Raw genomic sequence first — 57671 nt, 5'->3', positions numbered from 1 at the left:
TCTGCCTGATCTTTTTTGGAGTTAATTAAAGTGTTTTTTGCTTTCTGGTCAAGTATCGGATCTGCATAACGCGGCATGGTCCCTTTAATCGGGCGTGTTATAATTTGCTGTTGTTCTTTAAAATCAATAAAAAGCTCAGGAGAGCAACTTAAGATTTCAAGATTATCTATTTTTAGGTAGCCCGCATAAGGCGCATTTGTCATAGCCCAAAATTTCGCTGCACAGTCTAGTAAATGACCATTACCTTGAGCTTTAAACTCTTGAGTTAAATTAATTTGGTAACAGTCACCTGCTGTAATATATTCCTGCACTTGCTTAAAGGCTGAAATATATTGCTGTTTAGTCCAGCGTGGCTGACAGGTCTGAACCAGCTGAAACACCTGAGTATCTGAATCATGATCTAAATGAAGAGCATCATAAATATTTTGATAAATGATTAATGCATCTTGACCTTCACTATAAAATATCCACTCTTCTGCTTCATACTTTAAATAATGATGATATTTGCCTAAATATAAACTTGGCTGTTTTTTATATTCTATATGAATTTTAAGATGTTGTTGGGCAGCAAAATCGTAGCTAATAAATCCAATATATCCACCGTTAAATCCTGCTTGAGAAGAACCCTTAAATTCAGGATCTAAACAAATAAAATCAAGTAAATCTATTTTATGATGAGTAATTGAATAAGAATAATCAGTATTTTTTTTATAAGCTGAAAATAAGCCGGACTGGTATTTAATATATTGATCTGGCAGAAATGCAATAATAGGCCGATGATTATCTTCTAAATAAACTAAACCAAAAAAATCCCTCAATTTATTTAAAATAGAAGCAGGATCATTATGATAAAAATCAAGCTTTTTTCTCAGCTTTGGCATAGTCTATAAGTGCATCTGATAAAACAGTGGCACATATTACTACATAATTAACTATGACCTAAATCCAGATACCGTTTATCGGTTTTGCTTTGATTATGATGGGCAGCAGTTGATCAATTAATCCTCTCAGGCTAACTTAAGCTTGCTAATCTAAAGTAGCTACTCAAGGACAGGATGTTTCTACTGCAGAAAATAAAAAAACAGTAGAAATTAAGAGTAGCTAGACAATCAAAAAAATAAAAACTCTTAGGAGAGTATGGAATGAAAATGTTTACTAAAATTGCTTTAGTTTCTTCTATGGCAATTAGTGCAAATGCAATGGCAATGCAAGCGATGGATGATGCTTCATTAAGTGCAACCACTGGCCAAGATGGTATTAATATCGGGATCGGTATTTCAAAGGTTGAAATTGAAAAATTATTTATTCATGATAATGATGGCCTAACAGGTGGAAGCACTGCTGGAAAGGCTGGTGCCATCGTAATTAAGGGTAACGGTAAAACAGGCGATATTAACGAAAAGCTGGGTGTAGTAGTCAAAGCCAATTATGATGATGCAGGCAAATATCTGCTAACAACTCGTAATCTTGCTGACCTGCGTATTGACTCTGATGCAGGCGACAAAGCAGCTGGTGGTGCATTTATTAATATTGCTGCTGATGTATCGGGTCTAGATATCAATATTGGCGAGATTGGGGTAACCGGTTCTAATGCTGTAGCAGATCCTGCAACTGCAACGAGTATTCGTCGTGGGGGGGATGATACAAACTATAATGCTATTCTCTCTGGCCTTTCATTAAAAACAGGTCCAATGTCAGCAAATATTCAATTAGGTGCAGCTCCACAGGGCGCCATGATTAAGCTAGATGCAAAAATGCTGGGCGGTCTTGAGATCAAGAACCTGGGTATTCTAGATAACTCAACTAAAACAGCTACACGTGCTGCTGGTGAAATTTTTGTCGATAGTATTAAAGTAGCTGATGCTAATGCTCGTGATCTATCAATTGATCAAAAAATTAGTGTGATCGGTAAAGAAGGTACTAATAATGGCTATATTCGTATGGTAAGTAACTCAGGTCCAATTGATAACTATGTTAAGGGTGTTCATTTAGGTAGCCGCGATGCTGCTTCAATTGGGGATGTAGAAATTCAGGGACTACAAACTTATTACAGTCCTGCAATGGGTCAATACAACCAAGGTTCTGTGATTACCATTTCTGGTCGATAATAAATTTCTATTTAAAAGCGCGTGACTTCACGCGCTTTTTTTTACAATAAAATATAATTTTTTTCAAAAATCCTAAAAAAAGCTGTTATTTTTAAAAAAAAAAGGTATCTTGAGTGGTACAAGGAAGTAGAGTTTATACTCTAGAAAAATAACGAATATCAGTATAATTACTGAAAACTAAAAAGTTAAAGATATGTTAGAGATCGCTTTAGGCTCGGCATTAATGTATTACTTTGCCACGGAAGCCTTTGAAATAAAAAAGAAACCGGAAGAAGCAGTTTATTATACAGAAACTTTAGATTCTCGAAATAACTCTTTTGTCCGAATGCATAGAGAACCTGTACTTATTAAACCCGCATTAGAAGACCAGTTCCGAGGTATTGTCCGTCAGGCTTACGATTATAGTTGTGGTTCAGCCGCACTTACCACACTTTTAAATGGGTATGTTGGCACTGATTTATCAGAACAACAGACCATGAATGGACTTTTAAAGTTTGGTGAAACAGAACGTATTATTGAGCGGCGCAGTTTTTCCCTGTTGGACATGAAGCGTTTTGTAGAAGCTTTAGGTTTAGAAAGTGGAGGGTATAAAGGAGAATTTTCAGATTTGGTCAAGCAGGGTCAGCCTGCAATTGTACCAATCAGTTACGCCGGTTTTAAGCATTTTGTGGTTTATAAAGCCTATAAGAATGGGCGCGTTTACGTCGCTGACCCGGCTTTGGGGAATATAAGTTTTGACGAGCAGCGTTTTAAGGAAATTTGGGAAAATAATACACTGTTCTTGATTAACGTAGCGCCTGAACAAAGAAAAAACCTGTTGGCTTTGCAAGATGCTGATATGCGTCATGTAGAAGATGCCACAGTAAACCGTTATGCCTTTGTGGATATTCAATATCCGCAATTCTATATGGAAAAAATTGCCGATAAAGCCTCAACTATACGTCTAGATCGAAATTTGAATAAGGAATCAGAAAGTTATGGGCAACCTACTTATAACTATCTGAGGCTCTATTACAAAAATAAATAGCAGCACAGAAATTTTTTGAAATTAAAAAAATAAAAAGGTGGGATGGAAAATGGACCGTAAGTGGATGAATAGAACAGTCTTGGCTTTAAGTATTCAGATGTTATTCGGGGTGGCTTATGCGGCTGAACAGCCGGGAGCGCTAGAGAAGGAAAAAACAGCAAATCGGCAGGATATTGAAGCCGCATCTCCTGAACAGCCTATTACATCAGAAACAGTGTCAGAGCAGCAAGATGCTTCAATGGCTCTGCAACAGCAGGCAGGTGATGCGACTAAAGAAACCAATTTACAGGAAGTGTTTACATCCAATGAGCGTCAGTATTCTTTAATCAAAAAGGGTGATATCTCTGCATATTATGATGTCGACTATACTTATTACAGAGATACACAGCTAGATTTAGAAATGGCTCAAGGGCAGCTATACCAATTACGGGTGCAGGAAAATGCCAGTCATACCCTAACCAATACCTTTACTGCTCAATATGGCGTGCTGGATAACTTAACGTTCACTGCTTCATTACCTTTGGTTGCAAAAACAGATCTGCTCAAAGATGCTTCTACTGCGGGTCTGGGGGATATTTCAGTAGGGGCGCGTTGGGAGCCTTTTCCCTTAAAAGCTGGACGCTTACCGCTGATTTTATTTGGTAATCTTTCCAGTAAAACTGGCGATAGTCCTTATGAGATTAATCCAACAACAGACCTTTCTACCGGTAAAGGATATTATTCGGCAGGTATAGGGGCGAGTACCCGTAAATATATTGATCCTGTTGTACTCTTCGCCTCAGTATCAGCCAACTACGGTTTTAAAGAAACTGGACTGAATCAGCGCCGTGGGTCACGAATCATTGATGAGTTTAATCCAGGTATAAGTGGTGGATTCGCTTTTGGTTTTGCCTATTCATTTAACTATGATATTTCGATGACCATGTCTTATCAGCAAAGTTTCAATACTGATGCTGAATTCACATATACAAGTGGAGAAAGTTATTCGGTTGCAGATCAAACCAGTTCAACCTTTGCAATATCTCTAGGCGTACGGGTATCACCAGAGACTATTGTAAACGGTACACTGGGTATAGGACTGACAGAAGATGCACCTGATGTGTCTTTGGGTCTTTCTTTCCCACTAGATATTTTAGGTTTTGGTAAAAAATTACGCTAAGAGGCTGGTCGTATGAAAATTAATCGACTTCGCCCGCTAGTGTCTGCAATTTTATTATCGGGCTGTTCCAGTGTTGCATTTGCTCAATTAGGGCAAAATTTATCTGTTGATATTCGGTCATTAACTATGGGAAATGCTGTAACAGCAGACCCTCCCGGGATTAGTGCAATCCATTTTAACCCGGCGGCATTGACCAAAATTGAGGGCTTACAGACCGACCTGCAAGGAATTGTGGCGAATTTCGATATCAAACGTGAATTTACCGTACCTGCTGGCTACAATGTATTTGGTTATTCTGATGACCCATTAGTATGTAATGACGGGCCAGAAGTTGATTCGGACTTGTGTACTGATTTTAAAGGCCCGGTGAGGGGTGATGTAGAGTACGTCAGCCTGTATGTTCCGATTTTAAAAAAAATGGTCGATTTGGGCGAAGGGATGCCAATGGTCGCACCAACAGCGGGGATTGCATATAATCCGCCTGGATCTAAAACTACATTTGCTACCGCTATGTATGCACCTCTGGTAGCCGGTTTCGGTGCTGAAAATGGAAATCCTGGTAATTTTATGGGGCAACAGGTTGCCTTGGAGAGGATTACCTATCTATCGCCATCTTTTGCTTATGAAGTGAATGATGAATTATCAATTGGCGCATCTATTGGCATGTCTTATCAAGCCATTGGTCTGAAAACAGATTTACGTTTTCCCAATGAATTGATTGGAATGTTACGTATGATTGATGAGGTGGTCTGTACACCTTTCAAGGAAAATCAGGACATTATTACTGATATCTTACTATTAGGTATTTGTAATGCTGAAGAAGGTATGAATCCTTTTAGCCGTTTTGGACAGATGCAAGTTGCTTTAGAACAATCTCTGAGTCCAAGTTATAACTTGGGTGTACTGTGGGAGCCAACGGATGACTTTAGCTTAGGCATGGTGTATCAAAGTTCTGCAAAAATGCGGTTAAAAGGTAAATACCATATTGATAATGCCAAAGCTCCACAAGAACTCATCAATGGTCTCATGTCCTCACCGACTGGGCAGATTCTGGCTGCTATTTTAGGCTTTCCCCGTTCTATTCCAGGAAGTGAGTCAGGGCTGGTGGCTATGGATTTTGAATACCCGGCACACTTTCAGGCAGGAATAAAATATAAAATTTTACCTGATTTACAGCTTAACTTCGATGTAGGCTGGACAGACTATAGGGCTTGGGACAAATTTAAATTTGAGTTTGACCGGGAAATTTCTGCGCTAAAAATTGCAAAACTTTTATCTGAGAATATTGGGGATGCCAATCTGGCCTTACCTCTAGAATTTACTTCGCCATGGAATTTTGGAATTGGCCTCGAATACTCAGCTACAGACCGTTTAAAGCTACGGGCAGGCTATGAACCACGGACCAGCGCTATTCCTGATCATAAACGTAATACCATGGTTCCAATCAATAACGCACAACTATTTGGTCTTGGATTAGGCTATCGTTTTGATGCAGATACAGATCTGGATTTATCAATTGGTTTCTTACAAAGCCGCGATAAAATTCCAGCAGGTGCCAGTAATTTAGGGAATTTGCCTGGGGTAAATAATATCTTGCTGAACCCGTTTGCGGGTTTAAATATGAAAACGGATACTAAAATTACAATCTTGGGTCTAAGTTATAGAACAAAGTGGTAGGCTTTGAAAAGAAAATGAAAAGGGACATCGTCATTAAAATGATATTCGCATTAAGTTTAATGCCAGTATCGTTTGTATCAGCTGGAGAGTTTCATACTATTATTGGTCCTGATGGGCGGCCTATGGTAGTACAACGCCCAGATAAAAGACCTGAAAAACTGGTTCAGCCTGAGGCTGAAACTACCAATTTTACTCATAAACTAAAAACATCTAGGGATGACAAAAGTCAGATAGATGTTGTGATTATGTCATCAAAAAATGTTCTATCTTCTTCAAATGGGATGGAGAAGAAAACAGCTCAAGATATAATTAATGCAGATAATCAGCCGTTGATTGTTGCCCCTAAAGAAATACAGGCTGTTACATCGATAGTTAAACCAGTAGAAAAGTTGCCAGACCATAGTTCTTCTATAAAGCAGCCGAAACAAGTTGTGACGCCACAAAAAAACATTATTATTCCAGAGACGCAAGCAACCCATCAAAAAGAGCAAAAAATCAATACTCCAGCCCTCACCGCACAGCAACAGGCTTTAACAGTAATTGACGGTGAGCAATATATTAAAAGTGAATATCTGGAAGATAAAGAATTTAATATAGATGGAAAAAAACGTTTCTATACTATGCCAGAAGGGATTATTGATACACGTAATGGCTCCACGCGTTTACAGGTTATTGAAAGAGAGAAAGGGGTAGGCAAGTCCACTTTAGATCATCTGTTCAAAAAGAGTCCGATACAGGCAAATCAGGTAATTGTTTTAGCTCCTACTTACTATCGTATATCTCAGGCCGAAGCAGTAGAAAGTTTAGGACAACAGTGTTTTAAAGATAAAAAGATTAAGAAAGCTAAAAGGATGAATGCAGAGCAAGAAATTAATATCTGGCCGCGCGCTCCTTTAAAGGATCAGTTCGATTTTGAAGTGGTTGAACTATCTGGCCAGATACAGCATGTCCAGATTAACTCGTACGCCTCCCAGCAAAACAGACCGACTTTTTATTGGCCTTTAGTCATATTTCTGGATGCAAAAGGTTGTGTCATTGAGGGGGCTGGAGGCTTTAAAAACCATGATACTGATGCCTCGATGATTCATTTTAAAAAACTTGAAGGTGTGATCCGTATACCAGTCCATACTCAGTACTTACTAATGACTCCCTTACTTTCAGCCCCAGATACGCCGAATTATGTACTGAGTAATCAGGGACAGTTAAAACTAATTGCACTACGTTAAACCGAAAAAAAAGAGCATGAAGAATGAAAAATAAATATCTACTACCATTTACGATGACTGTATTAATGGCTGCATTGAGTGGCTGCGGTGGTGAAAGTGCAAATATTATCCCCGAAAAAGATACGATGACGTATGTCAACGGAACATGTAAAGCAAATGATAAAGGATGTACTGAATTTATTTTAGATTATCCCGTTGATGGTCTGAATTTTACCTGTAGTAGTGACGCCAATAATACGTTTATAACTTTAATGGATTTTGCCAACTCTGTAGTTACAGGAACTTGCCGTACAGGCGATAAGGCGGAATTCTTTATGATGGGCAGTGACGACAGAAAAATTAGTCTGGGTGAAGTAGACCTCAATAAAATTAGTTCATCCGATACAATTGGTACGGTTCCTCGTTTGACCTTGCTTGATCTTGCTGCTGGAATAACTGGACAAGATGCCAAAATGCTTCAGCAGAGTGATCCTACCGTGAAAGTTGCCTTAGAACTGGTTAAAATTATTCAGGCATTGGCACTCAAAGAACAAAGAATTGAAGTGCCTACGGATATCCAGGCACTTTATATTACAGATGCAGTAAGACAAAATCTGGAAAAAATTTCTACCTCAGTGACTGCCGAAGATATTGTCAGTAAAAGATATGTTGAATTGATTCGCCCATGGCTGGATGTTTCACAAATTACAGATCAAGATGCTTTTATTACGCTAAATAAATTAGTCAATATTGCTAATTCTGCAGTTTATCAACCTGAATTTGCCGTCTTTCCAACAAATTTAATTGATCAAATAGCAAGTAATGCCGGCTCAGAAGGCATGGTAGGGTGTAATAAACCAGTTTGTGACTTAAATGATATTTCTATTAAACGTGCTTTAGGTCATTTTATGTTGATTACTGACCGGCAGGGCTACACTCTTGGGAGTGGCATTCAATGGAAAGGAAGTGTTACTAAAGCTACATCTGCAGTTATCGGTGCTAATCTGGAACTTATTACCTCTACCAGGCCAGTGAGAATCACTGCGGAACCACAGGATCACTGGATTAATCCACTTACTAAGAGAATAGATCAGCCTTTTACATTTAAAGTCAGTGAACAGAACTCTCAAGATTTACTGATTACTCAAGGTAAACTATTTAATAACAGTATTATGGCCGGGCAAGAAAAGTTCTATAAAAAAATTACCAGAAAAACAACGATCACAGAAGCAGATAAAAATGATTTAGGTCACTGGCAGCAGGACGTAGCCGGTGAATTATTTCAAGGACCTATGGATCTGTACAAAATCTACCATATTACTTATCTGGATAAAAAAGTCTTCAAGTCTATTAATAATAGCCGTGTAGGCGAAAATTATATTTTTCCACTTTATGCTGATCTGACCTTCAAGTTTAATGATACTTCGGTCAATAATATTAAACTGGGCATTGTAGTAGATGCCAATGGAGATATTCGAACTAATATCCGGCCAAATGCAACTGCATCAGATATGTCTACGGCTTTATGTAATTCAGATAGTATCAGCCCGGAATTAATAGATAATTATGGAGTGCAACAGTATCGTTTAGGAACCACGGCCCGCGTATTTACTAATGATAATTCTATTTCTGTACGCATGATTTTAGCCAATGATACTTTTAATAATATCAATGGTGCATTAGTGGGAATGAATGTCAAATTGCAGCTCGCAGAAAATGGTGAAATACTTTCTGTTGGGGGAGCAAGAATACAGCTTGGTGGACTATTAAACGGTAACAGGTCAATTCGCTTTACGGACTCTGCAGGAGAAGCTGTACAATGGGCCAATACATTAGCAAGCTTCCAGAATACCTTTAATAATGCAAACCAGAAAAAGACTGAAAATGATCCAACTAAAAAAGAAGTCACACAGGCTGATTTAAATCTGGCAAAGCTGGCGGGCGGAAAAATAGAAATGACTTTGCCAGACTGTTATCAGGTTAAAACTAAATAAAATTCTGACATCAAATGATTTGTATTTATATGAATCAAGTTCTATAAAAGACCAGAGTAATATTAATTTGTTCTGGTCTTTTTATTATATTTTATATTAGCCGGTGTGATCTATACGCGTACCAATAGTTTCAAGATGGGTAATAAAAGAATTATTTTTCCGGTCTTCAAAATAATGACGTAAAGTCCGCTCGACACTCGGAAAAGCTAATTCAGTCCAGGGAATTTCATGTTCATCAAAGAGACGACATTCAATACTTTCTTCACCCGCTCCAAATGTACCATCAATTAAGTTAGCTTTAAACAGCACATAGATCTGCCCGATTCGTGGAATATTATACATACAGTATAACTGTTCAATATGAATTTCAGCTTCAGCTTCTTCACGGGTTTCACGTGCTGCACCCTGTTCCATGGTTTCAAATAATTCCATATAGCCAGCTGGCAGTGTCCAGAGTCCGTAACGCGGTTCAATAGCGCGGCGACAAAGCAGGACTTTATCTTCCCAAAGTGCTAAAGCTCCACAAATTACCTTCGGATTCTCATAATGTATATTTCCACATTGAACACAGACACGACGAATTTGATGATCGCCTAAAGGAATTTTTTCAGTTGTCTCATGCCCACAAATGATGCAGAAATTCATATACATTAACGCCAGGAGAGGTGGCATTCAGCATAACCGAAATTTTATGCTTTCGCATCATTTGTATGTCAAGCCCGACAATTTCAGCTATGATGAAAATAGAATAAAAGAGCGAAGATAAGGTAATGGCATGGATGATCATTCACTCATACAACTTCTGCAACAACGCTTGCGGTTTTCAAGACGTATACAGCCTGCCCATGCCGCAGTCCTGATTGCTATTACCAATGAGCCTGATCCGAAAGTGCTGCTAACACGCCGTTCTGCCTATCTGAACAGTCATGCAGGTGAAGTCTCGTTTCCAGGCGGGAAACGGGATGCGACAGATACCAGCAATATTGTGATTGCACTACGGGAAGCTCAGGAAGAAACTGGCCTTAACCCGTTTGAAGTAGAGCTGATAGGCGATTTACCTATGCATCGTGCGCGTAATGGTATGTTGGTTAAACCGGTAGTTGGACTTATTCCGGCCGGGTTGGAACTCAATCCGCAGCCTTCTGAAATCGACCGGATTTTTTATGTTTCATTAGACGAACTGATGCATGCACCTCCTGTACCTTATGAGGTTCATTATGCGCATCAGTCATTATATTTTCCCAGTATGCGGATTAATAATGAAATTATTTGGGGCCTGACGGCCCGAATGTTAATTGCGCTGTTTAAATATGGCTTAAATTATAAAAAAGAATGGCCATTCTTGTTGAACTCGCCTACTTTTCAGGCTAGAAAATACTGACTAAAACAAACAGGGAATAGAAACATGTTATATAAATTTGAAGGGCACGCGCCTAAAGCTTTACAGCAGCCTTGGGATGGATGGGTAGCAGACAACGCCACAGTGATTGGTCAGGTTGAAATGGGGCAGCAGGTCAGCATCTGGTTTGGAGCGGTGATCCGTGCAGATAATTCTAAAATCCATCTTGGTGATTATACCAATGTGCAGGAAAATGCCGTATTACATACTGATGCCGGCATCGAGATGAATATCGGGCAATATGTTACGATTGGTCATCAAGCCATGCTGCATGGCTGTACCATTGGAGACAATACATTAATTGGAATTAATTCTGTAATTCTAAATAATGCAGTGATTGGTAAAAACTGTATTATTGGTGCTAACGCTTTGATCCCAGAAGGTAAAATTATTCCAGACAACTCAGTTGTCATGGGGTCGCCTGGAAAAGTCGTGAAACAGGTGGATGAGCAGGTTGCAGCGCATATCCGTTTCAGCGCACTACATTATGCAGAACATTTTAAGCGATTTACACACCTGGAAGAAGTTAAACTTTAACTGAATCTGAAAGAAGAAAATTTAGCCAAGTATAGACTTGGCTTTTTTGTATTTGCTCTGTGAAATCCTCGCCACTGAAACATGAGTGGAGTATGATAGCCAACAATTTTTAACTGATTTTATTTAAGGTTGTGCATGAAATTGCTGGCATTGGAAACTGCCAACGAGCAGTGTTCCGTATCCATAGTAGATGACATTCAGGAGCTGTTCTTTCAGCTGGATGAGCGTACTAAAGCACAGACACAAATGATACTACCTATGATTGAAAAGGGATTGCAGCAAACTTCACTGCAATTGGAGCAGTTATCCGCAATAGCGTTTAGCCGTGGACCAGGTTCATTCAGCGGCGTACGCATTAATGCTGCAGTCACCCAGGCACTGGCTTGGGCCAACGATTTGCCAGTCATTCCCGTATCAACCTTACAGGCACTGGCTCAGGCAGCCTATCGTCTGACGGGCCTCAAAGAGGTGAGTGCCGTACTGGATGCACGGATGCAGGAAGTTTATATAGGCAGTTTTCAGTTAGATGAACAGCATATTATGCGGCCAGTTGCTGAGGAACAGCTACTTGATTATGAGACTGCCAGACAAGCTGTCCAGTTTCCACTGGTGGGTTCTGGTTCAGCCTTAGTTGATACAGCACAGGTAAACTACCAGCAGATTACGGCAACAGCCCAAGATATTGCAGCGATCGCACGAGTACAGGCATTAAAAGCCGAGTGGTTAAGTGCCGAGCAGGCTTTACCAGTCTACTTGCGTGACAATGCGTGGAAAAAAATACCAGAACAAGGTAAAGCATAATTAGGAATACGGTATGGATCTTTTACTGCTATTTAAAGCAGCCATCATGGGTATTGTTGAGGGAATCACTGAATTCCTTCCGATTTCAAGTACTGGACATTTGATTCTGGCCTCAGAGTTAATGGATTTCTGGACTAAAGAAAAAAGTGCAGTCTTTGTAATTGCCATCCAGATGGGGGCAATCGCGGCAGTGATTTATGAATACTGGTCGCGTCTATGGGACGCTGCCACAGGTATGATCACGGGCGAAGAAAAAGGTCGCCGTCTGGGCTTTGGGCTGATTCTGGCCTCGATTCCAATTGTACTGGTGGGTCTGACGTTTGGTCAGCAGGTTAAAGAGCTTCTATTTAATGATGTGGCAGTAGCAATTGGTTTGATTGTTGGTGGCCTGATTATTATATGGATAGAAAAGAATCCACCTAAAGTCAATGCACCTGAAGTTGAGAATATCAGTATCAAACAGGCAATCTGGATTGGCCTGATTCAGATCTTATCACTGATTCCGGGCACTTCGCGCTCAGGCGCAACAATTATTGGCGGCATGATGTTGGGTCTGTCACGTAAATCGGCAACCGAATTCTCTTTCTTTCTCGGTATTCCTGTCATTATCGGAGCCGGTCTTTTAGATCTGTATCAAAGTTATGATGTACTGGAAAGTAATTTTGACTGGTTGGTAATCGGCTGGGGGATTCTAGTTTCCTTTATTTCAGCATTGTTCCTGATTCGTGTTTTAGTCGCTTATGTGGCCAAGCGTGATTTCATGATCTTTGCCTGGTACCGGATCGCATCCGGATTACTGATCCTGTTATTTGCCTTTACTGGCTGGAGATTATGGTAAGCCATGCGCTTATTTTGTGAAGCTGAATATGAGGATCAAGCACAGCACTACGCTGCTGTGCTTGGTTCACGAGGTATAAATTTAGGTATAGAAACAGTTGAGAAAATCAATAGCCGTTTTTTACGCCTGAATCCGGAACTTGCTTTATGTACAAACGCGCAGGGTTTATGGCTATGTGCAAATGGCATGAAAATGCAACCAGACTGGAAAGCTGAAATTCCACGTTTAAAGCGTGCCAGTTTAAAGTCGGAAATGCTTGCCCGCGCCTGCCAACTGGGAGAAAAGCCGCAACTGATTGATGCCACTGCCGGTTTGGGGCATGACAGCTTGCTGATGGCCCATTTGGGTGCAGAAGTCACTTTAGTCGAGCGTCATCCCATTCTATTTACGCTGCTGGAAGAAAGTCTGGCCCAGGCACAAACTGATGCATTCCTGAACTCAGCCGCAGCAAGGATTAAACTGGTTTTTGCCGACTCTGCTGATTATTTGCGTCAGCAAACAGCTCGACAGCACAGGATAGACGTTGTTTATCTTGATCCGATGTTTCCACAGCGTGACCAGAATCAGCAGGACCATAAAAAACAGGCCCAAGTTAAAAAACAGATGCAGCTTTTACATATGCTGTTGCCTGAACAGGGAGAGATGGATTTGGGAGATAGACTTTTATCTCTTGCACAAGCAGTTGCAAAACGGGTCATAGTAAAACGGCCACGTCATGCAGGATTTCTAGCCGAACAAACACCTGATCATCAATGGTTAGGCGACGCCTGCCGCTTCGATGCCTACTTTTATCTGCCTGATTAAAACTATTTGGTAACAGCTTCAATATTAAGCAAAGTTTTGTTATATAGTTAGAAAGTGGCATTGCTAAATTCTATCTCAGGCCTAAACTGTTTAGGCCTTTAAAAAAATATCATTTTCCCAGACATCCTATGATTAACCTCAAACCATCGATTAATTTTTGGCATGATTTTCAAAGCAATCAGATTGCCGGGATGTGGTTATTTTTAGGTTCTCGTCGCGCACTGGCTGCTGTGCGGCCTTCAATCCTTCAGTTTATTGTCTGGGGCGTACTGGGAGGACTGGCCAATACTTTATTTAGCTGGCTGACTGCTGGTGAAACTGGCGAGTTTAATTCTCAAGGACTGGTGAGTTATGCCTTATGGCCTTTTCTGGCCTTAATTGTCGGCATATTCCTGTCACAGCGTACCAATAATCCACGATTAATGCTGGTACCGACTATCTTATGGCTGATTCTGGATACGCATATTGCGCTATTGCAAAGCCTGATTCAGTATCTGGGGCAACTTGATTATTTACCTTATGCAATTTATGACTATTTGCCCATCCTGTTTATGGTGCTGTTTGTCTGGCAGAGTATGGCTGTGGTCTGGGTATTTGGTCGTGAACTAAAATGGCCGTGGTGGGAATTTGCCCTGATCATGCTGGCGACATTTATTACATTGGTCGTATGGCAGATGTCAGTTAAAGACCAGCCAATCTGGAAAGTAGAAAGTGTCCCGCCATCATTTTCTGAAGAGGCTTTCTATAAGCAGAGTCAAATACTGAATCGGACTCTGGAAGATGTGGAGTATGGTGAGTTTGCTCAAACGCACTGGTATTTCTTGGGTGTCGCTGGCGCCAGCTATCAGGATGTTTTTAAATCTGAAGTAAAACGGATTAGGGAACAGTTTGATACCCGTTTCGGAACATTCGGCCGTTCGGTAATGCTAATTAATAACCCACAAACCCGTACTGAAATACCTATTGCTTCTAGAACCAGCATTAATCTGGCGCTACGCCGTATCGGGCAGCAAATGAACCGTGAAAGTGATGTGCTATTTTTATATATGACTTCACACGGGCTGCAAAATCAGTTTGAAATTGAAAATGCGCCTTTAGAGCTGGATCAGGTTGATCCAAAATGGCTACGTGAAGCATTGGACCGTTCCGGTATCCGCTGGCGTGTAATTGTAATTTCTGCCTGCTATTCTGGCAGTTTTATACCGGCCTTGCAGTCTGCCAACACTTTAATTATCACAGCTTCTGCTGCTGACCGTGCTTCATTTGGCTGCTCCAATGAAGCTGACTATACTTATTTTGGGCGGGCTTTCTTTGATCAGGCTATGCGTGAACAGTCTTCCTTAAAAACGGCGTTTGAACAGGCACGCAGTACGGTAGCGACTTGGGAGAATGCTCAAGGTTTTGATCCTTCTGAGCCTCAGTGGGTCATCGGCAAAAATATGGAACTGATGTTGCCTCAACTGGAACAGCGCCTGTTCCCGGCTACCACAGCAAATCAGCCTAATTTATCATTAGCTGTATCCCAGTCTGCTCAGCTCGAAAGGGCAGGAAAATAAAAGGAATAAGAATATGGAACTATTGCAGACCAATCGTTGCTTTGATGGTGAACAGCGTATTTATCAGTGGGCTTCAAAATATCTGAAGGGTGAGAGCCGTTTTAGTATTTTTTTGCCACCTCAGGCGCTGCTGGATGAACCCTGCACCACTTTATTTTATCTGGCAGGCTTAACCTGTACCGAAGAAACCTTTGCAATTAAAGCCCACGCCCAGCGACTTGCTGCCCAGCTCGGACTAATTCTGGTCTCTCCTGATACTTCGCCACGAGGGGAAAATGTTGCCCAGGGAGACAGTTGGGACTTAGGCCAAGGCGCTGGCTTTTATATTAATGCCTGTGCAGAGCCATGGTCTGAACATTACCAGATGGAAAGTTATGTGACAGATGAGCTTTATCCGGCAATTCTGAAAAACTTTCCAGTGCAGACCGATAAAGTCGGGATATTCGGACATTCTATGGGTGGCCATGGTGCCTTGACGCTAGCATTGAAATATCCGGAAAAGTTTAAATCGGTATCCGCATTTGCACCGATCTGCGCACCGTGTCAGTGTCCGTGGGGAGAAAAAGCATTTCGACATTACTTGGGTGAAGACCACCAGCAGTGGACTAAACACGACGCTGTACAGCTGGTGACACAAAAAGGTACCTTATTTCCTGAAATCCTGATTGATCAGGGGCTGGATGATCAATTCTATGACCAGCTCAATCCTGAACTGTTTGCACAGGCCTGCAAACAGGCAAGCCAGCCACTACGCTTGCGCCAGCATACTGGCTATGATCATGGTTACTATTTTATTCAAAGCTTTATGGATGACCACTTACAGTTTCATGCCATCCAGCTGGAAGAGAAATAAGCTTGAATGATACAGAGCATACTTCTAGTATGCTCGCCATTGTGCCTGAAATTCCTGTTGTGCCATGCGATTCAGATGATCAATAACGACTTTTTCCAGACGTTGATGCTCATCTTCGGCACGTTGACTTTCTACCTGAACAGCTAACTGTTCAGTTTCAGGGGTTAAAATGACTTTTGCATCTGGCATAACAATTGTAAAAGCTGTCCCATGCTCTTCAATTTCAAACTTGTGTTTCCAGTGATTTACCAGACGTTTAGCTATACGACCAGCATCTTGAGTATCAATTTCTGTGCGACTATTCATGTTGCTTCTCATTCTCAATAACAAGCATACTGTAGCAGAGTTTTACTCAAAGTACTTCCTCAAAATTTTAATACCTGTCTCAACAGGGATTGCATTTATGCTTTAGTGCCCAGTAATCAGGAGCTTTTTGCTATAATAATACAATAGTCAATTTCTCAAGCCAGGTCCTCCGATGTCCAAGCCCTATCTAATTGCACCTTCAATTTTATCTGCAGATTTTGCCCGTCTCGGTGAAGATGTGGAAAAAGTATTGGCAGCCGGTGCTGATGTAGTTCATTTCGATGTAATGGATAATCATTATGTGCCTAATCTTACTTTTGGGGCGGGTGTATGCAAGGCGCTCAAAAAATATGGTATTCAGGCACCCATTGATGTACATCTGATGGTTTCACCAGTTGATCGCACAATCGGTGACTTTCTGGACGCAGGGGCGGACATTATTACCTTTCATCCAGAAGCATCTGACCATATTGACCGCTCTTTACAACTGATCAAATCTGGCGGAGCGCAAGCTGGGCTGGTGTTTAACCCAGCAACTCCATTGCATTATCTGGACTATGTACTGGATAAGGTAGACCAGATTCTGTTGATGAGTGTAAACCCGGGGTTCGGCGGCCAGAAATTTATTCCAATGACTTTAGAAAAACTACGTCAGGTACGCAAGATTATTGACGCAAGTGGCCGTGATATCCGTTTAGAGGTAGATGGTGGCGTAGGACCTGCCAATATTCGTGAAATTGCTGAAGCAGGTGCAGATATGTTTGTAGCAGGTTCAGCCATTTTTGGAAAACCAGATTATAAAAATGTCATTGATGAGATGCGGGCTGAACTGAATAAAGTAGGCAGTGTAGAAGTTTAAGCTATTTTAAATAACTCGATAAGGTCTGTGGATAACTTTGTTTATAACTCTATGGATATCCTTGTTGATAACGCTAGGGATAACTTGGGTGAACTATAAACAATTAACTATCAATTGCTTATTAATTAGACAAAAAAAGTATAAAAAGGATTCAACTGAATCCTTTTTTATTGACTTAATCACTCCAAAAGCAAGTATTTTTATTAGCCAGTGTCTAAAATTTGAACTGTCTAATTTATAGCTACAGCCTGTAGAACAAGGCTTTTTTAAAGCTATATACTTATCTGGAAGTGAAGTTTGGCTTTTGTGCATAACTTTGATAAATTTTTCCCCATCTGCTGTAACACTATTTTTAGGGTTTACTTAAAGCTCAAGAGATTTTAAATTTAAATGAATGGAATCTGAGCAAAAGATACCTTTGTATTGAGCTACTGTTTATCTGGAAAAGCTCAGTTAAAATAATCAAAGTTTCAGGAGGAACGGCCTCCCCATAGTGGAAAAATTGTCAGGACGGCCTGACGAGAAAGGAAAAGACCGGATGGCATGGTTACTATTACTCTTAGCAGGTCTTTTTGAAGTAGTTTGGGCTTACTCAATGAAGCTTTCAGAAGGCTTTACTCGCTTAGGCCCAAGCGTAATTACGATTGTTTTTATGATACTGAGTGTAGTGCTGCTCTCTATTTCGATGCGGACTTTACCTCTAGGTACAGCTTATACTGTCTGGACAGGAATAGGCGCAATCGGTTCTTTTTTACTGGGGATTTTTATTTTAAATGAACCGGCAGGAGCAATGCGAATGCTGGCAGCAGTACTGATTGTATCTGGATTGGTTCTGATGAAATTATCTTCAAGCAATTAGAGGCAGGTAAAAAAATATGAAACTTGCAATGCAGTATATGGATTCTCCAGTGGGCCGTTTAAGGCTGATCGCAAACGAGAAAGCACTGGTAGCCGTTCTTTGGGAAAATGAGCAACCTAAACGTATTCAGCTGGCAGAACTGGTGGTTGAGCCGGAGCATCCGGTTTTGCTTCAGGTACGCCAGCAGCTTGAAGAATACTTTGAGGGAAACCGGCAGCGATTTGACATACCGCTAGACTTTGCCGGAACAGAGTTTCAGAAACTGGTCTGGACCGAACTGTTAAAAATTCCTTATGGACAGACCCGTAGTTATGGGCAGATTGCTCAAGCGATTGGTCGACCTAAGGCGATGCGCGCCGTAGGTGCTGCAAATGGTCGTAATCCGATTTCAATAATTGCACCTTGTCATCGGGTAATAGGAGCTAGTGGTGCATTAACTGGTTTTGCGGGTGGACTGGATAATAAAACAATTCTGCTGAACCTAGAAAAGAATATCCAGCTTTAAGGCGTTGATTTGCTGAGTTAGCCAAGCGGACGGTTCATCTTTAACTGCTGACCCCGTATTAGCCTAAACAGCTCTGCCTGATATAAAGCATCATCTAGAGCATTGTGATTTTTACTTAGCTTTGGATGTAATAGTCGGTCCATATGCCGTGAACTGGTTTCTGACCATTTACAGTGCTGGGCAGCCATAAAATAAGACTTAATATCCAGCGCGCTGATTCCAAATGGGTTATGCCCTAAAAATGCCCAGAAATAATAGTTAATAAACGACCAGTCAAATCCGGCATTTAAACCTACAAAGACCAGTCGTTGATCTCTTACAAGTGAGCTAAGCCACTGATCAAACATTTGCATAGCCTGAACTGGTTCCAGACCGGTTTGCTGTAAGCTCTCTAATGAAAGTCCACAGACATTTAATGCTTCCGGTATTGCATTACTATTTAATGGCTTGATTTCACATTGAAAGTTCTGTTCAGGATGATCAATATTACATGCGCCAATGGAAAGCAGGCTATAAATACCAGGTATAGGGCCAGACGCTTCAATGTCGACTGAAATATAAAGTTCTGATTTCTGAGCCAATATAATTTATTTCCTTGAACACTGCATATTAAATCATAATAGCGCTGAATGAGTTTGAAAAGCTTGATAGAACCTTAAATTCTACTTCATAACATATTTATAGCTAAACAACTGGGGTAAGGAAAATGTTATTTAATTTTATAATTATAGTGGCTGTAATCGGCCTGATTGCTTGGATTTCTTCTCCTAAATTTAAAGGTAAACTGGGCGAATTCACAGTGAAGGTACATGCTAAAAAATACTTGAGTGAAGAGTATATTATGCTAAATGATTGCACGCTACCTGATGAACAGACTGGTACTACTCAAATTGATCATATTCTGTTAAGTCCTTATGGTATATTTATTATAGAAACTAAAAATTATCAAGGATGGATCTTTGGCGGAGAACGCCAGAAACACTGGACACAGAAAATATATAAAAAATCTTTTAGGTTTCAAAATCCGTTATATCAGAACTACAAGCACATTAAGGTATTGGAGTCAGTGCTTAAAGATGTAGTTGAGCCTGAGTATTTGCATTCAATTATAGTTTTTACCCCCCAGAGTACTTTCAAAACACCCATGCCAGCTAATGTATTACAGGGAAAAGCATGGACAGATTACGTCAAACAATTCCAGCAGACTGTGATTCCGGCAATGAAACTCAAACGCATTAAATACCATCTAGAAAAAGAAATACTAGAAAAGGGCTGGAAAACTGACCGGCTGCATATCGAAAATCTTAAGCAAAAACAGGAAGAGCAGAACTGAACCTGTGCAAAAATAAATAACTGATAAAAATAGTCAAACACTGGATTGAGTAAAATTATAGAAATTAAAATCTGATGAATCTTTTATAAATTTGTACCGCTTTCTAATAGGAAAAAGAGAAGCTAATAATTTGTTTAAATTAAATTTTTAGAAATGATTTTAATATCTGAACAATTATATTTAAAATCTAAAAATAAGATAATGATGATAAAAATGATAATTAGTATCATTAAGGTATGCTTCATGTTAAGATTCTGCCGCGATTGAATTGATATACCTTGCTTTAAAAAATTGACTTTAGTGGACTTTGAAAGAAGAACCGTACTATGCAAGGCTAAGGCGAGTTGCAGCCAGTGCCCTATAAAAGTCTAACCTTAATAAAAAGATGAGGGAGACTATATCAATTCATTAAGGGAATTATTGACGACAACTATTTTTGGCTTAACTCGTATGTCTAGACCATTAAACTCTACGCCTAAACCTTTATTTTTGGCAGTACGGACTATTCTGTTTGCTTCCACTGCTTTACTGATACAAACTACCTTTGCAGCAGAAACGGATCAGAAAAATGAAACAAGTCATTCTGATAATGTACAGCAGCTTCAAACCATTACTTTAACAGCAGAGCAGCCACAGGCAGTCACAGAAAACTCCGGAAGCTATACGGTTAAAAGTGCAAGTACAGCGACCAAGCTGGATCTATCTTTACGAGACACGCCACAGACAGTTAAGGTCTATACACGGGCCTATCTGGATGACCGGAATATTGAGTCTTTTCAGGAACTCATGAGCCATATTACGGGAGTAACAGCTTCACGTACCGATGAACGCCAGAGTTATTATGCACGTGGTTTCCAGGTCGATTATTATCTGGTCGATGGCTTGCCAAGTACCTTAACACTGGCTGAAGGTGATCCGGATTTAAGTATTTATGACCGGGTAGAGGTAGTTAAAGGGGCAAATGGTTTAATGACGGGAGCTGGAAATCCGGCAATCGGCCTTAATCTGATCCGCAAACATGCTAATGCAAAAGAACTGACAGGTAACCTGACTGCATCAGCCGGTTCATGGGATAGCTACTCTAGCTCGGCAGATTTTTCAAATGCTTTAAATGAAGACGGTTCATTACGCGGTCGGGTCTTTGTGAAACATTTACAAGAAAATTCCTTTATGGATTTTTATTCCAAAGAGCGCAATATTGCTTATGGAGCACTGGACTACGACCTGTCCGATCGGACCACTTTATCGTTTGCCGCCATGTACCAGCAATTAGAACGTGATGGAATTCGCTGGGGAGGGCTACCGGCCTTTTATAATGATGGTACACGAACCAAATTTGACCGCTCCCTAACCGTTAGCTCAGACTGGACCTATTGGGATGTCGACTCAAAGGCCATATTTGCTTCACTCCAACATAACCTGTTTAATGATGTCGATTTACATATAGGTTATTCTTATCGTCGGGATGACAAAGATACAGCTCTGCTTTATGTCGATGGTAATGTAGATAAAAACACCCAAAAAAGTTTGGGGGCTATTTCTGTTTATTCCTCTGAACAGAGAAATGATGAAAATAATGTCGATATTTATATTACTGCGCCGTTTACCTGGGCTGGACGCCAGCAGGAAATTGTAACTGGTGCTTCATGGAACCAGAATGAGCTTCTTACCAATAAATATGGAACGATTCAGGGAAAAAAAGAAGGTACAAATGATCTGGACATCAATACCCCTAATGAGCTGGATTTTTCCAATATGAATACGGAGTTGCTGACTCCGATTACTAACCCGAAAAGACTGGCATTAAACAAGACTACTCAAAGCGGTGTTTATATTGCTGGTAAATTTCATGTGCTTGACCCTCTTAAAGTTGTGACAGGGGTACGGCTGTCAAACTGGGAATTTGAATCAAGTGATGGCAAGGGAACGCGTAAATTCGACAATCAGGTTACTCCTTATGTCGGAGTCATATATGACTTTGCAGCAGATCATTCGTGGTATGCCAGTTATACCGATATTTTTAAATCGGAAAACCGTCGTGATATAGATGGTGGTTATTTAGACCCGGCTATTGGTAAAAACTATGAAACGGGTATTAAAAGTGAATTTTTTGATGGCCGTTTAAATACAGCTTTATCTGTCTTTAGAATAGAGCAAGATAACTTTGCTGAGAAAATTACAGATGGATATGTAATTGTTAATGGCGTTAAGACCTCTGAACAGGCTTACCGAAGTATTGATGGAGTCGTCAGTAAAGGGGTAGAGCTAGAGGTTGATGGCGAAATTAATGATCAATGGAGTCTTAACTTTGGTATCGCCAACTTTGAAGCACGAGATGCTAAAGGTGAGAAGGTAAATCCCAATAATTCCCGTACTACCTCAAATCTGTTTGTTAAATATAGCCAAGATAAATGGAGTGCTGGAGCAGGAGTGGATTATCGAAGTAAAACTTATTCATTAATAAAAAAGGATAACTGGCGAATTGACCAAGGTAATATCTGGTTGGCGAGTCTTATGCTGGGTTATCAGGTTGACCCGAATATCAAGGTTCAGCTCAATATCGATAACTTATTTGATAAAGTTTATTATGAAGGGATTGGTGAAAGCAGTATGAATTATGGTGCACCACGTAATGCAACACTAAGCTTGCGTTATAAATTCTAACCAGACTTTTGTCTGAAGATTATAAATATTCAAAAGACAAGTAAAAAGGGGTAAATAGCCCTTTTTTATTGTATATAATAGATATATATTTAATGCTCATAAATAAGAATTTTCTTTTAAAGTAAAATATTAGAAGAACTAAATATATTTAAATTTTTATTAATTTTAAATTGTGGTGTAGAGGCGTTTTAAAAAAATAATAGAATAAATGAAATTTTACCCTAATATAAAGGTTTTAACTTAGTTTTTAATAATTAGTCAAAAGTAAGATTTTAATAAAAATAAGTTTAATTTAAATATAATTCAGTATTGAATTAAATGTTAAAATTTGAAGGGTTATTAAATAAAATAATTTATTAATATAATATAAAGATTAATCGGTTAATAAATCTATAGTCTCTAAAGCTGATTTGGAAATGTTTTTAGTGTAGTTATCATAAGATTGGGCTGCTAGACATATAGCTATTATAGTCATAAATAAGATAATTTTTTTATTAATAATCATGTTGAATTAACCCTATTCAATTCTGTTAAAGAAAAGATATATTAATTTAATGATCTAATCTAATATAGAAATATTACTCATCTATCTGTTTTTGAGATATGTTAACTTTTAAACAATGTAATTATCTGATCAGTATTGTTGAAGAAGGCAGCTTTAATGCTGCTTCCGAAAAACTTTTTATTGCTCAGTCAGCTTTAAGCAGACAAATAAAAAATCTGGAAGATGAAATAGGTTTTTGTGTTTTTAATAGATCCGAAAAAAAAATTAAATTGACCCCTGCTGGATTGGTTCTTTATAAAAGTTTAAAGAATCATCTTGAGAATTTTAACAATTCAATTGAACTGGCAAAGAGAATTAGCGAGGGAGAAGACAGAAATATAAAAATCAGCCACTCTAGCAGCATTATCTTTGATCAAAAAAAGTTGCAGATTTTAGATGAGTTATGCGGAAAATATAAAATTAATATAGAAATTAATACTATTTCATCTGAGGATCAAATTGAAGCAATTCTTAGCGGTAATATTGATATCGGTTTTATTCGACCGCCTGTTCATCACAATTTAGATGAAATAGCTTCTATAAGTTTATATGAAGCCCCTTTATATGTAGCAGTTTCTGCTTCTAATCAGAATTTTAGTGACAAGACCAAGGTTTATATCAGAGATTTAAAGGACTTAGAATTTGTTTCTACCCCCCATTCTGAACGAGGAGGACTGAGCTACTTAGCTTCTAATCTTTGCTTAAGCAATGGTTTTTCTCAAAAAAAATCAAGAATAACTTCACGAAAGTTGTCCCAACTGGATTTAGTTGCAAAGGATTTTGGGATTTGTATTGTTCCTGAGGAATTTGTTAGTATTCTTCCACAGAATGTAAAGTTGCTTTCTATAAACGATAAGAATAATCAATCTGAAGTTAAATTAATTTGGAAAAAGGGGAATGATATTATTATTAAAAACTGTGTAGAAGCTATTCAGGATTCTTATATATCGGATTTTAAATTATCTGAAAATTGATAAATAAAGTTTATATTAAGTATTAGAAATATTTAAAAAATAAGGTTTTAAACTAATTTAATAACTTTTATAAAATATAATTTTTATTTATAAGCTGGTTGCTTTTAATACTTAAGCTAAGTTAGATATTAATTTTTCAAATATAAATAATCTTTAAGATATTAAATAAATTTTTATTACTAATTTGATAGAATTGATATAAAGATAGAGCCCTAAAGCTCTATCTTTACTAGTAAAATATATATAATGAAAATAACATCTGATATGTTGTTTTATATTAAGCTACTTTTACCAGCTTAATGCGCCACCCGTCTGATAATCAGTTACGCGTGTTTCAAAGAAGTTCTTTTCTTTACGCAAGTCCATCATCTCAGACATCCACTGGAATGGATTATTTACACCAGCAAACTGCTCAGGCAAGCCCAACTGGTTTAAACGACGATTACAAATAAATTTGAGATACTCTTCCATCATAGCTGCATTCATACCAAGTACTCCACGTGGCATGGTATCCCGTGCATACTCAATCTCAAGCATGGTGCCTTCTAAAATCATCTGAATGATTTCTTGCTGGAACTCTGCAGTCCATAGATGCGGATTTTCGATTTTGATCTGGTTAATCATATCGATCCCGAAATTCAAATGCATTGACTCATCACGCAAGATATACTGGAACTGTTCAGCTACACCATTCATTTTATTACGGCGGCCCATTGATAAAATCTGAGTAAAGCCACAGTAAAAGAAAATACCTTCAAGAACACAATAAAAGGCGATCAGGTTACGTAGCAGAATCTGGTCATTTTCCGGGGTACCCGTTTTAAAAGTCGGATCACTTAAAGACTGGGTATACTTCAGTCCCCACGCCGCCTTACGTGCTACTGATGGTACTTCACGGTACATATTGAAGACTTCGCCTTCATCCATGCCCAACGACTCGATACAATACTGGTAAGCATGGGTATGAATTGCTTCTTCAAATGCCTGACGCAGAATATATTGACGGCATTCCGGGTTGGTAATATGACGGTAAATTGCCAGTACCAGGTTATTTGCGACCAGTGAATCGGCAGTCGAGAAGAAACCGAGTGAACGCATGACAATAGTACGCTCATCTTCAGTCAAGCCGTTTTCAGACTTCCAGAGCGCAATATCATGATTCATGTTAACTTCTTGCGGCATCCAGTGGTTGGCACAACCATCCAGATACTTTTGCCATGCCCACTCATATTTGAATGGAACAAGCTGGTTTAAATCAGCACGACAGTTGATCATGGCTTTATCATCAACCTGTACACGCTGCGCACCCATTTCCAGCTCTTCAAGCCCGGGCGCAACATCCAAATGATTTAAGGATTCAGATGCTCGAGCCAGCGTATCGGTTGAATCTGCTGGTCGCAGCTGACCGGTTCCAGCGGATTGTCCATAAGCCGCATTCTGCGGTGATGGCTTTGCATCAGATACCACTTGCGTATGAGCCGCTTTTTGCGGTTCGACGGGCGCAGGCTGCTGTGCTGGAGCAGCCGGTTTTTGCGAATCATCTTCGAAATCGTCCCAACTTAGGATAGACATAATAGTTCTCTCTTCGTTGCTTATATCTTTATCTGACATCTCACATACGAAGATGTCACTACTATACGCTCATTCTGTGTAAGCAAAATTAAGTTTTACCAATTGCTGCTCTATTTTTAGTCATTAGGCTGCATTGATCTTACTTATTTTGGTTACGCTGTTGTGCCCGGATTTTAATAAAGGCATATACCATCGGTACGTAGAAAAAAATAAAGGAAAAAACCAGAACCGCGAGTCCTAACACATAGTTATGAGTCATATGAGGCATGATCATTTCCTTTACTTTACAAATTTATTTTTGGCTCTCCATCCTTATCCTTAAACATATTATTACTTCCAGGATAAGGACAAAGGCCTTAGCTCATCAATTACTGACAAGCTTCACAGTCAGGATTATCAATCGAACATGCCATAGGCACCGGCGCAGCTTGAGCAAAACCGTCTTCTTCAGCTACAGTTTCCGGTTTGGTTTCTACCACAGGAGCTGCAGCTACTGGGGCCGCTGCTGTGGCTTTAACAGCATTTAATGCACCGGTGTTAATAGTTGATTTCTCGGCTGAAGTAGCACCAAGCGCTCGCAGATAATAGGTTGTTTTCAGGCCACGCAACCATGCCATTTTATAGGTTAGATCAAGTTTTTTGCCATTGGCACCTGCAATATACAGGTTCAGAGACTGGGCCTGATCGATCCATTTCTGGCGTCGTGAAGCAGCATCTACAATCCAGCGTGGCTCAACTTCAAATGCAGTGGCAAAAATAGCTTTTAACTCATCTGGAATACGGGCAATCTTCTGTACAGAACCTTCAAAGTGTTTCAGGTCATTTACCATTACCGAATCCCACAGGCCGCGTTCTTTCAGGGCACGTACCAGATACGGGTTAATCACTGTAAACTCACCAGACAGGTTTGATTTCACATACAGGTTCTGGAAGGTTGGCTCAATTGATTGCGAAACACCACAAATATTAGAAATGGTTGCAGTCGGTGCAATGGCCATTACATTCGAGTTGCGCATACCGTCTTTCTGGACTTTGGCACGTAAAGTATTCCAGTCCAGACGTTGGGTACGGTCCACTTCAAACATACGGTCCGGGCGGGATTTTGCTACAATTTCCAGAGAGTCAATTGGTAAGATTCCTTGATCCCATAGCGACCCTTTGAAGGTTGAATAAGCACCACGCTCAACTGCAAGATCACTTGAAGTCTGAATGGCGTAGTAACTGATCACTTCCATAGATTCATCAGCAAATTCAACTGCTGCATCTGAACCGTAAGCCATGCCAAGTTCATACAGTGCATCCTGGAAGCCCATGATACCCATACCAACCGGACGGTGTTTCAGGTTAGAGTTTTTGGCTTGTGGTACAGCATAGTAGTTAATATCGATAACGTTATCGAGCATACGTACAGCTGTTTTTACGGTACGTGCCAGTTTCTCGCGGTCAAGCTTGCCGCCTTGTACATGCTGTACCAGGTTAATAGAACCGAGGTTACATACTGCAATTTCATCCTGATTGGTATTCAGGGTAATTTCAGTACACAGGTTGGAAGAGTGAACCACACCCACATGCTGCTGAGGTGAGCGCAGGTTACATACATCTTTGAAAGTAATCCAAGGATGACCTGTTTCAAACAGCATAGACAGCATTTTACGCCATAAGTCTTTTGCACGGATTTTCTTGTGCAACATGTTCTGTTCTTTGGCAACAGACTCATAATAAGCATAACGCTCCGCAAATGCTGAACCTGTCAGGTCATGCAGATCAGGCGTTTCAGAAGGAGTAAACAGGGTCCATTCACCATCTTCGAAGACACGCTGCATAAACAGGTCAGGTACCCAGTTGGCCGTGTTCATGTCATGGGTACGACGACGGTCATCACCTGTATTTTTACGTAGTTCCAGAAACTCTTCAATATCAAGATGCCAGGTTTCAAGATAGGCACATACTGCACCTTTACGCTTGCCACCCTGGTTAACCGCAACTGCAGTGTCATTTGCAACTTTAAGGAATGGAACTACACCTTGAGATTTGCCATTAGTCCCTTTGATATATGAGTTCAGCGCACGGACCGGGGTCCAGTCATTGCCCAGGCCACCAGCCCATTTTGACAGCATGGCATTATCACGCATTGCGCCATAGATATTGTAAAGATCGTCTGAAATGGTGGTCAGGTAGCAGCTGGAAAGCTGTGGACGCAGGGTGCCTGAATTAAATAGTGTTGGCGTAGATGCCATATAGTCAAAACTGGACAGCAGATTATAAAATTCGATTGCACGGGCTTCTCGATCATCTTCCTGAACAGCAAGTCCCATAGAAACGCGCATAAAGAATAGTTGCGGCAGTTCGAAACGTATCCCATTAGAATGGATGAAATAACGGTCAAATAAGGTTTGCAGGCCTAAATAGGTAAATTGGTTTGAACGTTCTGGCTGAATTGCTGCTGCCAGCTTTTTCAGGTCAAACTTCAGCAACTCGGCATCAAGCAGTTCAAGCTCGACCCCTTTTTTCAAGAAAGCTTCAAGCGCTTCACTTTCCGGTGTATCCTCAGACAATCCCAAAAATGCCAGACCGGTTGCCACCAGTTCATCACGTAACAGACGGGCCGTAACATAAGTATAGTTAGGCTCCTGTTCGATACGGGTACGTGTTGCCATCATCATGGTGGTGGCAATATCAGATGCTTTAACGCCGTTGTAGAGGTTTTTTACAGTTTCATCAATAATTGCCTGTACATCAATACCTTCCAGACCTTCACTAGCTTTTTCCAGTGTGGTTTGAAGTTTGCTCATGTCCAGTGGCTGAAGCTGTCCTTTACTGTCAGTAATCTGTAGTGTTGGATGGTGATGAGCGCCAGTTTGCTGGCGAGCTTGGTTACGCTGTTCACGATAAATAACATAAGCACGGGCAACTTTCTGCTCGCCAGTGCGCATAAGTGCCAGTTCAACCTGATCCTGAATTTCTTCAATATGAATCGTCCCGCCAGAAGGCAAGCGACGCTTGAAGGTATTCATGACCATTTCAGTTAATTGGGTAATCCGGTCATGGACGCGACTAGAGTCAGCACTTTGCTGGCCTTCTACCGCCAAAAATGCTTTACCAATCGCAACAGAGATTTTTTCTGCATCGAAAGCGGCAACCTCACCGGTGCGTTTAATCACCTGAAGTTGACCTGGGGTTGAAGTGATTGCGCTCATCTCAGTCGCTCTCCATTGTCATCTATTGTTATGTTTAATAAGCCTGATTCATCTGTTTGCAAAACAGGACAGCTGATCAGGATAAACACAAGACTTAGTGGTTTATATTTGAATTGGACACAAGATACGGGAATTTTTAGGGTATATCAATATTGACATTTTAGTAAAAATTTTTCTTGGAAAAGGCCTTTGCTTCGCAGCAAATTTTCCCATTTTCTGTCATTCAGCTATAAGCCTTATTGGCTAAGGCATAGCATAACAAAGCTGGTTCAGCATGCTTATAGATAACTATGTGGATAACTAAAAAAGCGACGAATCAATTACTCAGTTTCTGAACAATGCAATCTTTTGTATATAAAAATACATTTTATCGGTTAAAAAAAAGCTAAAATCCAGGACAAATACTAGAATTTATATAAAAGCCTAGTGATATCAAGCATTAAAAGAATATTACAAAACAATGCTGACATGTATCAGTTTGGTGAACAGCTACTTGTTTACAATGTAAACGTGTGTATATTGCGAATTATTAATGACGTATCACTGAGTTTCGATTCATTAAAGATACCAACAAACATATACATAGAGGCATATTTCATGAGCCAAGAAGAAAAGTTACCAAAAATTTTAATCGTTGAAGATGATGAGCGTCTTGCTCGTCTGACCCAGGAATACTTAATCCGTAACGGGTTGGAAGTGGGGGTGGAAACGGATGGTAACCGTGCAATCCGCCGTATCATCAGTGAACAGCCAGATATGGTCGTACTTGATGTAATGTTGCCAGGAGCAGACGGATTAACCGTTTGTCGTGAAGTGCGTCCACATTACCATCAACCGATTCTGATGCTTACAGCACGTACTGAAGACATGGATCAGGTACTGGGTCTGGAAATGGGCGCTGATGATTACGTGCCGAAACCAGTTCAGCCACGAGTACTATTGGCGCGTATCCGTGCACTGCTGCGTCGTACAGATAAAACTGTAGAAGATGAAGTAGCACAGCGTATTGAGTTTGATGATCTGGTTATTGACAATGGCGGTCGCTCGGTCACTCTCAATGGTGAGCTGGTTGATTTCACCAGTGCTGAGTATGATTTGCTGTGGTTACTGGCTTCGAACGCGGGCCGTATCTTATCACGTGAAGATATCTTTGAGCGTCTGCGCGGTATTGAATATGATGGTCAGGACCGTTCAATCGATGTACGTATCTCACGTATTCGTCCAAAAATCGGTGATGATCCAGAAAATCCAAAACGTATTAAAACTGTACGAAGCAAGGGATATCTGTTTGTCAAAGAAACCAATGGTCTATAAGATATAGCGGTTTTTTTGCTTCTAAACAAATTCATCTCCTTACAAGGTTGGTCGAGTGTTCAAACACAGTATATTCCTGCGTATATACGCAGGACTTGTAGTTCTGGTTGCTTTAGTTGCTGTATTTGGTTACCTGCTGGTCCAAATCATTAACTATCAACGGGCGCAGGAATATCGGGAATCACTCACAGATGGTATTTCTTATGTGATCAGTGAGGGGGTTTCCCGGCAGCCAAGTGAACAGCAAAAGCTGGACTGGATTGCGGATGCCTCTGATCTTCTGGAACTTTCAATCTATTATGTTGATGCCAGTAAAGTAGAGCTGTCACGTGCGGAACGCAAACGAATCAATAATTTGCAGGCAGTAGTACGTTATGATGCCAAGAATACAACTGCGTATATTATTCTTGGGCTAAAAGATGATCCTAAACATTATCTCTATGTCAAAGTAGACAAGATTGGCGAGCGTCAAATGAAGGCCTTGCCAATTTTTATTTTAGATTATCTGATTTACTATCCGGGTCAGGAGCGCGAATATCTGGCCAAGATTCAAAAATACTTTACTTATCCAATTTCTATTCAAAACCTGCATGAGCTCCAGCTCGATTCTGAACAGATCGGTCAGCTGCGTCAGGATCAGAGCATTATGCTCTATAAAGACAGCGCGACCATGCGTGGTACCAATATTACGATTATTTCACCAATGCCAAGCAATCCGTCTGAAGTGCTGGTGATTGGTCCTGTGCCGGTCTTTAACTGGATGCCATTCCAGCTGGCTGGTGGCATTACCTTGCTGAGCCTATTTTTATTGAGCTTGGGAGTTTACGGTTTAATTGTACCGCTAGAGCGCAAGATCCGTCAGGTACGTTATGCTTTAAACCGTATGAAATCTGGTGATCTGTCATTACGTGTACCTATTGAAGGTAATGATGAAATGGCTAATCTGGCAGCCAGTTACAACAATATGTCAGATCATATCCAGCGCCTTATTGAAGCACAACGTGAGTTGATGCGCGCCGTTTCACATGAGCTAAGAACACCAGTGGCCCGGATTCGCTTCGGTATGGAAATGCTGGCAGAAGAAGATGATTATGAATATCGTCTGCAACAGATTGAAATGATCGATAAGGATATTGAAGCACTGAATACCCTGATTGATGAAATTATGACTTATGCCAAACTGGAACAGGGGACACCTTCGCTTGAGTTTGAAGAACTTCCGCTGGTAGAAGTGCTGAGTCAGGTAGCAACCGAAACAGAAGCTTTAAAGACCCAAAAGGAAATTGAGTTGTTAGCACCAGCCCCTGATCTCCGGGTAGATGCTGAACGCCGCTACCTTCATCGTGTAGTACAAAATCTGGTGGGTAATGCAGTTCGTTATTGTGACCATAATGTGCGAATTTCGGGTGGTATCGATAAAGATGGGAAAGCTTTTGTCAGTGTTGAAGATGATGGAGCAGGTATTCCAGAAATAGACCGTGCCCGTATTTTTGAAGCCTTTGCTCGTCTAGATGACAGCAGAACCCGTGCTTCAGGTGGTTATGGACTGGGCCTTTCTATTGTCAGTCGTATTGCATACTGGTTTGGTGGAACCATACAGGTTGATCAGAGCCCGGACTTGGGAGGGGCACGTTTCATTATGACTTGGCCTGCTCAGCGTTTTAAACATGAAGCCAGAAAAAATCGTATCGATAAAAAAAGCACCTGACAGGTGCTTTTTTATATTAGTCTTATTGCTGGATGGTGGGGTCAGGTGCAATCAGTGGATTGCCTTGGCGTAAACCTTCTAAAGCTACCTGATTAAAATCAACCAGAAGTTTATGATTTTCGACATCGATACGATGGTTAAGAATTACTTTACAGTCCCCATTGATAGTTTCAACTGTATATTCGTCCGCAATATTTAAAATGCCAGCCAGATTAACGGTAGTAGAAGCATAATCTTCAGTGAAAAGCTTATAAATATCGTTTAAGTCAAAAATGGCATTATTAACTTCCGGATATTTACGTACATACCCCTGTATATATTTAATCAGTAAATCTGCATATAAAAAATAATTAGGTTTATGGGTGAATTTTAAACTCATGTTATTGCTCCTTATTCTTTGATTTTAAGCATACCCTGTAGTGAAAATTAGCAGTGTATTAAGTTCATTAAAGCATGTAACTGAATTATCAAAAAATTATTGAGTGATCACAACACGGTCCCGTCCTGAGCGTTTAGCTTCGTAGAGAGCTAAATCAGCTTTATGCAGTAGTGCTTCTATATTGTGTGGGACTGCCGGATTAAATAAAGTCAGGCCAATACTGATCCGGATAGAAAATTGAGTCTCTGTATCTAGCTGGATGATATGTGTTTTTAAAGTTTCTCTTATTCTTTCAGCAATTTCAAATGCCTCAGCAGGACCAACATCAAGCAACACTATAGCAAACTCTTCACCACCTAACCGGCCAAAAAGATCATAGCTGCGCAAGCTGCGCCGAATAACTGCAGCACAGGTCCTTAATGCCTCATCTCCAGCCTGATGCCCATATTTGTCATTGATCAGTTTAAAATGATCAATATCAAGCATAAGTACTGCAAGTGACTGACTTTCCTGAGTGCGCTGTCTAAGAAGTAAATGGGCAGAGCGCATAAATTGGCGCCGGGTTAAACTGGCAGTCAGCTCATCATGTGCTACATGATGTTGAAGTTCCCGGATCAGTTGGGAACGGATGCGGTTAATACTTGAAACAGTTAAGGGGGCAATTGCCATGGTAATAATACCAAAGCGGAGTGAAATCATTTCCAGATAGTACTGTTCAGGATAAAGTGTCAGGTATTTATCTGACATGAAAAAAGCAATATAGAAGCAGCTAATTGATGTAATCAGTGCCACAGTAAAATGCCGGTAATTCAGGGCACACCAGATTAATGCTGCAATCGGATAAAGAATGGCGCCTGGGCCTGAATCGTAGTAACTGAGTGATAACGAAAATAACAGTACAAAAATGGGTAAGATATGCAGAAAGCTATATGGTCCATCTGCTGGGCGAAAGATCTGATGAATTCCTTTTTGATAAGGCAAGTTTAAAATAAGAGGCAAAATTAAAATCGCATTCTGTAACTCGGCACTAAACCAGTAGCCAAAAATAGTCCAGAATGAGCCGTGAATAAGTTTGGTATCTAATTGAGGAAATAGACTGGCAATAAAGAGTGAGCTAACCAAACTGCCTATGCAGCAGAATAAAAGCAGAAACAAATAAAAATAGCCTTGGTGCAGTAGACGAAAATAAGGGCGAAATTTTATATAAAAGGCAAAAGCAATAATTACATAGAGCAAATTGGCAGTAGTAAAACCAAGGGCAATACTCCATGAGTGAAATGACAGAAGATCTGAAACTACATAACCAGTAAAAGCACCTGCTAAAGTATAGGCATTTCGGGTAACCGGAAAGCGTGCCAAGCAACCCAAGAGAATGGAGTTAGCTGGCCAGAAAGCTGCCAGATGGTTAAAAGGACGGGTTGCAATACCCCACATGCAGCAAGCGAAAATCATTATTGCGAAGATGAAGAAGTATTGCCATGCCTGAACCTTTAGTATTCTTCCTTGAAAATAGGGCATGAGCTAAGCCTTGCAAGATATATAATTACAGTCTCATAAAAAGTTAATAAAGCATTGTTGTTTAAATGTTGATCATAGTTGAGTAATATTTATAAATACAGTCATGTTTTAAAGCAAGATCAAGAAAAATGTAAACTGAAAGAATAGGGATATTAGAAAAGAATATTAATATGAAAAAACAATAGAGCTTGAAAATATTATTTTTTTAACCGATTTTATGGCTGTAAAAGTACAAGACTTGTCTATATAGGTTTAAAAACGAATAAAAAATCATCCAAAAGACTAAGTGCCTTTAACTAGCAAGTCAAATCATAAATCAGGTACAATTGGCGGGATTAATTTTATGTTTGGTATATTTAAACGGCCAATACATACATTCTTTGTTAATATAGGCCTGCCAGGAGTTATCCCCGCATGAGTGCCATTACTCCATACGATTGGGCAATTATTGCTTTCGTGATCGGCGTTACATTTCTTTGTGTTTTTATGCTGACAGTTCCCTTACTCCTTGGGGGTAAATCATGGGGGCGTGCCAAGCAGGAACAGTTTGAATCAGGTGTAGTGAGTGCCGGTGGTGCACGTATTCGCTTGTCTGCAAAGTTCTATCTTGTTGCTATTTTCTTCGTGGTATTTGACCTTGAAGCTCTCTATCTTTATGCATGGGCATCTTCTGTGCGCGAAGTGGGCTGGATCGGTTTTGCAACAGCCGCTGTATTTATTTTAGTTTTACTCGTTGGTTTGATTTACGAAATGTCGACAGGTGCACTGAACTGGGCACCTTCAGACAAGCGTAAAGCAGCAGGGATTAAACCTAAAGTAGGCTCACCTAATATGGATCTTGCAGAAATTACCCGCTTCAACTCTATCGACGAGCTGGTGATGGACCCAACGGGTCAGATTCCAGCTCAATCCTCAGGTCGTATGAAACAAAAAACATCGACTGTTTTGACATCTGAACAGGAGTAACTCGGGATGAAATATACCTTAACCCGTGCGAATCCAGATGCTGAGCAATATCCGCTTCAAGAGCGTCAAATCGTAACTGATCCGCTTGAGAGTGAAGTGAATAAAAATGTGTTCATGACCCGTTTAGAGGACGTGCTGCACACAGCTGTAAACTGGGGCCGTAAAAATTCTATCTGGCCTTTTAACTTTGGTACGTCTTGCTGTTATGTAGAGTATGCAACGACCTTAACAGGCGTTCATGATATGTCACGCTTTGGTGCCGAGGTTATCCGTGCTTCACCGCGTCAGGCTGACCTGATGATCGTTGCCGGAACCTGTTTTACCAAAATGGCACCGGTGATTCAGCGTCTGTATGAACAGATGCTTGAGCCAAAATGGGTTATTTCCATGGGTGCCTGCGCCAACTCGGGCGGTATGTATGACATTTACTCTGTAGTCCAGGGTGTAGATAAAATTATTCCTGTAGATGTATATGTACCAGGCTGTCCGCCGCGTCCTGAAGCTCTGCTCCAGGCATTGATGCTGTTACAAGACCAGATTCAATTAGAGCGCCGTCCGCTTTCTACAATAATCGGTGATGATCTTCAGCCAGTATATAAGCCAAAGATGATGCCGGAACGGGACCGTAAACAGGCTCAGCGTATTGCTGTGACTAATTTGCGCTCTATGGATGAAATTGAATAATTTTAGCGACTGAATTTTTAAATGCACCCGTATGGGTGTAATTGTCGTTAGGGTTGACCAAATTTGTATTGAATAGGAAGCCAAGCCAATGGCTGAAACTGACATTGCTATGCCAGAATCAACGCCAGTTGATTCACGCCCAGCATTTGCAATTGTAGAAGAACTCAAAACCAAGTTTGGTGAGAACTTCTACGTGCAACCGACTTGTGAAAATTTTCCGACGGTCTGGGTCGAACGCGCACGTGTACAAGAAGTGCTGATGTTCTTGCGTACGGTAAGTAAGCCGTATGTGATGCTATTTGACTTGTCTGCGATGGATGAGCGTTTACGCCAGCATCGTGATGGTTTGCCTGCATCAGACTTTACTGTGTTCTATCATTTGTTATCGCTTGAGCGCAATACCGATATCCGGATTAAAGTGGCGCTGAATGAGCATGACTTGAACCTGGGTACCATTACCAATATCTGGCCAAATGCCAACTGGTATGAACGCGAAGCTTATGACATGTTCGGGATTAACTTCGAAGGTCATCCGATGCTTCGTCGTATTCTCTTGCCAACTTACTGGGAAGGTCATCCGCTTCGTAAAGAGTACTCTGCGCGTGCAACTGAATATACGCCATATATGCAGGACAAGGCCAAGCAGGACTATGAACAGGAGCATCTGCGTTTTGTACCAGAAGACTGGGGTCTAAAACGCGGCAATGCCGATGAAGACTTTATGTTCCTGAACCTGGGTCCTAACCACCCGTCTGCGCATGGTGCATTCCGTGTCATCTTGCAGCTAGATGGTGAAGAGATTAAGGACTGTGTACCGGACATTGGTTATCACCATCGTGGTGCCGAAAAGATGGGTGAACGCCAGACTTGGCATTCATACATTCCTTATACTGACCGCGTAGACTATCTGGGCGGCTGTTCTCAGAACATGCCTTATCTGATGTCGATTGAACAGTTGGCTGGTATTACTGTGCCAGATCGTGCACAGTGTATTCGTGTCATGATGTCAGAGCTGTTTCGTATCAATAACCATCTGTTATATATCGGTACTGCGATTCAGGATGCCGGCGGTATGACTCCGGTGTTCTACATGTTTGCTGACCGCCAGAAAATTTATGATGCAATTGAAGCTATTACCGGTTTCCGTATGCATCCGGCCTGGTTCCGTATTGGTGGTACTGCACATGATCTGCCAAATAACTGGCAGAAACTTATCCGTGAAATCCTTGAGTGGATGCCGAAACGGATGAATGAATACTATACGGCTGCACTTCGCAACTCGGTGTTTATGGGCCGTACCAAAAACGTAGCACAGTATGATGCTAAAGCAGCATTGGCTTGGGGCGTAACGGGTACAGGTTTGCGTGCGACAGGTATTGATTTTGATGTGCGTAAATACCGTCCATATAGCGGTTATGAAAACTACGACTTTGAAGTGCCAGTAGAGTATGAAGGTGATGCTTACGCGCGTGTCATGGTTCACTTCCATGAAATTAACGAAGCACTGAAAATTATCAAGCAATGCTTGGATAATATGCCTTCTGGTGCTTATAAGGCAGACCATCCACTGGCTGTACCACCACCAAAAGATAAAACTTTAAAAGATATTGAAACCCTGATTACCCACTTCTTGAGTGTGTCTTGGGGACCTGTGATGCCAGCAGGTGAATCCGCAGTGATGGCAGAGGTGGTTAAAGGCGCGTCAACTTATTATTTGACTTCAGACAAGTCAACGATGAGTTATCGTACCCGTATCCGTACACCGACCTTCACGCACTTGCAGCAAATTCCTTCTGTGATTAATGGCAGCCTTGTGTCTGACTTGATCATTTATTTAGCGACTATTGATGTCGTAATGGCAGACGTGGATCGCTAAGGGGTAACGCATTATGATGATTTTGACTGACAAAAAACCACGTGTGAATGTCGAAGGGATTTTAACTTCTGAAGAAATCCATGAAATTCAGCATCACATTGGTCATTATCCCTATGCACGTGCGGCTTCACTGGACGCACTAAAATGTGTGCAGCGCCGTAACGGCTGGGTAGATGATGCCCAGCTTAATGCGATTGCCCAGCTGCTTTCAATCAGTACTGCTGATCTGGAAGGTGTTGCAACATTTTACAACCGTATTTATCGCCAGCCTGTAGGGCGTCATGTGATCCTGTTGTGTGATTCGATTGCATGCTTCCTGATGGGTGCAGAAACTTTGGCAGAAGCATTTCAGCGTGAACTTGGCATCCAGTTTGGTCAAACGACTGCTGATGGCCGTTTTACCTTGCTACCAATCTGCTGCCTGGGTAACTGTGACAAAGGCCCAACGTTAATGATTGATGGAGATACTCACGGTCTAGTTGAAGTGACCTCTATCCAACAGTTATTGGAGAAGTATGTATGAATACCGAACCAAAACCAATTTACGGCGACGGTAACCCGGAAACTCATCCATTAACTTGGCGTCTAAGTAAACAAGAGCATGTACGTAGTGCTGATGACTATGAAACGCTTGAAGGTTATGAAGGCTTTAAAAAAGCGCTAGGCATGCCGCCAAAAGATGTACTGGAAATTGTCAAAGCTGCAACCGTTAAAGGGCGTGGTGGTGCAGGCTTTCCGGCGGGTATCAAATGGTCGCTGATGGCGCCAAATGATAATTCAGGTCCACGTTACCTGATCTGTAACGCCGATGAGATGGAGCCAGGTACGTTCAAAGACCGTTTGCTGATGGAGCGTTTACCGCATCAGCTGATCGAAGGTATGCTGATTGCAGGTTATACCTTGGAAGCGACTCACGGTTATATCTTCATCCGTGGCGAGTATATCGAAGCTGCACAGTATTTAAATGAAGCTTTGGAACAGATCCGTGCCAAAGGTTATTTGGGTGAAAATATCCTGGATACTGGCTGGAACTTTGAAATGTACGTGCACACTGGTGCAGGACGTTATATCTGTGGCGAAGAAACTGCACTGATCAACTCGCTGGAAGGTCGCCGTGCCAATCCGCGTACCAAACCGCCATTTCCACAGGTCGCAGGTGCTTGGGGACGTCCTACAATTGTCAACAACGTAGAGACTTACAACAATCTGCCAGCGATTATGCTGCGTGGTCCGGAATGGTATATCGGTCTGTCTGCAGGCAAGTCTAAAGATCCAGGTACCAAAATTTATGGTGCATCAGGCAAAGTGAAATTTCCTGGGCTATGGGAGCTGCCATTTGGTACTACGGCACGTGAAGTCATTGAAGAGCATGCCGGTGGTATGCGTGATGGACTGAAACTAAAAGCCTGGCTGCCAGGTGGTGCATCAACAGACTTTCTGACCGCCGATCATATTGATCTGCCAATGGACTCTGACAGTATCATGAAAGCTGGCTCTCGTCTGGGAACCTGCTTGCTAATGGTGTTTGATGAGAACCAGTGCATGGTTTCAGCGACCCGTAATTTAGAAGAATTCTTTGCGCGTGAATCTTGTGGCTGGTGTACACCGTGCCGTGATGGGTTGCCATGGAGTGTGAAAGCACTGCGTTCAATTGAAAATGGTGAAGGCAAGATGGAGGATATCCAGCATCTTCAGGAACTCACCAAGAAATTGTGGATTGGCAAAACATTCTGTGCCCACGCACCAGGTGCGATGGAACCGCTACAGAGCGCATTAAAATATTGGCGTCATGAGTTCGAAGCGAAGATCAAAGATCATGCTCCAGCTCGTGAAGCAGAACAAGCTTAAGGAATTCGACTATGGCTACAATTCATGTCGATGGAAAATCATACGAAGTTGACGGCTCAGAAAACCTGCTACAGGCCTGTCTGTCACTGGGTATCGATATTCCGTATTTTTGTTGGCATCCATCCTTAGGCTCTGTAGGTTCCTGCCGTCAATGTGCAGTAACCCAGTATGCAAATCCTGAGGATACACGCGGTCGTCTGGTTATGTCATGTATGACCCCCGCGGCTGACAATACCTATATTTCGATTGAAGATAAGGAAGCGGTAGATTTTCGTGAGTCTGTCATTGAATTTTTGATGACAAACCACCCGCATGACTGTCCGGTATGCGAAGAGGGTGGCCACTGTCACTTGCAGGATATGACTGTGATGACCGGTCATGACCGCCGTCGTTACCGGTTTACCAAGCGGACACATTACAATCAGGAACTGGGTTCATTTATTGCGCATGAAATGAACCGCTGTATCGCATGTTACCGCTGTGTACGTTATTACAATGACTATGCCGGCGGTACTGACCTGGGCGTATATGCCAACGCGTCACGTGTGTATTTCGGTCGTCCAGAATCAGGTGCTTTGGAATCTGAATTCTCTGGAAATCTGACAGAAATCTGTCCAACTGGCGTGTTCACTGATAAAACCCACTCAGAGCGTTATAACCGTAAATGGGACATGCAGTATGCGCCGAGCGTATGCCAAGGCTGTTCTTCAGGTTGTAATATCTCTCCGGGCGAGCGTTATGGTGAGCTGCGCCGTGTTGAAAACCGGTTTAACGGAGAAGTAAACCAGTACTTCCTGTGTGACAAGGGTCGTTTTGGTACCGGTTATGTCAACCGTGCCGACCGTCCACGTCAACCGCAGTTCCGTTCAGGTACCACAGTGACTACCGCAACTGTAGATGAAGCGCTGGATCAAACTATTGCCAAGTTAAAAGGTAAAAAAGTTCTGGGAATTGGTTCGCCACGTGCCAGCCTTGAGTCTAACTTTGCACTACGCGAACTGGTTGGGCAGGAAAACTACTCAACAGGTATGAACCAGAAAGAGCAGTCACTGGTCGAGCTAGCCGCAGCTATCATGCAGACTGAGGGAATTTATAACCCGAGCATGCGTGAAATTGAAAGCTATGATGCCGTTCTGATTTTAGGTGAAGATCTGACCCAGACCGCACCACGTATGGCCTTGTCTGTACGTCAGGCTGCAAAAAATAAAGCCAAAGAAATGGCTGCAGAGCGCCGTACTCAAGAATGGCTGGCTGAACCGGTCAAGCGTATTGCTCAAGATGCAAAATCTCCGATCTATATCTTGGCTGCAACCCAGACCCGACTGGCAGATGTCGCTACAGGTGAAGTGGTTGCTTCTCCAAACGATATCGCGCGTTTAGGCTTTGCGGTCGCACAAGCAGTGGCGGGTGAAACCATTACTGGTCTGGATGACAGTGCATCTGCATTTGCACAGACTATTGCTGATACCCTGAAAGCTGCGAAAAAGCCTTTGATCATTTCAGGCACCAGCTTGCAAGATGCTGCCATCATGGAAGCTGCTGCACAGGTCGCACAAAATCTGGGTGGTCATGCCGGTTTAAGTCTGACTGTTCCTGAAGTGAACTCAATGGGGCTGGCTCTGTTTGGTGGCTTAAGTCTCGAACAGGCTTTTGCACAGGATTATGATGCAGTAATTGTGGTTGAAAACGATTTGTATCGTCGTCTGCCAGCTACCCGTATTGATGCAGCACTGGCTAAAGCAGCTGAGGTTATTGTATTGGATCATTCTGATACAGCGACTGTTGCTCAAGCATCGATTGTATTGTCTGCTGCAAGCTTTGCTGAAGGAGATGGTACGGTAGTTAGTCAGGAAGGTCGCGCACAGCGTTACTATCAGGTTTATGATCCGTCATACTATAACCCGGCTTATGCGATCAAGGAGTCTTGGCGCTGGCTGCATGCTTTACAGACCGGTCTTGAAGACAAGAACATTAGCTGGACTGTACTGGATGATGTCATTGAAAGTGTCGCTAAAAATGTACCTGTACTTGAAGCGATCCAAGACGTTGCTCCGGACGCGGGCTATCGTATCCATGGTCTGAAAATTGCGCGTGAACCACGTCGCTATTCTGGTCGTACTGCAATGCGTGCGCCGCTTTCTGTACATGAGCCAAAACAGCCAACAGATATTGACTCTGCATTAACCTTTTCTATGGAAGGTTATGTGGGTCCGCAAAAAGCATCATCTCTGGTACCATTTGCCTGGGCTGCGGGTTGGAACTCGCCACAAGCCTGGAATAAATATCAAGATGAAGTCGGTGGCCATTTAAAAGGTGGAGACTCCGGCGTGCGTCTGTTTGACCGTCTGGCTAAACGCCCGGCACGTAGCTATGTTGCACCTGCTGCAGTTCTTGCAAATGCAGAAAGCTTCCGCCTGGTTCCAATGCATCACATCTTTGCTTCTGGTGAGTTCACTGTTAAAACACCAGCGATGGAAACCCGTATTCCTGAAGCGATGTTTGCTGTAGGTGAACAGGATGCCAGCCGCCTTAATGTACAAGATGGTCAGCGTATGACTGTTAAAACGGGGGATACCACCATCAGCCTTCCTGTACAAGTGATTGAATATTTACCGACAGGTTATATCGGTTATCCGGTAGGACTGGCACCTACGGTATCCTTGGCTGAGCCTGTATCAGTTGCGGTAGGAGTGTAATCATGAACGAAACCTTACGCGTACTACCGCAATGGGCAGCCGGTTGGGAAACTACCTTTATGGTAGTACAGGCCATTATCGTACTGCTGGTGGTGGTATTAATGGCAGCGCTGATGTCTTTTATTGAGCGTCGCCTGCTGGCTGTCTGGCAGGACCGTTATGGTCCGAACCGTGTAGGTCCAGGCGGCATGTTCCAGATTGTAGCTGACATGCTTAAAATCATGTTCAAGGAAGACTGGACACCAAAATTCTCTGACAAACTGACATTCCGTCTGGCACCTGCGGTTGCGATGGCAACTGCAGTACTCTCATTTATGGTGATACCTGTATCACCATCTCTGGGCGTAGCCGATATGAGTATCGGCCTGCTGTTCTTTATGGCGATGGCTGGTATTGCAGTTTATGCCGTATTATTTGGCGGCTGGTCTTCAAACAACAAGTACGCATTACTGGGCGGCCTGCGTTCTGCAGCCCAAACAATTTCTTATGAAGTCTTTCTGGGTATTTCACTGATGGGTGTAGTTGCAATTGCAGGTTCTTTCAACCTGCGTGAAATTGTAGAAGCCCAGCGTGACATGTGGTTTATCATTCCGCAGTTCCTTGGTTTTATGATCTTCGTAGTCGCAGGCGTAGCGGTGACTCACCGTCATCCATTTGATCAGCCGGAAGCCGAACAGGAACTTGCAGAAGGTTACCATGTTGAATATGGTGGTATGAAATGGGGGATGTTTTTCGTTGCTGAATACGTCAATATCATCCTGATTTCTGCCCTGATTGTAACTCTATTCTTTGGTGGATGGCTTGCACCATTCAATCTTGAAATTCCGTTCTTGCCACCAGCATTCTGGTTCATTATTAAAACTGCTTTCTTTGTCATGATGTTTGTATTGGCTCGTGGTTCACTTATGCGTCCACGATATGACCAAGTGATGAATTTTGGCTGGAAAGTGTGTCTGCCATTGGCGTTAGTAAACCTATTGGTAACTGGCGCTGTTATTCTGATGAATGCGGCCTAGGACAGCAGGGAGTTAAAAATGTATAAAATTCTAGCTGGAGTTGGGTCAATTGTTCGTACGCTATGGATGGTCTTCACCCATGTCGGACGTAAACGTGACACCATTTTATATCCGGAAGTACCTGCTGAGCAGATCGTACCGCCACGTTATCGTGGACGGATTATTCTGACACGTGATCCGGATGGTGAAGAGCGTTGTGTTGCCTGCAACCTATGTGCTGTCGCCTGTCCGGTAGGCTGTATTTCACTGCAAAAAGCAGAGAAAGAAGATGGTCGCTGGTATCCGGAATTTTTCCGTATCAACTTTTCACGTTGTATCTTCTGCGGTATGTGTGAAGAAGCATGCCCAACCACAGCCATTCAGCTGACACCTGACTTTGAACTTGGTGAATATGTTCGTCAGGATCTGGTTTATGAAAAAGAACATCTGCTAATTTCTGGTCCTGGCAAATATCCTGACTACAATTTCTATCGTGTAGCAGGTATGGCAATCGAAGGCAAAGACAAAGGTCAGGCACAAAAAGAAAGTGCACCTATTGATGTACGGAGTCTATTACCATGATGTGGCCATTTTATCTAATGGCTCTTGTGGCCATTATCTCGACGATTCGTGTGGTAACCAACACCAATCCGGTACACGCTTTACTCAGCCTGATTGTTTCACTTCTGGCAGTAGCAGGTATTTTTCTGATCGTAGGTGCGCCGTTTGCTGGTGCACTTGAAGTGATCGTTTATGCAGGCGCTATTATGGTGCTGTTCGTGTTCGTGGTTATGATGCTGAATCTGGGGCAGCAAACCATGGAGCAGGAGCGTAAATGGTTAAACTCATCTGCCTGGGCCTACCCGGCACTGATGTCATTCCTGATGGGGCTGATTTTAGTGTGGATGCTCGGTGGTGAATACACTACTGCAGGTGCTACGCTCGGCCGTGAAGTTATCGGACCCAAGGCTGTAGGTCAGTCACTCTTTACACATTATTTATTATTGGTTGAGGTTGCCGCAATGCTGCTTCTGGCTTCGCTGGTTGCTGCATTCCATATTGGTCGACGTGAACCGGGTGCAGAAGAGGAAAACAATAATGGGTAACATCCCTCTAGAACATGGTTTGATTGTCGCAACCATTCTTTTTGCACTGGGCTTTTATGGTGTAATGGTACGACGTAACCTTTTGTTTATGTTAATGAGCCTTGAAGTCATGATGAATGCAGCAGCATTGGCATTTGTATTGGCGGGTAGTGCCTGGGCACAGCCGGATGGACAGATTATGTTTATCCTGATTTTGACCTTGGCAGCAGCAGAGGCTTGTATCGGTCTCGCGATCGTCCTTCAGTTTTATCATCGCTTCCATCATCTGGATGTGGATGCTGCTAGTGAGATGCGCGGATGAGCTATTTATATTTGACAGTATTATTCCCGCTAATCGGTTTTCTCTTGTTGGCGGCGGGACGCGATAAGCTTTCTGAAAATATCTCTGCAGTAATCGGTGCAGGCTCAGTAGGCCTGTCTGCTCTGATCGCACTGATTGCTGGTATAGAGTTTGTAGGTAATGGTTCAGTGGCTCAGGCTCAGCATTTGTGGACCTGGTTCAGTGTTGGTACATTTGCTCCTGGCATTAGTCTACATCTGGATGGTCTATCTTTACTGATGACCGGTATGATTACTGGGGTAGGTTTTCTGATCCATATCTTTGCTTCGTGGTATATGCGTGGTGAAGAAGGTTATGCACGCTTTTTCTCTTACTTCAACCTGTTTGTAGCAAGCATGTTGTTGTTAGTACTTGGCGATAACCTGGCACTTTTATTCTTGGGCTGGGAAGGCGTGGGCCTGTGTTCATATCTGCTGATCGGTTTTTATTATTCGAATCCTGCTAATGGCTGGGCGGCAATTAAAGCCTTTACCGTGACTCGTGTAGGTGACGTATTCCTGCTGATTGCATTATTCCTGCTTTATCAACAGTTCGGAACATTAAATATCCAGTATATCGTGGCAAATGCAGCTCAGGTCATGACTCTAAGCTCGTCACTATCTATCTGGACTGCGTTAATGTTATTCCTTGGAGCAGCCGGTAAATCTGCACAGATACCACTGCAAACCTGGCTTGCAGATGCAATGGCAGGTCCAACACCTGTTTCTGCACTGATCCATGCCGCTACTATGGTAACCGCAGGTGTCTACCTAACCTGCCGTATGTTTGCTGTAATGGAAATGGCACCAGAAGTGATGCAGTTTATCTCCATTACTGGTGCGGTTACTTTGCTGGTTGCTGGTTTTGCTGCCTTGGTACAGACCGATATCAAACGTATTCTGGCTTACTCAACTATGAGTCAGTTGGGTTATATGTTTATGGCGGTTGGTGCAGAAGCTTATCAAGCAGGGCTGTTCCACATGCTGGCACATGCTTTCTTTAAAGCATTACTGTTCCTGTCTTCAGGTGCAGTGATTCTGGCTTGTCATCATGAACAGAATATTTTCAAAATGGGTGGCTTACGCAAGAAAATTCCATTTGTGTTCTGGTGCTTTGTTATTGGTGGTGGTGCACTGGCAGCGTTACCAATTGTGACCGTGGGCTTCTTCTCTAAAGATGCGATCCTTGGTGCAGTTTATGCACAGTCAGCCATGTCCAACCTGCCACTTTATAATACATTGTACTGGGTAGGGGTAGTGGGTGCTTTCCTCACTTCAATTTATACATTCCGCTTGATCTGGGTAGTATTCTTTGGTGAAGAGAAGACTCATGCGCATGAAATCAAGGGAGTGACCTATTGGGGTCCGCTGGCAATCCTTGCAGCGTTGTCAACCGGTTTGGGTTACTTCTTGCAAGGTCCAGTAAATAAGCTTCTGGCTACAGCTATTCCTGCATTTAGTATTCCTGAAACACTGGAAGATGCGGTTGCACATGCCGAGCATCTAGCAAGCGGTGTTGCAATTGCTGGTCTGATCGTGGGAATTATCCTGTTTGCTTTTGCTTACAATGTCGTAAAAAGCATTGCCAATACATCGTTTGGTACAGGTATTGCCAATATCTGGCGTAATGCTTTTGGCTTCGATGCCCTTTATCATCTTGTTTTTGTAAAACCATATTTGCTCATCGCGAAGATCATGGGTCGTGATCCGATTGACAGTCTGTGGCTGGTTCTGCCTGCGCTAGTTAAAAGCGGCAACAGCTTTACAAGTTCTCGTCAAACCGGTTTGCTACGTGAATACGCATCTAGCATGTCACTCGGGGTAGTGGTGTTGCTGATGATCCTGATCGTGATTCAGGTAGTGGGGAAATAAAATGGAAAACAATTTAATTTTACCCGCGCTGATCCTTGTTCCGTTCATTGCAGGTTTTATTTGCTGGCTGGTCGACAAGCTCGACCAACATCTACCACGCTGGATTGCTTTAATTGGCATGCTCGTTACTTTGGGCCTGACCATTGCTCTTTGGCAGACTGGTACTTATGACTATAGCTTGGGCCAGAAGGTTCCAACCTGGTCTGCAGAGTTTGCACTACCTTGGATTCAAACCCTGGGTATCAATATTCATTTGGCAGTAGATGGACTTTCTTTACTCATGGTCGGCCTGACAGCACTTCTTGGTGTGCTGGCAGTAGGCTGTTCATGGGGTGAAATCCAGAAAAATGTTGGTTTCTTCCACCTGAACTTATTATGGTCTCTAGGTGGAGTCATCGGGGTATTTCTGGCTATCGACATGTTCCTGTTCTTCTTCTTCTGGGAGATGATGCTGGTGCCGATCTACTTCCTGATCGCACTTTGGGGACATAAAGGTTCAAATGGACGTTCGCGTGTTTATGCGGCAACCAAGTTCTTTATTTATACGCAGGTTGCAGGCCTGATCATGCTGATCGGTATTCTGGGGCTGGTGATTTACGGTTATATGATGACCGGTACCATCAACTTCAGCTATAACTATCTGCTGGGCGTTGCCAATGCACTGGACACTCAGCTGCCTTCAGTTGCATACGCATTTATGATCTGTATGTTTATCGGGTTTGCGGTCAAGTTGCCAGTATTCCCGTTACATGGCTGGTTACCAGATGCCCATGCTCAGGCGCCTACAGCAGGTTCGGTTGACCTTGCAGGGATCCTGATTAAGACTGCTGCTTATGGTTTGCTCCGTTTTGTTATTCCGTTCTTTCCGGCAGCATCTGCAGATTTTGCCAATATCGCTATTATCTTTGGTTTGATCGGTATTTTTTACGGCGCATGGTGTGCTTTCCAGCAAACAGACATGAAGCGTCTGCTGGCTTACACTTCCATTTCGCACATGGGTTTTGTGTTATTGGCGCTATATGCCGGTAATATCCTGACCTTCCAGGGTCTGATGATCATGATGCTGGCTCATGGTTTGTCGTCTGCTGCATTGTTTATTATGTGTGGCCAGATTTATGAGCGTCTACATACACGTGATATGCGTCTGATGGGCGGTATTCGCGGTCAGTTCCAGTATCTGCCATTCTTCCTGATGTTCTTTGTGGCAGCGTTAGTCGGTATTCCTGGTTTAGGTAACTTCATCGGTGAGTTCCTCATCCTGATGGGTTCTTATGCAAAATTCCCAGTATTTACAATTCTTGCAGCAGTCAGTCTGGTATTTGCCGGTCTGTATGGTTTAATCCTGATTCACAAAGCTTTATTTGGTGTGCCAAATGAAGAACAAAAGCAGCATTATTCACATCCATTAAAAGATCTGAATGCTCGTGAAATGGTAATTCTACTGATCTGTGCGCTAGGTCTAGTCTGGCTTGGTCTCTATCCACAAACTTTCCTTGATGTGTCCAACTCAAGTATGGCGTGGTTAGCAAATAGCTACATTCCTGTTCAAGAAGTCGTTGATGTCACCCAGCAGGTGTCGACTCAACTCGAAAATGTGGAGATCCAATAAGCCATGAACTTCACAATGTCATTTTCCGAGCTTATGCCATTAGCTCCTGTGATGATCGTGGCCTTAACTGCGATCGTGGTAATGATCCTCACGGCAATCAAACGTAACCATAACCTGATTGCTACTGCCACAGTAGTGGGTTTAAACCTGTCCGTCATCTATATCCTGATGGAAATGTTCGGTGGTCATTTTGTACCGGCGAATGTTATGGGCATGTTTATGGTTGATCCATTTACCATGCTGTACCAGTTACTGATCTTGATCGCTGCGCTGGCCTGTTCAACACTGTCTCATGCTTATATCGAGACTTATAAGAGTAACCGTGAAGAGCTGTATATTCTGCTACTGACTTCAGTGGTTGGTGCAATGCTGATGGTTTCAAGCAGTCACTATGCATCTTTCTTTATCAGCCTCGAACTGATGTCAATTCCGGTTTACGGTTTGCTGGCCTATACACATCAGCGCGCCCGTTCTCTTGAATCTGGTGTGAAGTACCTGGTGCTGTCAGCTACTGCTTCAGCTATGCTGCTGATGGGTATGGCATATATCTATGCTTATACTGGCTCATTGTCATTCTATGACTCTGTACAGGCACTCATGCAGGCAATCCAGCAACCAATGGTAATTATTGGTCTGGGACTGATTATCTTTGCTATTGCATTTAAACTATCGCTGGCGCCATTTCATAAATGGACGCCTGATGTTTATGCAGGTGCACCAGCACCGATGGCAACCTTCCTTGCTACCGCAGCAAAAGTAGCGACTATTGGCCTGTTTGTGCGCTATATACTCACTTCAGGTGCGATCCTGATTGAGTCACTAGTGACTATTATTACCATTATTGCAGTTTTATCGATTCTGGTCGGTAACCTGCTGGCAGTTCGTCAAGTAAACTTAAAGCGCATTCTAGGTTATTCATCGATTTCGCATTTCGGTTATCTGCTGATTGCACTGGTCAGTATGACCTATGTAAGTCTGGGCAGTGTAAGTGTTTACGTGATTACTTATGTATTAACTACGATCGGCGCTTTCGGTGCTGTTGCCCTGATGTCGAGTCCATATAATAATCTGGATGAAGCTGAATCATTGGCAGATTACCGAGGTCTGTTCTGGCGCCGTCCGGTTCTGACTGCAACCTTAACTGTCATGATGCTGTCTTTAGCCGGTATTCCGTTGACTGCAGGCTTTATTGGTAAGTTTCTTGTAGTTATGGCAGCAGTTACTACCCAGCACTGGTTCTTGGCTGCAATGGTGATTGTAGGTTCGGGTATTGGTCTATATTACTACCTGCGTGTAATGGTGGTTATGTATATGACGCCGCCTGAGACACCACGTATCGATGCAGATAAGCACTGGGGCCAGAAAGTCGGCGGTTTAATGGTTCTTGGTGCAGCTGTGCTGGTATTGTTCTTGGGTATCTATCCAGATCCGATGATCAAGCTTGCGCTCCAAGCCGAGATTTTATCTCCAATCCACTTCATGTTAAGTCAGCAATAATTCTTAAAAATTATTGGATTTAACAAAAAAAGCCCCCAGACATTGGGGGCTTTGCTTATTTCAGATATAAAAAACATTTATAATGCCCCCAACTAAAACTTATTCTTTAGGTGTTCTCCCGTGCCCATTCAAGAAATCCGACATCCATTAATCCGTCATAAAATTGGTCTTTTGCGTCGTGCCGATATTAGCACCAAAAATTTCCGTGAACTGGCTCAGGAAGTTACTATGCTGCTGACTTATGAAGCAACACAGGATCTGCCAGTAGTTGACCATGAAATCGCAGGATGGGCAGGACCAGTTACAACTCAACGTATTGCCGGTAAAAAAATTACCGTAGTACCAATTTTACGTGCCGGCATTGGTATGCTGGATGGTTTTTTAAACCTGATTCCGAGCGCCAAAGTTTCTGTATTGGGGCTTGAACGTGATGAAGAAACATTAGAAGCGCGGACTTACTATAAGAAACTGGTTCCAGATGTACAAAATCGTATCGCCATGATTATTGATCCAATGCTGGCCACAGGTGCTTCGCTAGTGGCTGCAATTGATGTCCTTAAAGCCAGTGGCTGTAAGGATATCCGGGTGATGGTCCTGGTTGCAGCGCCTGAAGGAATCAAGAAAGTAGAAGATGCTCATCCAGATGTGCGTATTTTTACTGCTTCAATTGATGAAGGACTAAATGCACAGGGGTACATTGTGCCGGGTCTAGGGGACGCAGGCGACAAGATTTTTGGTTCAGTACAAAAAGACTAAAATATTTGCTGTCGAGGTAAGAAAGAGGCGAAAGCCTCTTTTTTTATTAGAATATTTTAAATTTGAAATACTGCAAATTATGCTGTTAAGGTTAAGAGTGTAACATTATAGCAAAGGCCTGTACCCGCTTAATCTGGCTAGAATGAGCGTGATATTAGCCAGATGAATTCCTGCTAAAAAATGAGATTTTTTCAAAAATAGCTCCAAAATAAGAAAGACAGTAAGAATATAGCTAATGAAAATGATGTAGACTGATCAAAAAAAGCGCCTTAAGGCGCTTTTTTTTATCTCTCTTCACAAAATCGCATAAATGCTTTTAAACCCGGACCCTGATATTTCTGGCGGTGAACCAGCATAAAAAGAGGGCGCGTTAACTGCCAGAAGGGTGTATCTAGTATGACTAACTGACCTTTTTCACGAAGAGGCTCAATAGCTAGTCTGGAAATACAGGAAACCCCCATACCACCAGCAACTATTTTTAAAATGGCTTCATTATGCCCAAGCGTTAAACGGATGTTTGCATCAGGTAGATCCTGCAAAATACTATTATCAAATACTTCACGGGTACCTGAACCTTCTTCACGCAAAATCCACTCAGCATTTAAAAAATCTTTCTGACTCAGCGGTTGTTTATGCTGTGCCAATGGATGATCAGGTGCACAGCAGACAGCAAGCTCATCATCACGCCAATGGATACATTGCAGTTGGGGTAAATGGCATGAGCCTTCAATGAGTGCCAAATCCAGCTGAAACTGATTTACAGCTTCAATCATCTGGCGGGTATTACCTACCTGAAGCTGTAGATGAGCTTGGGGCTGAAGCTGCAAGAAGCCAGCCATCAGATCAGGCATTAAATAATCACTGATCGTTAAGGTCGCACCCAGACGCAAATCAATACTTTGTAGTTCACCTTTAGCAGCCTGTTCAAAAGACTCACAACGACCTAGTATTTCTAAAGCTTGCGGAAGCAAGAAACGTCCCAGATCATTCAGTTGTAGACGTTTACCTAAGCGGTCAAACAGGGGGGCACCCAAACCATCTTCCAGATCTGCCAGTGCCATACTGGCTGCACTTTGAGTCAGTTTTACGGCATCGCTTGCCCGGGTGACGGTACCCTCTTGAGCAACTGCTACAAAAACCGCCAGCTGGCGTAATGTCATACGCATGAATGAAGCCTTAACGTTTAAAAAATATAAAATAAATAGATGGTCATGCTACCATGAGCACAGTCTCTCATGCCATGTAGAAATCATGTCAATTGAAAAATTTACTCAGGAAAAAGTTTTATCAGTACAGCGCTGGACCTCTAACCTGTTCAGTTTTACGCTGACACGACCTGCACATTTCAAGTTTACTGCCGGCCAGTTTGCGCGTATAGGCTTAAAAGTTGGAGATGAGCTGATCGTACGCGCTTATTCAATTGTTTCTTCACCTTTTGATGAAACTCTGGAATTTTTCTCGATTGTTGTGCCTGACGGGGCTTTTACTTCTCAGCTACAGTACCTGAAAGTAAATGACGAGCTGTATCTGGAAAAGATTCCTTATGGATATCTGACTTTGGCACGTTATCAGTTGCCACTGCCTAAAGATCTATGGCTGCTTGCCACAGGAACTGGTCTGGCGCCGTTTCTATCAATGCTACAGGATTTTGAAACTTGGACTAAATATCAGTCAATTCAGCTGGTCTACAGTGTACGTACAGAGGCCGAGTTAGCTTATCTAGACCGCATTCAGGAAATGGCCAAAATATTTGGGGAAGGGCATCAAGGCTTTCATTTTATACCAGTTATCACCCGTGACCCAAATGCCCGATTACATGAACGTTTGCCCGTACTTATTGAAAATGGTGCACTGGAAGCTGCGGCAGGGCTGCAATTTAACCCTGAGACCAGTCATGTAATGCTTTGTGGTAATCCGCAAATGGTAGAAGATACCAAGGAGGCACTGAAACGGCGTGGGCTCAGTATGAATCGTCGGGGTGAGGGAAATATTGCGGTGGAAAATTACTGGTAAGGGATAATAAGTATAGATAGATATGTTTAATGTACAAACATATCTACAAACTCACGGATCTCCTGAATTGCACTGTCAACATCTGAACTGAGCCAAGTCGGTTCAAATATCCCTGAATAATGTTCAATACGGTCTTGTGGGACCACCAGCCGGATTGGACAGTCTTCTTCAAGCAGGCGCCAAGGAATAATAGGCACTTCCTGATCCAGAAATGCACTGATATTACGAATATCAATGATCATCGCATTTACACAATCGGGAAATGGCATTACTGAAAATTCTTCAGTACGACGCCGAAAGTATTCTAGATCGCCCCACTTTAATACATAGCTAGGCTTGCTAAACTCAATAATCCCGATCAGGTGCAGGTCACGCGTATGATGTAAATAGCACTGATGCGTAACATCGGTGTCTAGATCCAGTGAGGTACGCTGTAGACGATATGCCATAAATAAACAGAATGCATAAAACTTGGCCCAATAGTATAGCGCATTTTTAACTACAACTTAGAAACATTGCACACGTTCCCACTATGCTTTTTCACACAATACAACATAAGTGCTTGTTATGATGAAAATCCAAGCCATAAGAATAAGAGAATGACTATGCAACACGATTTTAATAAACCGCCTCATACTAATGGCCCACAGGATACGGTAAAAAAAAACCGTTTACCTATTTATATTCTTATTGCGGTAGGTATTTTTCTGGCGGCTTTAGTGGTTTATATGATTGGCGACCGTGATCCGGATTCTTCTGAGGCTCCGCCACAGCATCCTAATGCAGAAATGGAACAAGCTTCCATGAACAATACAACCCCAGCAGTAGCCGGTAATACCGAAGCGACGGCAGTAGACAGTACGGCAACAGATACTGGCGGTACAGCAGCAGCTCATGATACCGGTACTGGCTCTGCCCATGGTCAATAAGGCTAGCTAGACGAGGATCAGACTATAGTGGCGGCTGTTTAAATATTGCTATCCACTTAAGTCACCTCAGCCTATAGCCTTAATGTGTATACATTAGGGCTTTTTTGCAATCTTTTACTGACGATTTGTTGTATTTATGCTCACTGTAGTTGAATAAACATTGTCCACAAAATATGTTGAAAAGGAATATAAGCCTAGCTTTCTAAACATTCTTAACAACTTAAAACGCTTTAAAACAAGCAAATTGAAGCATAACAAGAGGGCATAACAAAATGAATGATTACTATGCTGGAGGAGCCCGAGGTCCGGGTTTTGATGCAATGTACTATTGGGATCAATTCCATCCCATTATTGCGGCGGTTGTGATATTAATTCTGGGCTGGATTATTGCATTGGTCATTGCTGCCGGAGTTAAAAAGCTTCTGCAAAAAATGAATACCAATCATAAATTATCTAATGCAGCAGGGCACACTACAACTACAGGAACGTCTCCGAATTATGAGGGACTTTTCTCACGTATTGTATTCTGGTTTATTTTAATTATTGCCATTATTGCTGCTTTAAATGTTCTGAATATCAATAGCGTCAGCGGTCCGTTTAGTAATATGATCAGTCAAGTGCTGGTATTTATTCCTAATCTGATTGCAGCAATCGCGGTAGGCTTTATTGGCTGGCTGGTAGCACGTCTGGTGCGTACCGGTTTAACCAAAGTACTGGCCCGTACACAACTTGATGAAAAGTTGAGTAATGATGTCGGTGTAAGTCCTATCAGTAAAAATATTGCTGATATCATTTACTGGTTAATCCTTTTACTGTTCCTGCCAATTGTCCTTTCTATTCTGGGACTGGATGGCCTCTTGGTGCCAGTTCAAAACCTGGTTAATAAAGCTGCGCTATATATTCCTAATATATTCATGGCAGCTATCATCCTGTTTGCAGGCTACATTCTGGCCAAAATTGTTCGTGGTATTGTAGAAGGTCTGGTTAACAGCCTTGACTTGCAGACTCAGGTACAAAAAGTAGGTTTATTTAAAAATTCTAATTTACCTGGATTCCTTGGTTCATTCGTGTTTGCAATCATTATGATTACAGCACTGATTGTAGCTTTTGAAGCATTAGGTATACAAAGTATTTCTCAACCTGCAACTGCGATGCTCTATGAAATCATGAACGCAATTCCGCATATTATTGCTGCGGGCCTGATTCTGATTCTGGCATACATTGTGTCACGCTTTGTCGGTCGTCTGGTTGCTGAACTGATTGCCGGTACAGGTGCAGATGAACTACCAGCTAAGGTTGGTGTTCAGCGTTTCATGGGTAATGCCAAAGTATCCAGTATTGTTGGTTACCTAATTGTATTCTTCACTATGCTGTTTGCTCTGTCTGAAGCAGCAAACCGTCTTGGTTTTGAGCAGGTCAGCGCGCTGATTGCCATGTTCATTTACTTTGGTGCCAATATCCTGCTAGGTGCAGTAATTTTGGTAGTAGGTTTCTGGCTGGCCAATATAGTAGCGAATGTTGTTGAACGTGGTGAATACAATAGTTCACGTTGGTTAGGTTGCCTGGTTCGTGTATTAATCATGGGTCTGGTAATTGCTATGGGTCTACGTGCAATGGGCATTGCCGACTCTATTGTAAACCTTGCCTTCGGTCTGACTCTGGGTGCTGTGGCAGTAGCATTTGCTCTAGCCTTTGGTTTAGGTGGACGCCAACCGGCTGAACGTGTTTTGACTGACTTGATTGATAAAGCGAAACGTGAGGCGAACCATCCAAATCCTTTACGTAATAATGACTCCGGTACTACCAGTTCAACAATGACTTCAACCACTGGTTCATTTGCAGCTGCTCACACCCCTGCAACTAGCCCGTCAATGACTTCATCTCAAGGTACAGATACTTCAGCTGCTAAATCATCTGAATTATCTATGGACGGGGCTTCGTCCCAGGTAACTGACAGCACAACTAAAACTGCGGAGAATGGAACTTTTATGCCAGATACCGATAATGATACCAATGCGCCAATGCGTACTGATTTGTCAAATACTACTCCGGCGACATTAACGACTGCACCATATGGTGATAATGAAGCCTCTGGCATTGATCAGGTTACGCCTGATTCAGTAGGGGTTAATCCAGTAAATCCGCCTACTAATAATCCATTTGGCTCTACAGGTGAAGCTGAGCCGAATGTAGATGCTAACAAAAATCCAGAAAAGAAAGATGATCAAAAATAAGCTTTGATCTGAATAAAAGATGGGTCACCTGAGCGTGGCCTTTCTTTTTAAGTTCATAACAGGAGAGGTATAAAAATAATGCAAAACTATCCGGAGCGACGTCCACCCAACAAGGTTCTTGCACCATTAATTATTGCCGGTATTACTACAGGTTTTTTAAGTGCGGCTTATAAGTTTATCTTTAAGAAAAATTCTGAGTTAAGTCATAAACAGAATATAACCGAAAATAAGTCCGAACATAATTCAAAGGTAAAATGTCCAGAACAGAAGCATGAGGAGTTCTGAAAAATCTTTAGGACCAAATATCGTCATGAAAATATGGCAAATTTTATAGGGTCTCAATTGTACTGAGGAAACAGTTTATATATGATGAAGACTTAAAGAAAAATATTACTCAGCTATTCAATAAAAATCTAAACAAGGAACTGTTATGTCAATTAAAAATCTTTTAAATACAATGTTTAAAATAGAAAAATCAAGTTCAATGAGGCTTGCTGTAAACAAGATGGAAACAGCCATTAGCCGTTTACAGCAGGCGCGCCAGATCATTTTATTACGTACAGATTATCTCGAATAACTTATACATATTGACTGGCAGCATGGGCAGAAGCCCATGCCCATTGAAAGTTGTATCCCCCTAAGTGACCAGTGACATCCAACACTTCACCAATAAAATAAATCCCTTTCTGTTTTTTGCTTTCCATGGTTTTGGATGAAACTTCAGTCGTGTCTATCCCACCCAAAGTTACTTCAGCGGTACGGTAACCTTCTGTGCCAGAAGGCTTAACACTAAAATTTTGCAGATTCTCACCGATTTCTTCTAGTCTCTGGTCACTTAAATTACCAATTCCAATTTCAGATTCTTCAGGCCAAATCAAGTTCTGTAGCTCTACTACAATACTTTTAGCCATATATTCATTAAGTAATGTACGGAGCAGAACTTTAGGCTGCGACTGCTTTTTTTGTTTTAACCATATCGCTATATCTGTTCCCGGCAGAAAATTAATCTGAAAGCTTTCACCATTACACCAATAATTAGACAGTTGTAGGGCACTTGGGCCACTTAGACCGCGATGGGTAAATAACAGGGCCTCAGTAAAAGTATTTAAGGAATTACTTAGAGTTGCCTCCAGTGCATTACCACTTAAACGGGTAGTCACTTCCTTGAACTGATCACTAAAGGTGAAAGGAACTAAGCCTGCACGGGTAGAGTAAACATAATGACCAAACTGTTTTGCCAGTTCATAGCCGAAACCTGAACCACCCAGTGTAGGAATGGACAAACCACCAGAAGCTACAACAACAGATTCACAATTAAACTGACCTTGTGCTGTGATAACTTCAAAGCTGTTTTCACAAAGTGGATTTACCGCTTTGACTTCACAGCTGCTTCGAATTTCAACATTCCCTGTTTTTTTACATTCGCTGAGCAGCATGTTTAAAATATCTTTGGCGCCGTTTAAGGTAAAGAGCTGTCCATGCTTGCGCTCTTCATACTCAATACCATAATCACACACCAGTCCAATAAAATCCCAGTTGCTATAGCGGGATAGAGCAGAGATAACAAAATGCGGATTATGGGAAATGTAGTGTTCAGGCTCGACATATAAATTGGTAAAGTTACATTTACCGCCACCAGACATAAGAATTTTTTTGCCGACTTTATTGGTTTTCTCTACAACCAGAACCTTACGCCCCCGTCTGGCAGCCAAAGCTGCGAGCATTAGTCCAGATGCGCCGGCACCTATAACAATCACATCATAATATGCTGCAGCCATCAGTAATTCCCAGTCATAAAAAAGCTCGGCATTATAGTCGATTTTCAGAAAAAGATTCAGGAGGTAGAGGGAAACCTTGTAATCCTCCACTGTGAATGGCGAGAATACGGGTATGAGGTTGAAAATAATTTTTTTGAATCAGATCTATTAGTCCAAATAGCATTTTTGCCGTATAGATTGGTTCAAGAGGAATACTATAAGCTTTCTTAAAGTGTTGTATAAAGTCGAGCAGCGCAGGCGTAATTTTAGCATAACCACCAAAGTGATAATCCTGTAGCAGCTGCCAGTGGGTTTTGTTAGTCCATTGAGTGATTTCTGCTTGTAAAAAATCTCCCTTTAGCACTGGAAAACCTAAGACCTGATGCTGTTCTGAACTGGCTTCAATCAAGCCACTCATAGTTCCGCCAGTACCCACCGCACAGCAGAAAACATCATAGTTTTCCAGATCTTGTGAAGAAAGGATTTCCTTGCACCCAGTTACAGCGAGTGAATTGGTACCGCCTTCTGGAATGATATAAGCCTGAGGAAAACGTTGCTGTAACGTCTGCAGGTAGGCCTGATCAGCCCGGTATTTGTATTCATGACGACTTATAAAATAGAGCTGCATGCCATTTGCTTGGGCCTGCATAAGGGTTGGATTAAACGGACGCTGAGCCAGTTCTTCTCCCCGGATAATACCTATAGTAGATAAACCGGCAAGTTTGCCTGCGGCGGCGGTAGCAGCAATATGATTCGAAAAAGCGCCTCCAAAAGTCAGAAGTTGTTTGAATCCTTCTGCCAGAGCAAAATGGATATTGTTTTTAA

General features: G+C 42.0%; 53 protein-coding genes (1 of these 53 running past the window's edge). 40 read left to right on the top strand and 13 right to left on the bottom strand.

What is annotated here, in order from left to right:
• Positions 1-881, bottom strand: partial view of an anthranilate synthase component I family protein gene (locus tag B3X18_RS06320; protein WP_005027725.1) — the 5' portion only. 478 nt of this gene lie to the left of the window's left edge; 881 of the gene's 1359 nt are visible here — the first part of the coding sequence; it begins with the start codon at positions 879-881; its stop codon lies off the left edge, out of view.
• A 261-nt stretch (positions 882-1142) separates the two neighbouring features.
• On the opposite strand from B3X18_RS06320, the gene B3X18_RS06315 reads away from it, so the two are divergent.
• From B3X18_RS06315 to B3X18_RS06290, 6 genes are all read left to right on the top strand, one after another.
• Complete coding sequence (locus B3X18_RS06315; protein ID WP_005027722.1) at positions 1143-2108, top strand: DUF6160 family protein; 966 nt, start codon at positions 1143-1145, stop codon at positions 2106-2108.
• A 193-nt stretch (positions 2109-2301) separates the two neighbouring features.
• Positions 2302-3135 carry a C39 family peptidase gene (locus B3X18_RS06310; protein ID WP_005018574.1) on the top strand — a complete coding sequence of 278 codons (834 nt, stop codon included), beginning with the start codon at positions 2302-2304 and terminating at the stop codon, positions 3133-3135.
• 49 nt (positions 3136-3184) lie between these two features.
• The gene (locus B3X18_RS06305) at positions 3185-4294 is read left to right on the top strand and encodes a hypothetical protein (RefSeq protein WP_034670736.1); all 1110 of its coding nucleotides are present in this window, start codon (positions 3185-3187) and stop codon (positions 4292-4294) included.
• A 12-nt stretch (positions 4295-4306) separates the two neighbouring features.
• On the top strand, positions 4307-5971 hold the full coding sequence (locus B3X18_RS06300; protein ID WP_034670733.1) for an OmpP1/FadL family transporter: 1665 nt from the start codon (positions 4307-4309) through the stop codon (positions 5969-5971).
• On the top strand, positions 5965-7197 hold the full coding sequence (filE, locus tag B3X18_RS06295; RefSeq protein WP_228131027.1) for a putative pilus assembly protein FilE: 1233 nt from the start codon (positions 5965-5967) through the stop codon (positions 7195-7197). The genes B3X18_RS06300 and filE overlap by 7 nt, the downstream gene beginning before the upstream one ends.
• Before the next feature lie 23 nt (positions 7198-7220).
• Positions 7221-9170 (top strand): hypothetical protein, encoded by a 1950-nt coding sequence (locus B3X18_RS06290; RefSeq protein ID WP_026444004.1) that lies wholly within the window; start codon positions 7221-7223, stop codon positions 9168-9170.
• Positions 9171-9266: 96 nt separating this feature from the next.
• On the opposite strand, the gene B3X18_RS06285 is transcribed toward B3X18_RS06290, so the two are convergent.
• The gene (locus tag B3X18_RS06285) at positions 9267-9815 is read right to left on the bottom strand and encodes an NUDIX hydrolase (RefSeq protein WP_005404874.1); all 549 of its coding nucleotides are present in this window, start codon (positions 9813-9815) and stop codon (positions 9267-9269) included.
• 130 nt (positions 9816-9945) lie between these two features.
• On the opposite strand from B3X18_RS06285, the gene B3X18_RS06280 reads away from it, so the two are divergent.
• The 7 genes from B3X18_RS06280 (at position 9946) to fghA (ending at position 15958) form a co-directional block, all read left to right on the top strand.
• Positions 9946-10551, top strand: coding sequence for a CoA pyrophosphatase (locus B3X18_RS06280; RefSeq protein ID WP_005018581.1), 606 nt, complete (start codon positions 9946-9948; stop codon positions 10549-10551).
• Positions 10552-10575: 24 nt separating this feature from the next.
• A complete protein-coding gene (locus B3X18_RS06275; protein ID WP_017400939.1) occupies positions 10576-11106 on the top strand; it encodes a gamma carbonic anhydrase family protein in 531 nt (176 codons plus the stop codon).
• Positions 11107-11241: 135 nt separating this feature from the next.
• Positions 11242-11907 carry a tRNA (adenosine(37)-N6)-threonylcarbamoyltransferase complex dimerization subunit type 1 TsaB gene (tsaB, locus tag B3X18_RS06270; protein ID WP_005027710.1) on the top strand — a complete coding sequence of 222 codons (666 nt, stop codon included), beginning with the start codon at positions 11242-11244 and terminating at the stop codon, positions 11905-11907.
• Between the two features lie 13 nt (positions 11908-11920).
• Complete coding sequence (locus tag B3X18_RS06265; protein WP_005027708.1) at positions 11921-12745, top strand: undecaprenyl-diphosphate phosphatase; 825 nt, start codon at positions 11921-11923, stop codon at positions 12743-12745.
• A 3-nt stretch (positions 12746-12748) separates the two neighbouring features.
• Positions 12749-13549, top strand: coding sequence for a class I SAM-dependent methyltransferase (locus tag B3X18_RS06260; protein ID WP_005027706.1), 801 nt, complete (start codon positions 12749-12751; stop codon positions 13547-13549).
• Between the two features lie 128 nt (positions 13550-13677).
• Positions 13678-15105: a C13 family peptidase gene (locus tag B3X18_RS06255; RefSeq protein ID WP_005404877.1), complete on the top strand. Its 1428-nt coding sequence runs from the start codon at positions 13678-13680 to the stop codon at positions 15103-15105.
• A gap of 13 nt (positions 15106-15118) precedes the next feature.
• Entirely contained in the window at positions 15119-15958 is an 840-nt protein-coding gene (gene fghA, locus B3X18_RS06250) for an S-formylglutathione hydrolase (RefSeq protein ID WP_034670729.1), read from the top strand.
• Between the two features lie 24 nt (positions 15959-15982).
• Here the strand turns inward: fghA and B3X18_RS06245 are convergent, their stop codons facing one another.
• Positions 15983-16264: a DUF2218 domain-containing protein gene (locus tag B3X18_RS06245; protein WP_005018600.1), complete on the bottom strand. Its 282-nt coding sequence runs from the start codon at positions 16262-16264 to the stop codon at positions 15983-15985.
• A gap of 172 nt (positions 16265-16436) precedes the next feature.
• On the opposite strand from B3X18_RS06245, the gene rpe reads away from it, so the two are divergent.
• The 3 genes from rpe to B3X18_RS06230 all read left to right on the top strand — a co-directional run bounded on the left by rpe (position 16437) and on the right by B3X18_RS06230 (position 18487).
• Positions 16437-17123, top strand: coding sequence for a ribulose-phosphate 3-epimerase (gene rpe, locus B3X18_RS06240; protein WP_005027700.1), 687 nt, complete (start codon positions 16437-16439; stop codon positions 17121-17123).
• A 538-nt stretch (positions 17124-17661) separates the two neighbouring features.
• Entirely contained in the window at positions 17662-17982 is a 321-nt protein-coding gene (locus tag B3X18_RS06235) for a DMT family transporter (RefSeq protein ID WP_005018603.1), read from the top strand.
• 16 nt (positions 17983-17998) lie between these two features.
• Positions 17999-18487, top strand: a complete 489-nt coding sequence (locus B3X18_RS06230) for a methylated-DNA--[protein]-cysteine S-methyltransferase (RefSeq protein WP_005018605.1) — start codon at positions 17999-18001, stop codon at positions 18485-18487.
• Positions 18488-18504: 17 nt separating this feature from the next.
• On the opposite strand, the gene B3X18_RS06225 is transcribed toward B3X18_RS06230, so the two are convergent.
• Positions 18505-19068 carry a 3'-5' exonuclease gene (locus B3X18_RS06225; RefSeq protein WP_005027697.1) on the bottom strand — a complete coding sequence of 188 codons (564 nt, stop codon included), beginning with the start codon at positions 19066-19068 and terminating at the stop codon, positions 18505-18507.
• A 125-nt stretch (positions 19069-19193) separates the two neighbouring features.
• Between B3X18_RS06225 and B3X18_RS06220 the strand changes: the two genes are divergently transcribed.
• The 3 genes from B3X18_RS06220 to B3X18_RS06210 all read left to right on the top strand — a co-directional run bounded on the left by B3X18_RS06220 (position 19194) and on the right by B3X18_RS06210 (position 24002).
• A complete protein-coding gene (locus B3X18_RS06220; protein WP_005027695.1) occupies positions 19194-19820 on the top strand; it encodes a nuclease-related domain-containing protein in 627 nt (208 codons plus the stop codon).
• 450 nt (positions 19821-20270) lie between these two features.
• Positions 20271-22484 (top strand): TonB-dependent siderophore receptor, encoded by a 2214-nt coding sequence (locus tag B3X18_RS06215; RefSeq protein WP_016801133.1) that lies wholly within the window; start codon positions 20271-20273, stop codon positions 22482-22484.
• Between the two features lie 603 nt (positions 22485-23087).
• Positions 23088-24002, top strand: a complete 915-nt coding sequence (locus tag B3X18_RS06210; protein WP_005027690.1) for a LysR family transcriptional regulator — start codon at positions 23088-23090, stop codon at positions 24000-24002.
• Between the two features lie 288 nt (positions 24003-24290).
• On the opposite strand, the gene B3X18_RS06205 is transcribed toward B3X18_RS06210, so the two are convergent.
• The 3 genes from B3X18_RS06205 to B3X18_RS06195 form a co-directional block, all read right to left on the bottom strand.
• Complete coding sequence (locus tag B3X18_RS06205; protein ID WP_005027688.1) at positions 24291-25574, bottom strand: ribonucleotide-diphosphate reductase subunit beta; 1284 nt, start codon at positions 25572-25574, stop codon at positions 24291-24293.
• 139 nt (positions 25575-25713) lie between these two features.
• A complete protein-coding gene (locus B3X18_RS06200) occupies positions 25714-25842 on the bottom strand; it encodes a hypothetical protein (RefSeq protein WP_005018611.1) in 129 nt (42 codons plus the stop codon).
• A 100-nt stretch (positions 25843-25942) separates the two neighbouring features.
• A complete protein-coding gene (locus B3X18_RS06195) occupies positions 25943-28771 on the bottom strand; it encodes a ribonucleoside-diphosphate reductase subunit alpha (protein ID WP_017400934.1) in 2829 nt (942 codons plus the stop codon).
• 597 nt (positions 28772-29368) lie between these two features.
• On the opposite strand from B3X18_RS06195, the gene bfmR reads away from it, so the two are divergent.
• Positions 29369-30085: a response regulator transcription factor BfmR gene (gene bfmR / locus B3X18_RS06190; RefSeq protein WP_005018641.1), complete on the top strand. Its 717-nt coding sequence runs from the start codon at positions 29369-29371 to the stop codon at positions 30083-30085.
• A 55-nt stretch (positions 30086-30140) separates the two neighbouring features.
• Entirely contained in the window at positions 30141-31793 is a 1653-nt protein-coding gene (bfmS, locus tag B3X18_RS06185) for a sensor histidine kinase BfmS (RefSeq protein WP_034675732.1), read from the top strand.
• 22 nt (positions 31794-31815) lie between these two features.
• On the opposite strand, the gene B3X18_RS06180 is transcribed toward bfmS, so the two are convergent.
• A complete protein-coding gene (locus B3X18_RS06180; RefSeq protein WP_017400932.1) occupies positions 31816-32172 on the bottom strand; it encodes a hypothetical protein in 357 nt (118 codons plus the stop codon).
• A gap of 96 nt (positions 32173-32268) precedes the next feature.
• Positions 32269-33690 carry a GGDEF domain-containing protein gene (locus B3X18_RS06175; protein WP_034431663.1) on the bottom strand — a complete coding sequence of 474 codons (1422 nt, stop codon included), beginning with the start codon at positions 33688-33690 and terminating at the stop codon, positions 32269-32271.
• Between the two features lie 414 nt (positions 33691-34104).
• On the opposite strand from B3X18_RS06175, the gene B3X18_RS06170 reads away from it, so the two are divergent.
• The 14 genes from B3X18_RS06170 to upp all read left to right on the top strand — a co-directional run bounded on the left by B3X18_RS06170 (position 34105) and on the right by upp (position 49913).
• Positions 34105-34656 carry an NADH-quinone oxidoreductase subunit A gene (locus B3X18_RS06170; protein ID WP_005018657.1) on the top strand — a complete coding sequence of 184 codons (552 nt, stop codon included), beginning with the start codon at positions 34105-34107 and terminating at the stop codon, positions 34654-34656.
• A gap of 6 nt (positions 34657-34662) precedes the next feature.
• Complete coding sequence (locus B3X18_RS06165; protein WP_005018660.1) at positions 34663-35340, top strand: NuoB/complex I 20 kDa subunit family protein; 678 nt, start codon at positions 34663-34665, stop codon at positions 35338-35340.
• Between the two features lie 88 nt (positions 35341-35428).
• Complete coding sequence (gene nuoC / locus B3X18_RS06160) at positions 35429-37216, top strand: NADH-quinone oxidoreductase subunit C/D (RefSeq protein WP_005018663.1); 1788 nt, start codon at positions 35429-35431, stop codon at positions 37214-37216.
• A 13-nt stretch (positions 37217-37229) separates the two neighbouring features.
• Positions 37230-37739: an NADH-quinone oxidoreductase subunit NuoE gene (gene nuoE, locus B3X18_RS06155; RefSeq protein ID WP_005018664.1), complete on the top strand. Its 510-nt coding sequence runs from the start codon at positions 37230-37232 to the stop codon at positions 37737-37739.
• Positions 37736-39064: an NADH-quinone oxidoreductase subunit NuoF gene (nuoF, locus tag B3X18_RS06150; RefSeq protein WP_005018667.1), complete on the top strand. Its 1329-nt coding sequence runs from the start codon at positions 37736-37738 to the stop codon at positions 39062-39064. The genes nuoE and nuoF overlap by 4 nt, the downstream gene beginning before the upstream one ends.
• A gap of 11 nt (positions 39065-39075) precedes the next feature.
• Positions 39076-41760 carry an NADH-quinone oxidoreductase subunit NuoG gene (nuoG, locus tag B3X18_RS06145; protein ID WP_005027681.1) on the top strand — a complete coding sequence of 895 codons (2685 nt, stop codon included), beginning with the start codon at positions 39076-39078 and terminating at the stop codon, positions 41758-41760.
• A 2-nt stretch (positions 41761-41762) separates the two neighbouring features.
• Positions 41763-42776 carry an NADH-quinone oxidoreductase subunit NuoH gene (gene nuoH, locus B3X18_RS06140; protein WP_005027679.1) on the top strand — a complete coding sequence of 338 codons (1014 nt, stop codon included), beginning with the start codon at positions 41763-41765 and terminating at the stop codon, positions 42774-42776.
• Between the two features lie 66 nt (positions 42777-42842).
• The gene (gene nuoI, locus B3X18_RS06135; RefSeq protein WP_420045050.1) at positions 42843-43337 is read left to right on the top strand and encodes an NADH-quinone oxidoreductase subunit NuoI; all 495 of its coding nucleotides are present in this window, start codon (positions 42843-42845) and stop codon (positions 43335-43337) included.
• Positions 43337-43861, top strand: coding sequence for an NADH-quinone oxidoreductase subunit J (gene nuoJ / locus B3X18_RS06130; RefSeq protein ID WP_171063943.1), 525 nt, complete (start codon positions 43337-43339; stop codon positions 43859-43861). The genes nuoI and nuoJ overlap by 1 nt, the downstream gene beginning before the upstream one ends.
• Positions 43854-44162, top strand: a complete 309-nt coding sequence (gene nuoK, locus B3X18_RS06125) for an NADH-quinone oxidoreductase subunit NuoK (protein WP_005018679.1) — start codon at positions 43854-43856, stop codon at positions 44160-44162. The genes nuoJ and nuoK overlap by 8 nt, the downstream gene beginning before the upstream one ends.
• Positions 44159-46051 carry an NADH-quinone oxidoreductase subunit L gene (gene nuoL, locus B3X18_RS06120; RefSeq protein ID WP_026443999.1) on the top strand — a complete coding sequence of 631 codons (1893 nt, stop codon included), beginning with the start codon at positions 44159-44161 and terminating at the stop codon, positions 46049-46051. The genes nuoK and nuoL overlap by 4 nt, the downstream gene beginning before the upstream one ends.
• A gap of 1 nt (position 46052) precedes the next feature.
• Complete coding sequence (nuoM, locus tag B3X18_RS06115; protein WP_005018684.1) at positions 46053-47660, top strand: NADH-quinone oxidoreductase subunit M; 1608 nt, start codon at positions 46053-46055, stop codon at positions 47658-47660.
• Between the two features lie 3 nt (positions 47661-47663).
• A complete protein-coding gene (gene nuoN / locus B3X18_RS06110) occupies positions 47664-49157 on the top strand; it encodes an NADH-quinone oxidoreductase subunit NuoN (RefSeq protein ID WP_005018687.1) in 1494 nt (497 codons plus the stop codon).
• A 120-nt stretch (positions 49158-49277) separates the two neighbouring features.
• Positions 49278-49913 carry a uracil phosphoribosyltransferase gene (upp, locus tag B3X18_RS06105; RefSeq protein WP_005018688.1) on the top strand — a complete coding sequence of 212 codons (636 nt, stop codon included), beginning with the start codon at positions 49278-49280 and terminating at the stop codon, positions 49911-49913.
• A gap of 284 nt (positions 49914-50197) precedes the next feature.
• On the opposite strand, the gene gigC is transcribed toward upp, so the two are convergent.
• Positions 50198-51079: a LysR family transcriptional regulator GigC gene (gene gigC, locus B3X18_RS06100; protein ID WP_005027671.1), complete on the bottom strand. Its 882-nt coding sequence runs from the start codon at positions 51077-51079 to the stop codon at positions 50198-50200.
• An 85-nt stretch (positions 51080-51164) separates the two neighbouring features.
• On the opposite strand from gigC, the gene B3X18_RS06095 reads away from it, so the two are divergent.
• Positions 51165-51926, top strand: a complete 762-nt coding sequence (locus B3X18_RS06095) for a ferredoxin--NADP reductase (RefSeq protein ID WP_005027669.1) — start codon at positions 51165-51167, stop codon at positions 51924-51926.
• 26 nt (positions 51927-51952) lie between these two features.
• Here the strand turns inward: B3X18_RS06095 and B3X18_RS06090 are convergent, their stop codons facing one another.
• Complete coding sequence (locus tag B3X18_RS06090; RefSeq protein ID WP_005018694.1) at positions 51953-52375, bottom strand: hypothetical protein; 423 nt, start codon at positions 52373-52375, stop codon at positions 51953-51955.
• Between the two features lie 156 nt (positions 52376-52531).
• On the opposite strand from B3X18_RS06090, the gene B3X18_RS06085 reads away from it, so the two are divergent.
• From B3X18_RS06085 to B3X18_RS06070, 4 genes are all read left to right on the top strand, one after another.
• Positions 52532-52855, top strand: a complete 324-nt coding sequence (locus B3X18_RS06085) for a hypothetical protein (RefSeq protein WP_005027667.1) — start codon at positions 52532-52534, stop codon at positions 52853-52855.
• A 272-nt stretch (positions 52856-53127) separates the two neighbouring features.
• Positions 53128-55089, top strand: a complete 1962-nt coding sequence (locus B3X18_RS06080) for a mechanosensitive ion channel (RefSeq protein ID WP_005027665.1) — start codon at positions 53128-53130, stop codon at positions 55087-55089.
• 78 nt (positions 55090-55167) lie between these two features.
• Positions 55168-55374 carry a hypothetical protein gene (locus B3X18_RS06075; protein WP_005027663.1) on the top strand — a complete coding sequence of 69 codons (207 nt, stop codon included), beginning with the start codon at positions 55168-55170 and terminating at the stop codon, positions 55372-55374.
• A 145-nt stretch (positions 55375-55519) separates the two neighbouring features.
• The gene (locus B3X18_RS06070) at positions 55520-55666 is read left to right on the top strand and encodes a hypothetical protein (RefSeq protein ID WP_005027661.1); all 147 of its coding nucleotides are present in this window, start codon (positions 55520-55522) and stop codon (positions 55664-55666) included.
• A 1-nt stretch (position 55667) separates the two neighbouring features.
• On the opposite strand, the gene B3X18_RS06065 is transcribed toward B3X18_RS06070, so the two are convergent.
• Together B3X18_RS06065 and B3X18_RS06060 are read right to left on the bottom strand one after the other, a co-directional pair.
• Entirely contained in the window at positions 55668-56867 is a 1200-nt protein-coding gene (locus B3X18_RS06065; protein WP_005027659.1) for an NAD(P)/FAD-dependent oxidoreductase, read from the bottom strand.
• A gap of 31 nt (positions 56868-56898) precedes the next feature.
• Positions 56899-57671 (bottom strand): 1-aminocyclopropane-1-carboxylate deaminase/D-cysteine desulfhydrase (locus B3X18_RS06060; RefSeq protein ID WP_286935182.1); only part of this gene is annotated, 773 nt, incomplete at its 5' end.

This window comes from Acinetobacter sp. UBA6571, assembly GCF_002434085.1.
Classification (GTDB): Bacteria; Pseudomonadota; Gammaproteobacteria; order Pseudomonadales; family Moraxellaceae; genus Acinetobacter; species Acinetobacter radioresistens.
The sequence above is the reverse complement of the archived record's forward strand: the minus strand, read 5'-3'. Positions and strand labels throughout refer to the sequence as shown.

Coding starts and splice junctions, on each gene's coding strand:
- nuoH (WP_005027679.1), top strand. CDS start 41,763: ATGAACGAAACCTTACGCGTACTACCGCAATGGGCAGCCGGTTGGGAA.
- nuoE (WP_005018664.1), top strand. CDS start 37,230: ATGATGATTTTGACTGACAAAAAACCACGTGTGAATGTCGAAGGGATT.
- nuoK (WP_005018679.1), top strand. CDS start 43,854: ATGGGTAACATCCCTCTAGAACATGGTTTGATTGTCGCAACCATTCTT.
- B3X18_RS06300 (WP_034670733.1), top strand. CDS start 4,307: ATGAAAATTAATCGACTTCGCCCGCTAGTGTCTGCAATTTTATTATCG.
- nuoJ (WP_171063943.1), top strand. CDS start 43,337: ATGTGGCCATTTTATCTAATGGCTCTTGTGGCCATTATCTCGACGATT.
- fghA (WP_034670729.1), top strand. CDS start 15,119: ATGGAACTATTGCAGACCAATCGTTGCTTTGATGGTGAACAGCGTATT.
- nuoN (WP_005018687.1), top strand. CDS start 47,664: ATGAACTTCACAATGTCATTTTCCGAGCTTATGCCATTAGCTCCTGTG.
- B3X18_RS06290 (WP_026444004.1), top strand. CDS start 7,221: ATGAAAAATAAATATCTACTACCATTTACGATGACTGTATTAATGGCT.
- B3X18_RS06220 (WP_005027695.1), top strand. CDS start 19,194: ATGTTATTTAATTTTATAATTATAGTGGCTGTAATCGGCCTGATTGCT.
- B3X18_RS06235 (WP_005018603.1), top strand. CDS start 17,662: ATGGCATGGTTACTATTACTCTTAGCAGGTCTTTTTGAAGTAGTTTGG.
- B3X18_RS06085 (WP_005027667.1), top strand. CDS start 52,532: ATGCAACACGATTTTAATAAACCGCCTCATACTAATGGCCCACAGGAT.
- B3X18_RS06165 (WP_005018660.1), top strand. CDS start 34,663: ATGAAATATACCTTAACCCGTGCGAATCCAGATGCTGAGCAATATCCG.
- B3X18_RS06210 (WP_005027690.1), top strand. CDS start 23,088: ATGTTAACTTTTAAACAATGTAATTATCTGATCAGTATTGTTGAAGAA.
- B3X18_RS06285 (WP_005404874.1), bottom strand. CDS start 9,815: ATGAATTTCTGCATCATTTGTGGGCATGAGACAACTGAAAAAATTCCT.
- gigC (WP_005027671.1), bottom strand. CDS start 51,079: ATGCGTATGACATTACGCCAGCTGGCGGTTTTTGTAGCAGTTGCTCAA.
- B3X18_RS06195 (WP_017400934.1), bottom strand. CDS start 28,771: ATGAGCGCAATCACTTCAACCCCAGGTCAACTTCAGGTGATTAAACGC.
- B3X18_RS06260 (WP_005027706.1), top strand. CDS start 12,749: ATGCGCTTATTTTGTGAAGCTGAATATGAGGATCAAGCACAGCACTAC.
- B3X18_RS06245 (WP_005018600.1), bottom strand. CDS start 16,264: ATGAATAGTCGCACAGAAATTGATACTCAAGATGCTGGTCGTATAGCT.
- B3X18_RS06075 (WP_005027663.1), top strand. CDS start 55,168: ATGCAAAACTATCCGGAGCGACGTCCACCCAACAAGGTTCTTGCACCA.
- B3X18_RS06200 (WP_005018611.1), bottom strand. CDS start 25,842: ATGCCTCATATGACTCATAACTATGTGTTAGGACTCGCGGTTCTGGTT.
- B3X18_RS06065 (WP_005027659.1), bottom strand. CDS start 56,867: ATGGCTGCAGCATATTATGATGTGATTGTTATAGGTGCCGGCGCATCT.
- nuoM (WP_005018684.1), top strand. CDS start 46,053: ATGGAAAACAATTTAATTTTACCCGCGCTGATCCTTGTTCCGTTCATT.
- B3X18_RS06090 (WP_005018694.1), bottom strand. CDS start 52,375: ATGGCATATCGTCTACAGCGTACCTCACTGGATCTAGACACCGATGTT.
- bfmR (WP_005018641.1), top strand. CDS start 29,369: ATGAGCCAAGAAGAAAAGTTACCAAAAATTTTAATCGTTGAAGATGAT.
- B3X18_RS06095 (WP_005027669.1), top strand. CDS start 51,165: ATGTCAATTGAAAAATTTACTCAGGAAAAAGTTTTATCAGTACAGCGC.
- B3X18_RS06275 (WP_017400939.1), top strand. CDS start 10,576: ATGTTATATAAATTTGAAGGGCACGCGCCTAAAGCTTTACAGCAGCCT.
- B3X18_RS06255 (WP_005404877.1), top strand. CDS start 13,678: ATGATTAACCTCAAACCATCGATTAATTTTTGGCATGATTTTCAAAGC.
- nuoL (WP_026443999.1), top strand. CDS start 44,159: ATGAGCTATTTATATTTGACAGTATTATTCCCGCTAATCGGTTTTCTC.
- nuoC (WP_005018663.1), top strand. CDS start 35,429: ATGGCTGAAACTGACATTGCTATGCCAGAATCAACGCCAGTTGATTCA.
- B3X18_RS06080 (WP_005027665.1), top strand. CDS start 53,128: ATGAATGATTACTATGCTGGAGGAGCCCGAGGTCCGGGTTTTGATGCA.
- B3X18_RS06280 (WP_005018581.1), top strand. CDS start 9,946: ATGGATGATCATTCACTCATACAACTTCTGCAACAACGCTTGCGGTTT.
- B3X18_RS06180 (WP_017400932.1), bottom strand. CDS start 32,172: ATGAGTTTAAAATTCACCCATAAACCTAATTATTTTTTATATGCAGAT.
- B3X18_RS06230 (WP_005018605.1), top strand. CDS start 17,999: ATGAAACTTGCAATGCAGTATATGGATTCTCCAGTGGGCCGTTTAAGG.
- B3X18_RS06205 (WP_005027688.1), bottom strand. CDS start 25,574: ATGTCTATCCTAAGTTGGGACGATTTCGAAGATGATTCGCAAAAACCG.
- B3X18_RS06265 (WP_005027708.1), top strand. CDS start 11,921: ATGGATCTTTTACTGCTATTTAAAGCAGCCATCATGGGTATTGTTGAG.
- rpe (WP_005027700.1), top strand. CDS start 16,437: ATGTCCAAGCCCTATCTAATTGCACCTTCAATTTTATCTGCAGATTTT.
- B3X18_RS06305 (WP_034670736.1), top strand. CDS start 3,185: ATGGACCGTAAGTGGATGAATAGAACAGTCTTGGCTTTAAGTATTCAG.
- B3X18_RS06170 (WP_005018657.1), top strand. CDS start 34,105: ATGAGTGCCATTACTCCATACGATTGGGCAATTATTGCTTTCGTGATC.
- B3X18_RS06175 (WP_034431663.1), bottom strand. CDS start 33,690: ATGCCCTATTTTCAAGGAAGAATACTAAAGGTTCAGGCATGGCAATAC.
- nuoI (WP_420045050.1), top strand. CDS start 42,843: ATGGTCTTCACCCATGTCGGACGTAAACGTGACACCATTTTATATCCG.
- B3X18_RS06315 (WP_005027722.1), top strand. CDS start 1,143: ATGAAAATGTTTACTAAAATTGCTTTAGTTTCTTCTATGGCAATTAGT.
- B3X18_RS06070 (WP_005027661.1), top strand. CDS start 55,520: ATGTCAATTAAAAATCTTTTAAATACAATGTTTAAAATAGAAAAATCA.
- nuoF (WP_005018667.1), top strand. CDS start 37,736: ATGAATACCGAACCAAAACCAATTTACGGCGACGGTAACCCGGAAACT.
- B3X18_RS06215 (WP_016801133.1), top strand. CDS start 20,271: ATGTCTAGACCATTAAACTCTACGCCTAAACCTTTATTTTTGGCAGTA.
- tsaB (WP_005027710.1), top strand. CDS start 11,242: ATGAAATTGCTGGCATTGGAAACTGCCAACGAGCAGTGTTCCGTATCC.
- B3X18_RS06310 (WP_005018574.1), top strand. CDS start 2,302: ATGTTAGAGATCGCTTTAGGCTCGGCATTAATGTATTACTTTGCCACG.
- nuoG (WP_005027681.1), top strand. CDS start 39,076: ATGGCTACAATTCATGTCGATGGAAAATCATACGAAGTTGACGGCTCA.